The 45,056-nt window shown below is 66.4% G+C and carries 38 protein-coding genes and 1 pseudogene; 18 read left to right on the top strand and 21 right to left on the bottom strand.

Translation table 11 applies throughout. From position 1 onward, the window contains the following. Nucleotides 1-178 precede the first annotated feature (178 nt). The 3 genes from ACIQ51_RS08855 to ACIQ51_RS08845 form a co-directional block, all read right to left on the bottom strand. A complete protein-coding gene (locus ACIQ51_RS08855; protein ID WP_396204678.1) occupies nucleotides 179-1,993 on the bottom strand; it encodes an ABC transporter ATP-binding protein in 1,815 nt (604 codons plus the stop codon). A 23-nt stretch (nucleotides 1,994-2,016) separates the two neighbouring features. Next, nucleotides 2,017-2,376: a hypothetical protein gene (locus tag ACIQ51_RS08850; RefSeq protein WP_396204677.1), complete on the bottom strand. Its 360-nt coding sequence runs from the start codon at nucleotides 2,374-2,376 to the stop codon at nucleotides 2,017-2,019. A 116-nt stretch (nucleotides 2,377-2,492) separates the two neighbouring features. Then, a complete protein-coding gene (locus tag ACIQ51_RS08845) occupies nucleotides 2,493-3,485 on the bottom strand; it encodes an aldo/keto reductase (protein ID WP_396204676.1) in 993 nt (330 codons plus the stop codon). Between ACIQ51_RS08845 and ACIQ51_RS08840 the strand changes: the two genes are divergently transcribed. Together ACIQ51_RS08840 and ACIQ51_RS08835 are read left to right on the top strand one after the other, a co-directional pair. Further along, nucleotides 3,484-3,693, top strand: a complete 210-nt coding sequence (locus ACIQ51_RS08840) for a hypothetical protein (RefSeq protein WP_396204675.1) — start codon at nucleotides 3,484-3,486, stop codon at nucleotides 3,691-3,693. The two genes, ACIQ51_RS08845 and ACIQ51_RS08840, sit on opposite strands and share 2 nt — an antisense overlap. Nucleotides 3,694-3,828: 135 nt before the next feature. Then, nucleotides 3,829-4,797 carry an acyl-ACP desaturase gene (locus ACIQ51_RS08835; protein ID WP_396204674.1) on the top strand — a complete coding sequence of 323 codons (969 nt, stop codon included), beginning with the start codon at nucleotides 3,829-3,831 and terminating at the stop codon, nucleotides 4,795-4,797. A gap of 61 nt (nucleotides 4,798-4,858) precedes the next feature. Here ACIQ51_RS08835 and ACIQ51_RS08830 read toward each other — a convergent pair whose 3' ends face one another. Beyond that, nucleotides 4,859-5,938: a glycerophosphodiester phosphodiesterase gene (locus ACIQ51_RS08830; RefSeq protein WP_396204673.1), complete on the bottom strand. Its 1,080-nt coding sequence runs from the start codon at nucleotides 5,936-5,938 to the stop codon at nucleotides 4,859-4,861. Nucleotides 5,939-6,046: 108 nt separating this feature from the next. On the opposite strand from ACIQ51_RS08830, the gene ACIQ51_RS08825 reads away from it, so the two are divergent. Beyond that, entirely contained in the window at nucleotides 6,047-6,727 is a 681-nt protein-coding gene (locus ACIQ51_RS08825; RefSeq protein WP_396204672.1) for an ankyrin repeat domain-containing protein, read from the top strand. Between the two features lie 8 nt (nucleotides 6,728-6,735). Here the strand turns inward: ACIQ51_RS08825 and ACIQ51_RS08820 are convergent, their stop codons facing one another. The 10 genes from ACIQ51_RS08820 to ACIQ51_RS08775 all read right to left on the bottom strand — a co-directional run bounded on the left by ACIQ51_RS08820 (nucleotide 6,736) and on the right by ACIQ51_RS08775 (nucleotide 19,954). Further along, a complete protein-coding gene (locus tag ACIQ51_RS08820) occupies nucleotides 6,736-9,834 on the bottom strand; it encodes an efflux RND transporter permease subunit (RefSeq protein WP_396204671.1) in 3,099 nt (1,032 codons plus the stop codon). Further along, nucleotides 9,831-11,030 (bottom strand): efflux RND transporter periplasmic adaptor subunit, encoded by a 1,200-nt coding sequence (locus tag ACIQ51_RS08815; protein ID WP_396204670.1) that lies wholly within the window; start codon nucleotides 11,028-11,030, stop codon nucleotides 9,831-9,833. The genes ACIQ51_RS08820 and ACIQ51_RS08815 overlap by 4 nt, the downstream gene beginning before the upstream one ends. A 48-nt stretch (nucleotides 11,031-11,078) precedes the next feature. After that, entirely contained in the window at nucleotides 11,079-12,407 is a 1,329-nt protein-coding gene (locus ACIQ51_RS08810) for a TolC family protein (RefSeq protein ID WP_396204669.1), read from the bottom strand. 186 nt (nucleotides 12,408-12,593) lie between these two features. Continuing rightward, nucleotides 12,594-13,247: a TetR/AcrR family transcriptional regulator gene (locus tag ACIQ51_RS08805; RefSeq protein WP_396204668.1), complete on the bottom strand. Its 654-nt coding sequence runs from the start codon at nucleotides 13,245-13,247 to the stop codon at nucleotides 12,594-12,596. Nucleotides 13,248-13,372: 125 nt separating this feature from the next. Next, the gene (locus ACIQ51_RS08800) at nucleotides 13,373-14,638 is read right to left on the bottom strand and encodes an NTP/NDP exchange transporter (protein ID WP_396204667.1); all 1,266 of its coding nucleotides are present in this window, start codon (nucleotides 14,636-14,638) and stop codon (nucleotides 13,373-13,375) included. 8 nt (nucleotides 14,639-14,646) lie between these two features. Next, nucleotides 14,647-15,690 (bottom strand): NAD-dependent epimerase/dehydratase family protein, encoded by a 1,044-nt coding sequence (locus ACIQ51_RS08795; RefSeq protein WP_396204666.1) that lies wholly within the window; start codon nucleotides 15,688-15,690, stop codon nucleotides 14,647-14,649. Nucleotides 15,691-15,703: 13 nt separating this feature from the next. Beyond that, nucleotides 15,704-16,753 carry an NAD-dependent epimerase/dehydratase family protein gene (locus ACIQ51_RS08790; protein ID WP_396204665.1) on the bottom strand — a complete coding sequence of 350 codons (1,050 nt, stop codon included), beginning with the start codon at nucleotides 16,751-16,753 and terminating at the stop codon, nucleotides 15,704-15,706. Then, nucleotides 16,750-17,922, bottom strand: a complete 1,173-nt coding sequence (locus ACIQ51_RS08785; protein WP_396204664.1) for a twin-arginine translocation signal domain-containing protein — start codon at nucleotides 17,920-17,922, stop codon at nucleotides 16,750-16,752. Before ACIQ51_RS08785 ends, ACIQ51_RS08790 begins: the two co-directional genes overlap by 4 nt. 26 nt (nucleotides 17,923-17,948) lie before the next feature. Next, entirely contained in the window at nucleotides 17,949-19,307 is a 1,359-nt protein-coding gene (locus ACIQ51_RS08780) for a dipeptidase (protein WP_396204663.1), read from the bottom strand. Further along, nucleotides 19,301-19,954: an esterase family protein gene (locus tag ACIQ51_RS08775; RefSeq protein ID WP_396204662.1), complete on the bottom strand. Its 654-nt coding sequence runs from the start codon at nucleotides 19,952-19,954 to the stop codon at nucleotides 19,301-19,303. The genes ACIQ51_RS08780 and ACIQ51_RS08775 overlap by 7 nt, the downstream gene beginning before the upstream one ends. A 317-nt stretch (nucleotides 19,955-20,271) precedes the next feature. On the opposite strand from ACIQ51_RS08775, the gene ACIQ51_RS08770 reads away from it, so the two are divergent. The 3 genes from ACIQ51_RS08770 to ACIQ51_RS08760 are packed head-to-tail and all read left to right on the top strand — an operon-like array spanning nucleotide 20,272 to nucleotide 24,617. Then, nucleotides 20,272-21,168 (top strand): GNAT family N-acetyltransferase, encoded by an 897-nt coding sequence (locus tag ACIQ51_RS08770; protein WP_396204661.1) that lies wholly within the window; start codon nucleotides 20,272-20,274, stop codon nucleotides 21,166-21,168. Continuing rightward, the gene (locus ACIQ51_RS08765) at nucleotides 21,169-23,151 is read left to right on the top strand and encodes a 1-acyl-sn-glycerol-3-phosphate acyltransferase (RefSeq protein WP_396204660.1); all 1,983 of its coding nucleotides are present in this window, start codon (nucleotides 21,169-21,171) and stop codon (nucleotides 23,149-23,151) included. After that, a complete protein-coding gene (locus tag ACIQ51_RS08760; protein ID WP_396204659.1) occupies nucleotides 23,148-24,617 on the top strand; it encodes an ArnT family glycosyltransferase in 1,470 nt (489 codons plus the stop codon). Before ACIQ51_RS08765 ends, ACIQ51_RS08760 begins: the two co-directional genes overlap by 4 nt. Here the strand turns inward: ACIQ51_RS08760 and ACIQ51_RS08755 are convergent. After that, nucleotides 24,614-25,156 (bottom strand): GNAT family N-acetyltransferase, encoded by a 543-nt coding sequence (locus ACIQ51_RS08755; protein ID WP_396204658.1) that lies wholly within the window; start codon nucleotides 25,154-25,156, stop codon nucleotides 24,614-24,616. The genes ACIQ51_RS08760 and ACIQ51_RS08755 overlap by 4 nt on opposite strands. Beyond that, complete coding sequence (locus ACIQ51_RS08750; protein ID WP_396204657.1) at nucleotides 25,153-25,677, bottom strand: DUF411 domain-containing protein; 525 nt, start codon at nucleotides 25,675-25,677, stop codon at nucleotides 25,153-25,155. Before ACIQ51_RS08750 ends, ACIQ51_RS08755 begins: the two co-directional genes overlap by 4 nt. Before the next feature lie 194 nt (nucleotides 25,678-25,871). Between ACIQ51_RS08750 and ccoN the strand changes: the two genes are divergently transcribed. The 9 genes from ccoN (at nucleotide 25,872) to ACIQ51_RS08705 (ending at nucleotide 34,515) form a co-directional block, all read left to right on the top strand. Next, nucleotides 25,872-28,127 (top strand): cytochrome-c oxidase, cbb3-type subunit I, encoded by a 2,256-nt coding sequence (gene ccoN / locus ACIQ51_RS08745; protein WP_396204656.1) that lies wholly within the window; start codon nucleotides 25,872-25,874, stop codon nucleotides 28,125-28,127. Continuing rightward, the gene (locus tag ACIQ51_RS08740) at nucleotides 28,127-28,321 is read left to right on the top strand and encodes a cbb3-type cytochrome oxidase subunit 3 (RefSeq protein WP_396204655.1); all 195 of its coding nucleotides are present in this window, start codon (nucleotides 28,127-28,129) and stop codon (nucleotides 28,319-28,321) included. The genes ccoN and ACIQ51_RS08740 overlap by 1 nt, the downstream gene beginning before the upstream one ends. A 3-nt stretch (nucleotides 28,322-28,324) precedes the next feature. Then, entirely contained in the window at nucleotides 28,325-28,900 is a 576-nt protein-coding gene (locus ACIQ51_RS08735; protein ID WP_396204654.1) for a cbb3-type cytochrome c oxidase N-terminal domain-containing protein, read from the top strand. 7 nt (nucleotides 28,901-28,907) lie between these two features. Continuing rightward, nucleotides 28,908-30,344, top strand: coding sequence for a cytochrome c oxidase accessory protein CcoG (ccoG, locus tag ACIQ51_RS08730; protein ID WP_396204653.1), 1,437 nt, complete (start codon nucleotides 28,908-28,910; stop codon nucleotides 30,342-30,344). After that, nucleotides 30,341-30,847: a FixH family protein gene (locus ACIQ51_RS08725; protein WP_396204652.1), complete on the top strand. Its 507-nt coding sequence runs from the start codon at nucleotides 30,341-30,343 to the stop codon at nucleotides 30,845-30,847. The genes ccoG and ACIQ51_RS08725 overlap by 4 nt, the downstream gene beginning before the upstream one ends. Further along, nucleotides 30,844-31,572 (top strand): sulfite exporter TauE/SafE family protein, encoded by a 729-nt coding sequence (locus ACIQ51_RS08720; RefSeq protein ID WP_396204651.1) that lies wholly within the window; start codon nucleotides 30,844-30,846, stop codon nucleotides 31,570-31,572. The genes ACIQ51_RS08725 and ACIQ51_RS08720 overlap by 4 nt, the downstream gene beginning before the upstream one ends. Then, nucleotides 31,562-34,042, top strand: a complete 2,481-nt coding sequence (locus ACIQ51_RS08715) for a heavy metal translocating P-type ATPase (RefSeq protein ID WP_396204650.1) — start codon at nucleotides 31,562-31,564, stop codon at nucleotides 34,040-34,042. Before ACIQ51_RS08720 ends, ACIQ51_RS08715 begins: the two co-directional genes overlap by 11 nt. Nucleotides 34,043-34,053: 11 nt before the next feature. Continuing rightward, nucleotides 34,054-34,197, top strand: a complete 144-nt coding sequence (gene ccoS, locus ACIQ51_RS08710; RefSeq protein ID WP_396204649.1) for a cbb3-type cytochrome oxidase assembly protein CcoS — start codon at nucleotides 34,054-34,056, stop codon at nucleotides 34,195-34,197. 93 nt (nucleotides 34,198-34,290) lie between these two features. After that, on the top strand, nucleotides 34,291-34,515 hold the full coding sequence (locus ACIQ51_RS08705; protein WP_396204648.1) for a hypothetical protein: 225 nt from the start codon (nucleotides 34,291-34,293) through the stop codon (nucleotides 34,513-34,515). 47 nt (nucleotides 34,516-34,562) lie between these two features. On the opposite strand, the gene ACIQ51_RS08700 is transcribed toward ACIQ51_RS08705, so the two are convergent. The 4 genes from ACIQ51_RS08700 to ACIQ51_RS08685 all read right to left on the bottom strand — a co-directional run bounded on the left by ACIQ51_RS08700 (nucleotide 34,563) and on the right by ACIQ51_RS08685 (nucleotide 40,093). Continuing rightward, nucleotides 34,563-35,867: a universal stress protein gene (locus ACIQ51_RS08700; protein ID WP_396204647.1), complete on the bottom strand. Its 1,305-nt coding sequence runs from the start codon at nucleotides 35,865-35,867 to the stop codon at nucleotides 34,563-34,565. Between the two features lie 144 nt (nucleotides 35,868-36,011). After that, nucleotides 36,012-36,521 (bottom strand): hypothetical protein, encoded by a 510-nt coding sequence (locus tag ACIQ51_RS08695; protein ID WP_396204646.1) that lies wholly within the window; start codon nucleotides 36,519-36,521, stop codon nucleotides 36,012-36,014. A gap of 135 nt (nucleotides 36,522-36,656) precedes the next feature. Further along, on the bottom strand, nucleotides 36,657-38,549 hold the full coding sequence (locus ACIQ51_RS08690; protein WP_396204645.1) for a cytochrome c peroxidase: 1,893 nt from the start codon (nucleotides 38,547-38,549) through the stop codon (nucleotides 36,657-36,659). Between the two features lie 92 nt (nucleotides 38,550-38,641). Next, nucleotides 38,642-40,093, bottom strand: coding sequence for an alkaline phosphatase PhoX (locus ACIQ51_RS08685; protein ID WP_396204644.1), 1,452 nt, complete (start codon nucleotides 40,091-40,093; stop codon nucleotides 38,642-38,644). A gap of 223 nt (nucleotides 40,094-40,316) precedes the next feature. Here ACIQ51_RS08685 and ACIQ51_RS08680 point away from each other — a divergent pair, with 223 nt between their 5' ends. Then, entirely contained in the window at nucleotides 40,317-41,714 is a 1,398-nt protein-coding gene (locus tag ACIQ51_RS08680) for a sulfatase-like hydrolase/transferase (RefSeq protein WP_396204643.1), read from the top strand. On the opposite strand, the gene ACIQ51_RS08675 is transcribed toward ACIQ51_RS08680, so the two are convergent. Further along, nucleotides 41,703-43,064 carry an amidohydrolase gene (locus tag ACIQ51_RS08675; protein ID WP_396204642.1) on the bottom strand — a complete coding sequence of 454 codons (1,362 nt, stop codon included), beginning with the start codon at nucleotides 43,062-43,064 and terminating at the stop codon, nucleotides 41,703-41,705. The two genes, ACIQ51_RS08680 and ACIQ51_RS08675, sit on opposite strands and share 12 nt — an antisense overlap. Before the next feature lie 297 nt (nucleotides 43,065-43,361). On the opposite strand from ACIQ51_RS08675, the gene ACIQ51_RS08670 reads away from it, so the two are divergent. Beyond that, complete coding sequence (locus ACIQ51_RS08670; RefSeq protein WP_396204641.1) at nucleotides 43,362-44,627, top strand: FecR domain-containing protein; 1,266 nt, start codon at nucleotides 43,362-43,364, stop codon at nucleotides 44,625-44,627. A gap of 207 nt (nucleotides 44,628-44,834) precedes the next feature. Then, nucleotides 44,835-45,056, top strand: a pseudogene (locus tag ACIQ51_RS08665) (hypothetical protein); the annotation flags it as partial.

Raw genomic sequence — 45,056 nt, 5'->3', positions numbered from 1 at the left:
GGCCCTGAAGGAGACTCGGGTGGAGCTGGAGCGAAGCGAAAGTCAGTGCAGCAGTCACGTAATGGTCTGGGATATGTGTGTACGTGAAAGCTCGCGGAATCCCGGGCTGTGCGCCATGGGATGACGAGATTACCGACCGAGGACTACCCGGCAGCGTGGAGTGGGACCGGCCGAACGGTCAGCCCGTTGCCGCGATTTCTTCGCCCGGGTTGATGAACTGGTCCTGTTCCCGTTGAAACTGCCGGTTGTACAGGTCCCGGTACCGCCCACCCAGCGCGATCAGCGCCTGATGGGCACCCCGCTCCACGATTTCGCCATGCTCCAGCACGAGGATCTGATCGGCACTCGTGATGGTGCTGAGGCGGTGCGCGATCACGAAGGTCGTGCGCCCCGCGCGCAGTCGGCGCAAGCCTTCCTGGATGAGATGCTCGCTCTCGCTGTCGAGGCTCGACGTGGCCTCGTCGAGGATCAGTACCCGCGGGTCGGCAAGAATGGCGCGGGCGATCGCCACGCGCTGGCGCTGCCCCCCGGACAGCTTCACGCCGCGTTCGCCCACGATCGTGTCGTAGCCCTGCGGAAACTGCGAGATGAACTCGTGTGCGTTGGCAATCTTCGCGACCTGAACGATCTCGTCGTCGGTCGCACCCGGCTTGGTGAAGGCGATGTTCTCCTTCACGGTGCCGTCGAAGAGGAAGTTGTCCTGCATGACCACGCCGAGGTGTCGGCGGTAGTCGCGCAGCTTGAGCTCACTGACCGGCGTGCCGTCGACCTTGATGTGCCCCTGCTGGGGCTGCGCGAACGCCATGATGAGCGAAATCATGGTGCTCTTGCCGCTGCCGCTCGAACCCACGAGCGCGGTGGTGGTGCCGGCGGGGGCGGTGAACGACACCGCCTTCAGCACGGGTACGCCGGGCTCGTACTCGAAGTGCACCTGATCGAACTCCACCCGCCCCACAACCGACGGCACGGCGGCCTTGGTGGCGTCTTCCTGGTCTTCGGTGGCCATATCGCGCAGTTCACGAATGCGATCGAGCCCCGCAAAGGCCTCGGTGATCTGCGTACCGATGCTCGCGATCGAGATGAGCGGGGCCGTCACCATGCCGATGAAGATCACGAAGGTCAGCAGGCTGCCGAGCGTCATGGTGCCGCGCATTACGTCACCGCCACCCACGTACATCACGATCACGCCGATCACCCCCACCACCGCAAGCCCGAGCGTGCCGGTGAGTGACGTGCCGGTGATGGTCTTCGCGATGTTCTCGAAGAGCCGCTGGACGCCTTTGCCGAAGACCGCTTTCTCGCGGTCCTCCGCGGTGTAGACCTTGATGAGGCGGATGCCACCCAGCGTTTCGGTCAAGCGACCAGTGACCTCCGCCTGGATCACGCTACGCTCGCGGAAGATCGGCCGCAGCCGCTTAAAGGCGATGCTCATGCCCACACCGAAGATGGCCAGCGGCAAGACCGTGGCGAGCGTGAGCTTCCAGTTGAGGTAGATCAGCACCGCCATCGCCCCGATCGCGCTCAGGATGCCGCCGGTGAGCTGAATCAGGCCGGTCCCGATCAGGTTGCGGATCCCTTCGGGATCGCTCATCACGCGGCTCACCAGTACGCCACTCTTGGTACTGTCGAAGTAGCGGACCGGGAGGCGAATGAGATGCCCCTGCACCTCTTCGCGAAGCTGCGCAATCGCCTGCTGCGCCGCCACGCTCACCACTTGCGAGAGGGCAAAGCCGGTGAGGACCTGCACGACCGTCGTCGCGAGTCCCACAAGCGCAACCATCCCGAGCAGGCGGAGATCCTGCTTGGGCAGCACATCATCGAGTACGTACTTCGTGGAGTACGGCAGCACAAAACTCGACGAGCGGCTGATGAGCATCAGGACGAGGCCGATGCTCACCGACCGCTTGTGCTTGAGGATCAGGGCGCGCGCTTCACCCCAGGCGCGCTTGCTGTCGTATTTGCGCTTCTTCGTTGCGGCAGTTGGAGGGACCATCCCTCAAACTTAGCCCACCGGCGTCAGGGTGCGGGCGTGGGGCGCAGCAGCGACAGGACGATGACCGCCACCAGGCCAGCCACGATGATCCCGGTGAGGCGTGGCGTGACGATCGGCGCTGGAGCATGTGGGGCGGCCACCTTCCGCGGTGGCAGGCTCGTGACGCCTACGTTGCCCCCGGCCGTGCCGGTGGCTTTGCCGGAGGGGTTGCTCGCACGGCTGCCGGCGCCGGTCCGGACGGGCCGCCGCACCTTGGGGCGCGGCGTGGCGGCCGGAAGCGGGGTCGACTCGAGAACGAGATCGACCCATGGCTCCGGTTCTGTGATTGGCAGGGCGTCGTGGACTGCCGGATGTGGCGTGCTGTTCTCTACGATCTGTCTCATGAATCGTCCGCGTCGCAGAGGCATCGCCGCCCGAGTGGCACCGTGCTCCTAGCGGAGTGTCGGACGATGCGAGCCGGAGTTGAGCGGTTCATGAAATCTGGACCATCCAGCCAAGACTACATCGATCGCTGGACCAACGCTTCGATCTGCTTGAGGTGGGCCGCCGTGGGGAGGGCCCCCCGCATCCCCAATGTGTTGTCGTTCACGTACTTCACCTGCGCCGTCCCCGGAATCACGCACGTCACGGCGGGGTTGGCGACGATGTATTTCAGGAAGATCTGGGCCCAGCTCGCGGCGTCGAACTCCTTGGCCCACTCCGGCACCGGCGTCTGGAGCACGTTCTGAAACACGCGGGTGCGTCCGAACGGCAGGTTGACCAGCACCGCCACTCCCTTGTCCTTCGCGAGCGGGAGAATGCGCTCGGCGGCGTTGCGGTTATCGGCCGCGTAGTCGATCTGAATGAAGTCGAGCGCCTCGGCCTGCATGAGTTGTTCGAGCGCCGGGTACTGCTGGTCGCTACTGGTGGTCACGCCCACGTAGCGGATACGCTTGGCCGCCTTCATGTCGCGCAATACCGGCAGCAGGGTGGCCGTGCCCCCAAGGTTCCACACCTGCATCAGGTCGATGCGATCCGTCTTGAGGCGACGGAAGGACTCCTCCATCTGCGCCACGCCGGGCGCCGCATCGGTTCCGCGCACCGACACCTTGGTGGCCAGGAACAGCTGATCACGGATCCCCAGCTCTGCCACCAGTTCACCCGTCACGGGTTCCGCCTGCCCATAGCTCGGGGCCGTATCGATCACCTTGCCCCCCAGCTTCGGGAACGCGCGCAGGGTATCACGGAGCGGTCCCTTCTCCTCGGCGGTCGTCACATCGTAGCGTCGTGCCGTGCCGATGCCGATCACCGGCAGCCGCTCCCCACTGGAGGGAATGGGGCGCATGATCAGCGGCTTCTGCGCCTGCGCGATGGCGCCGGCCGATGCGTCACCGGTCAGCGACAGTGCCTGCAGCAGGGTGGGGGCCAGCACCGAACCCACGCCAAGGCTGAGGCCGGTTCGGAGCAGATCACGGCGGGACAGGTCGCGACGGGGCAGACGATCGGAAGACATGGCACTCCCAGTGGATCGCGAGGTGAATGCCCGTGGCGACCAGATCAGCAATAACTGCTGCGATCGCGGTTGCGATCGCGGTTGCGATCGCCTCGGCGAGCCGGTCAGCGGGCAGGAACGTAAGGCGTGGCCTCTCGAAGCTGACGTCGATCCATCGGCGGCGGTAGCCCTGCCGCGAACGGACCGGCACGCCCCTGCGTTCATCTGAGCAAAGGCCGCTCGGACCACCATCGGGCGCGCACACGGGCCGGCATGGCGCCTCGTGCGCGCTGTCAGGCCGATTGGTCCCCCGTGGGCGTTTCCGGTACCTTACCGGGTAGACCCGCTTCCCCATCGAATCTGCATGTTCATTCCCGATAAAGAGACGCTCGCGAAGGTCGAGGTGCTGGCCGACCTCGAACAGGACGTGGAACAGCTCACGGCGATCCATGAATCGAAGCGCATCCTGTGGTTCCCCTCCGAGCTGCTGGCCCCTGCCCCCGATACCGATCCCGACGAGCATGTGAAGCAGCTCCGGGAGCGTGCGCGCGGCATCAGCATGCCTGCCCGCGTGGCGCTGGCGCTCAACACGCTCACCGAAGAAGGACTGCCGCACTTCCACCGACTGCTGGCCACCTATCTGGGCGGCGACACCTTCTGGGCGAAGTGGAACAACCTCTGGACGGCCGAGGAAGATCGCCACGGTGCCGTGCTGCACGATTATGCGCACGACAGCCGCATCCTCGACAATCCGGTGCTCGAGCGCATGCAGTTCGAGTACCTCAAGGCCGGCTTCGAACCCGAGTGGGACAAGGATCCCTACCGCGTCTTCGTCTATACGTCGCTACAGGAGCGCGCCACGCAGGTCAGCCACGCCAACACCGGCAAGCTGGCCGGTGAGTACGAGCCACTCATCGGCGACGTGCTCGCCAACGTGGCCAAGGAAGAAGCGCGCCACTACGTGTTCTACCGCGAGATCTTCAAGCGCGTACTGGAGCGCGATCCAAGTAACGCGATGGTCTCGGCCTCGCTCATCATGCCCAGCATCGACATGCCGGGGATCAGCATGCCGCACTTCCGGGAGATGGCCGATGTGATCCGTCGCGCCGGCATTTATGGCCCGCGCGACTACATCCGGATCGTTGAGGATCTCCTCAAGTTCTGGGCGCTCGACAAGGTCGAGGGGCTGAATGAGGCGGGGAAGAAGGCGCAGGAGAAGATCATGGCGATCACCGCGCGTCTCGAGCGCGTCGCCGACATGATGGAAACGCGGAGCAAGGCGAAGACCTTCTCCTTCAACGTGGCGTTCGCACGCGAATTCTCAATGGATTGATGTGGCCCTCCCGCCGTGGCGTCGCTCTGGCGGCGCTGCGGCGGTCTCGCCGCAACGGTGCTCAGGGCGCGCGGCTGAGTCCCTTGACCACGATATCGGGGAAGTCGCCGAAGATGCCGTCCACCCCGAGTCGCTGCATCTCGCGCACCTCGGCCAGGGGATCACCGCCATAACGCTTCGCGAGGAACACCGGCTCGGAACGCAGCGTCCACACGTGCACCTGCAGGCCGGCAGCGTGGGCGTCGCGCACGAGCGGGGTGGGGGTCGCCGACGAGTCGGCGCCCACGAGCATGCGCTGATGCACACCGATCCCATTCGCGAAGGTGGCGATGTCGCGCAGCTTGTCCGGCGAGAGGGTGCCCGCGCCGATCAGGTAGATCAGGGGCACACGCGTCTGGGGGCGCAGCGCCCGCAGGTTCCCATCCTCGAAGCTCTGGATGAACACCGGCGCGTCGGGGCGATCGAAGCCGCGGGCCGTAAGCGCGCGTAGCAACGCCGGCTCGAGGGGCAGGCCGATGCTGCGGAAATAGGTCGGATGCTTCGTCTCCGGATACACCCCCACCACGCGACCCCGGGCGCGCCCCAGTGAATCGGCGAGCGCAAGGACCTCTTCGAAGGTGGGCACAGGGTACTGCCCATCATAGGCGTGGGAACGGAACGGCAGGCGCTCCTTCGCCCGCAGCGTGCGCAACTCCGTGAGGGTGAAATCCTCGGTGAACCATCCCGTGATGGTGTCCCCGTCGATCGCCTTGTGGCGGCGACGATCGGGAAAACGCTCGGCCACGTCGGTCGTACCGCCGATCTCGTTTTCGTGCCGTGCCACCAACACCCCGTCCTTCGTACTCACGAGGTCCGGCTCGATGTAATCGGCGCCCATCTGCACGGCGAGCGTATACGCGGCCAGCGTATGCTCCGGTCGGTGCCCGCTGGCGCCGCGATGCGCAATCACGATGGGCCGAGCCGACGGGACCATCGCGCGGCTGGTCGGCCCGGATGAACCACTACGGTGCTGGCAAGCGGAGACCAGCGAGGTAGCGGTCAGGAGCGCAATGGCCGTGCACCGCCGCGCACTCTTCCAGCCGGCAAGGCGCGACAGGGGCCCGACAGACGCACGCGAATGGATCGAGGGCATGGGTTCCATGCGGTGATGGTAACACCCCGCACGCGTGCTGGTGGCCGGAGCGTGTATAGCCGAGCCCACGAGGGTGTAACGGTTGACGTGGCCGTCGGCGTGTCGCAGCATACCATCATGGTACCCACAGCCCCCGAAGCGCTCATTGCCGCCATCCGAGCCAACGACCGTCTCGCGATCGAGCGCTTGTTGGCCGAGGACTCGGCGCGTATCGATATGCGGGGCCCGGGCGGTGAATCCCTGGTGCTCTACGCCTGCTACGCCGGCGCGCCCGACCTGTCGCCTGCGTTCCTGCGCGGCCGTGCGCCTGACGCCTGCGAGGCGGCGGCCCTCGGGGATGTGCAGGCCCTGCGCGCCGCCATCGAAAACGACGACGATGCCCGTGTACGTCGCAGCAGTGACGGGTGGACACCATTGCACCTCGCCTGCTTCTTCGGCCGCGACGACGCCGTGGCGCTGCTCATCGACCATGGCGCCCCGCTCGATGCGCACTCCACCAACGCCACGCGCAACGCTCCGCTACATGCCGCGCTCGCGGGCGCAGCCAAGTCGAGTGTCGTGCGCAGGCTGGTGTTCGCCGGTGCCGATGTGGAGGCCCGCGGTGCGCAGAACATCACGCCGCTGCACCTCGCCGCCTCCCGCGGTGATGGTGCCCTCTGCGACCTCCTGATCAGCCGCGGTGCCGACCCCCATGCCCTCATGGAGGACGGTACCACCCCCGCCATGCTTGCCACGGCGAGAGGCTTCCCGGAGCTCGGCGCCAAACTGGCCAACACCGAGCAACTGGAGAACTCCTAGCGATCCCGCTAGTGCGCTGCCACCAGACCGACCGGCGGCGCCACGGCAGTGGTCGCAGCCACCGCGGCCTTCGGCGCCAGCAGCTTGTACATCACGGGAGTCACGAGGCGCGCGATGAGCGTACTGCTCACCAGCCCACCGATGATGACCCAGGCCAACGGGGAGTAGAGCCCTGATCCCTGAAGGGCCAGGGGAAGCATACCGCCGATCGCGGTGATGGTCGTCAGTACGATCGGGAGAAAGCGTACCTCTCCGGCGCGTTGGATCGCGTCGTCGAGCGGCACCCCCTCGGCACGCAGCTGATCGGTGAAGTCCACCAGCAGAATGCTCGTCTTGATCTCGATACCCACGAGTGCCACGAACCCGATCATCGCGGTGAAGCTGAGCGTGTAGCCGCTCAGCAGCAGCGCTACGATACCACCCACCACGCCCAGCGGAATCACACTCGCCACCACGAGCGTGGTGCGGAAATCGCGGAACTCCAGCACGAGGATCGCGAGAATCGCGAAGACCGCCACCACCACCGCGCCGCCGATGCCGCCGAAGCTCTCCTCGCGGCTTTCGATCTCGCCGGCCGGTACGAGCGCGTATCCCGCGGGCAGCGGGATCTCCTCGAGCTTCGCGATCACCTCCCTGGTCACGGCATCGGTATTGAATCCCGATTGCACGAAGCTGGTTACGGTGACGGCACGCATACGGTCACGGTGATCGATCGTGGTGGGAGAGGAGGCGAAATGCACCGACGCGATCTGCGACAGTGGCACCATGGCGCCCTGCACACTGCTCACGAACACGCGGTCGAGTGCCTCTGGTGATGGCCGACCCGTGTGCGCCATCCGCACCACGATCGGATACTCCTCACCGTTGTCGGCCCGCATGCGGCCGGCCTCGAGTCCTGCAAGACCGAGGCGCAGGGTACGCTCCACCTCGGCGCTCGGAACCCCGAGCAGCCCGGCCTTCTGCTTGTCGACCGACACGCGCAGGTCCGATCGCTGCAGACGGATGGGATTATTCACGTACTGCGTTCCGGGAGTGGACTGCAGGACGGCCTCGTACCGTGCGGCAATCGCGGCGAGCGTGTCGAGGTCCGGCCCCTCGAGGCGCATGGCGATCGGGGCATCGATGGGCGGGCCGTTCACGAACTCCTTGAGTTCGATGCGCGCGCCGGGATAGAGTGCGAGCGCCGTACGCAGGGAATCGAGCGCACGCGGCGTACGCCGCTCGTGGTATTCGTGGAGCAGCACCAGCAGCTGTCCACGATTTGGTGCCTCGGCCCGCTGAAACACATTGTAGTACACCTCCGGGTTGTCCTTACCCACGTTGGCAAAGACCGCCCGCGTGTTGGCATCACTGCCGATCACGCGCTCGGCGTACTGCACGGCGCGATCGGTCTCGGCGAGCGACGTGCCCTCGGGAGTGGTGATGTCCACGTGGTACTGCGGCGTCCCGGCCTTGGGGAAGAGCGAAAAGCCCACCGCCGGGACCAGCATGAACGAAGCGGCAACCAGCGCGAACGAGGCGGTAAGGGTGGCGCGCGGCCACGCCATGGCACGACGCAGCAGTGGAGCGTAGCTGCGCTGAATCCCGCCATCGAGCCAGCGCAGCACGGCATTGCCTCCTTCGTGTTCCTCACGCGGCATGAGCCGGCTGGCCAGCCAGGGAATGATCGTGAGCGAAACCAAGAGCGAGGCCAGCACCGCATACACCACCGCCAGCGGCAGGGAGCGGATGTACCTCCCCGAGAGCCCCGGCAGGAAGAGCAGTGGCACGAAGGCGAAGATGAGGGTTCCCGTGGCTCCGAGCACCGCCACGCCGATCTGCCGGGTCGCCTCGATCGCGGCCTCCGTCCGTGAGCGTCCCTCGCGGAGGAAACGCGCAATGTTCTCCACCACCACGATCGAGTCGTCCACCAGCAGGCCGAGGGCGATCACGAAGCCCACGATCGACAGCTGGTTGATCGAGTAGCCGGTCAGGTAGAGCAACATCACACCAATAGCGAGTGATGTGGGAATGGAGATCATCACGATCACGCTGGCGCGTGTCCCCAGCGGCAGGAGCGTGAGCAGGACGAGACCAATCGCGATCGCGAAGTCCCATCCGAGCCGTGACAGACGCGCATCCACATTGCGCGACTGATCGAAGCCGCGCGCGAGCGAGATGCCGGCAGGCAGCGACGCCTCGAAGGTATCGAGGGCGGTCCACATGGCATCGCGCACGTCCATCACATTGCGCCCACGCTGCACAGCCACGGTCACGAACATCGCGCGCTGCCCATTGTAGCGCCCGAGGTGCACCGGATCCCCATCGGCCCAGTCCACAGTCGCCACATCCTGCAGGCGCACCACTGACCCATCAGCACCACCGATCACGGTGCGACGCACTTCGTCGGCGCTTCGGTAGCGCCCGAGCGTGGCCACGTTGTAGCGACGCGTCCCCACGTCGACGGAGCCGCCCGGGATCTGGGTGTTATCGCTGCCAAGTGCGGCGAGCACCTGCCCTGGCGTGATGCCGAGCCGGGCCAGGCGCCCAAGATCGAGCGTGACCTGCATCTCACGCGGCGGCGCAGCCCATCGCTCGGCCTGCTTCACCCCGGGCACACGCTCGAGTGCGTCCTCCAGGCGCTTGGCGACATCATCGACGAGCGCGTATGGCGCCGACGGTGCGACCAGGGCCAGCTGGACGACCGCAAGATCACTGTTTTCGTTGCGCTCGACGTCGAGACGCTGCAGCGCAGCGGGAAGGCTGGCGCGCAGGGCGTTCACCTCGCGGATCACCTGATCGTACTTCCGCTCGGCGTCTGCGTTGGGATCGAACTCCACGCGCACGATCGACACCCCATCCGAACTGGTACTCTCGAGCTTCTTCACATCCTCGAGCGTCTTGAGCTGCTTCTCGATCGGCTCGGTGACCAGCTGCTCCATATCCTCCGGGCTGGCACCAGGGTACACCGCCACGGTGGTGTAGATGGGCACCGGGAAATCCGGATCTTCGGCGCGCGCGATGTTCATCCAGCTCACCACGCCCAGTACCACGAACATCAGGAAGATCAGGACCGTGAACTGCCACCGCTTCACGGAGAATTCGGTGAGGCTGCTGAGGAACTTCACGGCGCACGCCCTCCCGACATCGCGACGACACCGCCGGGGCGGTGATCTGGCTCACCGTGGCGTGCCGCCGTCCGTCGGATCGCGCTGTCCAGCATGGCACTGCTTACCACGCGGACACGGGTCCCCGTCGACACGTAAGCGGCACCGCGGGTGATGATCTGTGCCTCGGGGTCAACGCCGGCGATGACCACACGATCTCCTTCGATGGTACCAACCGACACCCGCTGCGCCTGTGCGACGAAGGTGACGGGGCGGTCCGGGTGCGCGGTGTCGGGGTGCACCGTGTACACGGTCGCGGAGTCACGGTCGGCCTCGAGCAGGGCATCAACCGGGACGGTGATGGCGAGACGACGTCCCGCGGCCATCACACGCAGCTGTCCCACGAGCCCATTGGGAAGGGCGTCGGCGTTCGAGAGGATCACTTCGATCGGATAGGTTCCCGTTCGCGGGTCGGCCGAACGGCCCACGAGCACGACCTTGCCATTGTAGCGCCGGTCGGGGACCGCGTCGAAGGTGACCGTGGCCGTATTGCCGACCGCCACGCGCAGCGCATCGCGGTCGGGGAGACCGGCGCGCAGCACGCGACCGCGGCGTGACCCGCCAAGCGTGAGCACCGGCGTGCCCGGGCCAACGGTCGTTCCGGCCGTCACCTGACGCTGCAGCACGATCCCGGCCTCCGGGGCCGTCACGATCGCGTAATCACGGTTCATGCGCGCGCTCGCCAGGTCGGCACGTGCCGCCTCGAGGGCCGAGGTGGCATCCTGCAGCTGCGCGAGGGTGGCCACACTGTCGGCGGCGAGACGTTGCACGCGAGCCTGATCGCGCTGTGCCTTGTCCGCGGCCACCTGCGCCTTGGCCACGGCAGCGTCGATCTCGCGCAGGTCGAGCGAGGCGAGGATCTGTCCGCGCTGCACGCTGGTGCCTTCGTCCACCAAAACGCGCGTGACCACGCCGCCGATCTTGAAGGCCAGCGGGATCTCGTCACGCGAGCCGAAGGTGCCGGTGGCCGTAATCCAGGCGGTCGAGTCGTTGTCGCCCGTCGACGCCACCGCCACGGGTACCGGGGCCATGTTGGTGGCGCTGGACGCGGCCTTGCGTGTGGGCTCGTCGCTCTCCTTGGTGCAGGCGGCAAGCAGGAGGATCGGAAGCAAGGCTGCGGCTGCGGCTGCGCGGCGCGTCACGGATGCGGGATGCATTGTCATCATGGATTGAGTCCGGTGCGGGAGTTGGTCGTCCGTTGGCGGTCAGTTGGGAAGCGCGCGCAGAGCGGCGGCGCGCTCGAGCTCCACGACGCGCGAGGCGTAGGCGAAGCGGGTGATGAGGCGATTGAGTGCGGCGGCGGTGGCGCTGGAACGCGCGGACAGAAACTCGATGGGCGTGGCGAGGCCTTCTGCGTAGCGGCGCTGCACAAGAACAAAGGCGCGCTGCGCGGCGGCATCGCGATCGTCGGCGGCGGTGAGGCTGAGGCGTGCCGTTTCCACCGCGTCGGCGGCGTTGAGCACGTGCATGCGCACCGAGCGCTCGGCTTCACGTTGACGGAATTCGGCTTCGGTGCGTGTGGCGGCCGCCTGTTCGCGCCGCGCAGCGTCCTGCGTGCCGTTGAAGAGATTCCACGACAGGACTACCGACGCGAGGCCCACGTCGTTGTTGCGATCGAAGCGGTAGCGGTCGCCCTGAATGCCATAGCTGGCCGCGAGCGCGACGTTGGGGAGAAACGCGGCATCGCTCACACGCTGCTGCGCCTTGGCGATCGCAAGGCCGCTGGCCGATTGCGCAAGCTCTTCACGTTGACGAAGGGCCGCCGTCAGGAGCTCATCGCGAACCAGATTGACGCTCGCGAGCAGCGTGCTGTCGTCCACGAGGCGCACGTCGGCGTTATCGGGGGCGTTGCGCAGCAGGTTGAAGCCCCGCTTGGCGACATCCCGCTGACGCGCCGCGTCGGCACGCTGCTGCTCAAGCTCGCTGCGCTCGGCACGGGCCCGCAGCAGCACGTCGGGGGTGGCTTGCCCGTTGGCGATCAGCCGCTCGCTCACGCGCACGTTCTCGTTGAGTACCGCCATCGTGGCGTCGAGGGTCTCGACGGCGCGTACCGCGGTGGCATAGCCGAGCCACGCCTGCTGCACATCGGCGGCAAGTTGCCGCATGGCGGCGCGGCGAGTGCTGCCGGCGAGATCGCGCTGGGCGCGGGCGGCGGCGCGGGCACCGAAGAGCGCGCCGTTGTAGAGGGGGAGCGTGAGCTCGAGCTTGCTCTCCTGGCGAAAGGGGAGCGTGGCGGAGACGTCGGTGGGAAAGCGCGGCTGACCGAGGAGCTGATTGAGCGCGCTGTACGCCGGGTTGATGAAGTCGCCGATGTTGACCACGCCGCTGAACTCCGAGTAGCGGGCGTTCAGGTCGACCGCCGGGAGAAAGCGCCCGCGGGCCTCACGGAGCGCGGCATCGGCGCGTCGCACAGCGGCATGCTGCTGCGCGATGGCGAGGTTGGCCGCGAGGGCCTCCTGCACATATCCGTCAAGGAGCGCCCGGCTCGAGAGCGAATCCGTGGTGCCTTGGGCCTGGAGCCGCTGTGGGGCCATGAGGTGGGCCGTGACGACGCTCGCGACGAGTGCGTGGCCTCTGAACCATTTTCTGAACGGCGGTATAGTGGTGAACATCGCTGACTGGAATAACGGTGTTAAGTAAATAGGCCTGAAGAAGGGCGCCGAGGCGCCCTGGGTCATCCGATCGATGGGTGAGCGTACGGGGGTGGGGGGCGGCTGGTGTCAGGCGGGAGGGCGCTGGATGCCGCGGATCATCGCGTCGCACATGGCCGAGACGGTCGAGGCCGGGTCTCGGAGGGTGATGTGCGGATCGGTTGAGTGGGTGAACCAGAGGGAGATGACGCCGTGGATCCCGCCCCACACCATCTGCGCCATCTCGACCGGGTCTCGCAGCTCGGGGCGGCACAGCCCCTTGTCGATGCACTCGGTCACGGTCGCGATGAGGAACCCGTAGGCGTCGGCGTCCGGCATCGGCACCACATTCCCCTGCGCATCGAGCAGCGAGTGCTGTATTGGTGTCATGAACATGAACCGATACTGGCTCGGATTTCTCAGCGCGAAATCGGTGTAGGCCATGCCCATCTTCTTCAACCGCTCCATCGGATGTTCGATGCGGCCAATGCTGTACATGGCCTGCCCGAGGGCGGTGAAGTCGGCCATGCACAGCTCCACGATCAGGGCATCCTTGTCCTGGAAGTGGTGGTAGATCGCGGTGGGGGTGTAGCCGATCTTGGCCGCAATCGCGCGCATGGTGGTGGCCTCGACCCCTTCCGCCACGAACAGCTCACGCGCCGCGTCCAGGATGGCCTGGCGCGTCTCGGCCTTCTGCCGTTCCCGGCGGGCCAGCGAAGCGGAGCGGATGGCGGAGGTGGTCACGACTGGAGGATGCGCATTTCACCTAACGCTGTCAAGTGGTTGAACGGGCAGGACGGGCTGCCCAGCGGCGAACAGGCCGGTTCAGCGAGCCCCGTTCAACGACTCTGACCCCTTGAAAATGGGGGTCAGGCGGCGCGCTCCATTCGGGCGTTGCGACGGCCGAGCCAGTACGCGACCACGAGCCAGGCCAGACTCATCGGCGCGGCCAGCAGCGAGATCGTCCCCGCCGCCAGCCCCGCCGCCGAGAGCCCGGCGTACGACCACGCGCCGATCTGGTCGCCACCGCGATAGACGAACGTGTCGATGAAGTTCTTCGCCTTGTACTTGTCTTCTGCCGACACCACGGTGAACAACACCTCGCGCGCAGGACGGCCAAAGGCGTACTCCCCGGCGCGTCGCAGCACTTGAAAGACCACGAACACCGCCAGCGTGCCCCACGTGCCGAGCGCGGTGAACCCCACGAGACTGAGTACCGGCATGATCGCGAGCGTGGCGCCAACCCCGAGCCACTTGAGCACACGCCCCGTAATGAACAGCTGCGCGAGGATGGTCAGCGACTGCACCACGGTATCGATCGTGGCCAGGAACGCCGTGCGCGCCTCCCGGTCGGCATAGCGCGCCCCCACGATCTCCGCCTGCTGGAAGTACAGAATGGTGGACCCGATCGTGAACAGCAGCATGTACGCGCAGATCCCCAACAGATAGGGGCTGGTCAGCACATGCGTGATGCCGGCCAGCGACGACCCACCCACGGATCGCTCCTCCGCGTCGCGCTTGCGCGTGTCACTGCGAAAACTCGGCGGGAACCGGCGCGCCGACTGTACCGCACACTCCAGCAGCACCACGCTCATCACCATCAGCACCGGCGTGCCCACGACTTCGGCCAGTCGTGACGTGAGAAACGAGCCGGCGAGCGCGCCAAGGGTACCGCCCACGCTGATGAAGCCGAACAACCGCTTGCTCTGATCAGAGCGGAAGGTGTCGGCCATGAATCCCCAGAACACCGAGGGGATAAACAGCGAATAGATGCTGGTCAGGATCCAGAACGCAGGACCGAGGAATGGCTCCCAGGTAACGGGTCCGTACTTGATGATCGCCGCGAAGGTGAGCAGCAGCGCAATGAACACGCGGTACACGATCGGGATGAAGCGCCGCACCGGCAGGCGCGCGACCACGCTCGAGTACAGGGGATTCATCGCAAGCGTGGTGAGCAGCGTGCCGGTGAAGAGCCACGGCAACTTGTCGGTCCCGGCTGCCACACCGGCCGCATCACGCACGGCCCGCAAGATGAAGTAGCTTGCGAGCGCGAAAAAGAAGTACGTGGCCGCCAGAATGGTGGCCCGCTCTTCGCCCTCCTCGACCGTACCCAGCCGGCCAAGCACGGAGCGCATGATTGCACTCACCGGGGGCCCTGCTGCGCGCGCCACAAGGCCAGGATTTCCCGCTCGCGCTCCGGTGACAGGCCGGCACGCAGCTTCTCCTGTTCGGCCACGGGGCGCCCACGATACCATGTCATCGCATCACGCACCGTGGTGGCCAACGGCCGGAAGGTCAGCCCTGCCGCCAACGCCTTCTCGATCACGCTCGTACAGAACGCCACGGTGGTGTGCCCGGTGAAGCTCCACACCGGCATCTCGGCCCACGAACGGATCTTGTTCGCGGTGAGGAACGGCTGCGACACCCACGTGAACTGCGCGTCGTTCGCAAAGCAGGCTTTGATGCCGTAGAGCAGTTCACCGATACCGTACACGGTCCGTGGTCCCACGGCGTTGAATACGCCACCCGTGCCGTTCTCGCCCAGCCGCACCATCCACTCGGTGAGATCACGCACGTCGATCCACTGCGCCGGATCGTCGAGGGTGCCGGGTGCGAGGATCTCCCCGCCCTTCTCGATGCGCACCGGCCAATAGGTGAAGCGATCGGTGAGGTCTCCAGGCCCCACGATCAGCCCCGGTCGTACGATCGTCGCACCGGCGCCGAAGGCCTCCTGCACGAGCTGCTCACACCGCACCTTCTTGGGGCCGTACTGTGCGCTCGCAGCATCGGGGCCACTGATCGGCGCCGGGTCCTGCGTGGGGTGCGTTTCGTCGGGGAACGACCGTGTGAAGTCCTTGTACGCGGCCGTGCTCGAGACGTACACGTACTGCGACACGTTGCCCTTGAGGACCGCCGCCGCATTGACGATCCACTGCGGATTGGTGGTGGGGAGATCGAACACCACGTCCCACGTACGCCCCTGCAGCGCCGCGTGTCCGTCGGGGACATTACGATCGCCGATCAGCTGCTCCGCCTTGGGAAACAGCCCGGGCCTGGTCCGCCCGCGATTGAACAGGGTGACCTGATGCCCCCGCGCGAGCGCGTACGACACCAGATGCGGACCGATGTAGCCGGTGCCTCCCAGCACGAGGATGCGCTTGGGGGCGCCGTCGAGGAAACCGTTCATCGTGGCGGTGATTTCAGCGGCCAACGCGGGCGTGCCATTCGGCCAGCACGGTCTTTTCGCGATCGGGCGCCAGCCCGGCCTTGAGTGCCGCCTGCCGTTCTGGCGACTGCGCATGGTAATACGTGAGCGTGTCACGCGCCGTCTCGGCGAGCGGACGGAAGGTGAGCCCCGCCGCCACCGCCTTGCTGATGTCCATGCGTGCCCACCCCGCACTGTTGCCGCGCGGCGGCATCCACACCGGCAGATCGGCATACGGACGCAGCTTGCGCTCGAGCAGGAAGTCAGTGTCCACCCAGGTGAAGCGTGTGTCGCTCGTGGTCACCGCCTTGCAGCCGTACAGCATCTCACTCATGCTCAGCCCCGCGCGGGGGCCCACCACGTTGTACGTGCCGGTGGCATCCTGCTCGCAGAGCCGCACGATGAACTCGGTGAGATCGCGCTGATCCACGAACGCCACCGGATCATCCGGCGTCCCCGGCGCGAGCATCTCCCCACCCTGCTCCACGCGAATGGGCCAGTACGAAAAGCGATCGGTAAGGTCCCCGGGGCCAACGATGAGCCCGGGGCGCACGATCAGCGTCTTCCCTTCGCCGAACGTGGCCTTCGCGTCCATCTCACCGCGTACCTTGCGCTCGCCGTAGCTCGCGTCCTTCTCGGTCGCGTCCGGAGCCGATGGCGGGTTGAGCATCTCCACATCGGCTTCGGTCATGCCGATCTTGGCGCGCGTCTTGTACGTGGAAAGCGTACTCACGAACACGTACTTCCCCACGTTGGGCGCCAGCACGGCCCCCGCTTCCCGTACCCACCGCGGCACCTGCACCGGATTGTCGATCACCACATCCCACGTGCGGCCGGCCAGCGCCGTGTAGCCGTCGGGCGCATTGCGGTCGCCAATCAGCTTCTCGACGGTCGGGAAGAGCCCGGGATTCGTCTTGCCACGGTTGAACAGCGTCACGGTGTGCCCGCGCGACAGCGCGTACGCCACTTGATGCGGTCCGATGAAGCCGGTCCCGCCGAGGATGAGAATGCGCAGCGGCTTCACTGCGGGGCCGGTTGCCGTCACTTCCCCACCTTCGCGTGCCACGCGGCCAGCACTGCCTTCTCCTTGTCGGGCGCAATCCCGGCACGGGCCTTCTCCTGCTCGGCCGCCGGACGGGTCTTGTACCAGTCGAGCGTGCTCTTGGCCGTGTCGGCGAGCGGACGGAAGGTGAGGCCCGCCGCATACGCCTTCTGACAGTTCACCTGCATGAAGCCGAGCGTGGGGCCCATGGCCGGCTGCCACACCGGCATCTCGCTCCACGCGCGCACCTTCTGCTCCGCGAGGAAGTCCGCCGGGACCCACGTGAACGTCGCATCGCTCGTGGTGACCGACTTGATGCCGAGCAGCATCTCGGCAATGTTGGTCGGCGCCTTGGGACCGGTGGCGTTGAAGGTGCCCAGCGTGTGATTTTCGCCACAGCGCACGATCCATTCGCTCAGGTCGTGCACATCGATGTACTGCACCGGATCATTCGGTGTGCCCGGTGCGAGAATTTCGCCGCCCTTGTCGATGCGCACGGGCCAATACGAGAAGCGATCACTCAGATCACCGGGGCCCACGATCAGCCCGGGACGCACGATGGTCACCTTGTCTTCACCGAACTGCGCCTTGGCCTCGATCTCACTGCGGACCTTGTTGGGGCCGTAGTAGCGGGCGTCACGATCGAACGGCTGCGCGATGTCGGTGGGCTGGTGCAGCGGACCGCTCTCGTCCATGCCCGGCTTGGAATAGTCGCTGAATACCGAGATGGTGGAGACGAAGAGGTACTGCCCCACGCGTCCCTTCAGCGCCTCACCCGCGCCACGCACCCAATTGGGGTTGGTGGTGGGATTATCGATCACCACATCCCACGTGCCCTTCTTCAGTGCGTCGTGCCCGTTGGGCAGGTTGCGATCACCCAGCAGTCGCGGGACCGCGGGGAACAGCTCCTTGTTGGTCTGCCCGCGGTTGAAGAGCGTGACCTTGTGCTGCCGGTCAAGTGCGTACTGCACCTGCTGCGGGCCGATGAAGCCGGTGCCACCCAGAATGAGAATGCGCAGGGGCTTCGGCTGCGCGGTGCCGCCCTCGGGGCGATAGACCAGCGGCCGCACGCCATCGCTCGTGAAAGCCTGCGCCGCGCCGGGAAGACCGAGCGAGACCGCGCCGCCAATGAGCGCAGACGTCTTGATGAAGGAACGACGATCGATCGTCATGCTGGGAGTGAGCTGAGGAGTGGGCGTCAGGGCGTGATGCGGCGGTCGAGCTGTTCGATGGTCTTCGTGGACGCTGGGCGTGCCTTGCGGAGTCGCGACGCAACGGTTTCCGCGCGCGTGAGCACACGGAGCACATTTTCCCCGGCGAGGCCCCGCAGCTCCGCATCCGTCCAGCCGCGCTTCACGAGCTCGGCGAGGAGGTTCGGGTACGTCGAGACATCCTCGAGCCCCTGCACGGTTTCCGTAATGCCGTCGTAGTCACCACCCATGCCGACATGCGCGGCGCCCGCGACCTTCCGGATGTGGTCGAGGTGATCGGCGACATCGGCAATGGTGGCCACAGGAACCGGATTAGCTTCCCGCCATGCGGCTACGGCCCGAAACTGCGCATCGTTGTCGTTGGGATACCGCTTGGTGATCGAATCACGCACCGCGGTGAGTGCCGCCGAGTGGCTGGCCACCCTCTGCGACACAAAACCGGGGACGAATGTCACCATCACCACGCCGCCATTCTTCGGCAGCTTGGCGAGGATGGAGTCGGGCACGTTGCGCGGCACATCGGTGATCGCGCGGGCGCTCGAATGCGAGAAGATCACTGGCGCCTCCGTCGTGCCGAGCGCATCGCTCATCACCGCCGGTGACACGTGCGAGAGGTCCACGAGCATGCCCAGCCGGTTCATCTCGCGCACAACTTCACGGCCGAAGGTGGTGAGCCCCCGGTGCGTGGCCTTGTCGTTGGCCGCGTCGGCCCAGTCGAGGGTCACGTTATGCGTGAGCGTCATGTAGCGCACGCCCAGGTCGTAGTACGCGCGCAGCGCCCCCAGCGAGTTCTCGATGGCGTGGCCACCCTCCATGCCGAGCAGCGAGCCGATCTTGCCGGCGGCATACGCCTTGCGCACATCGGCGGCGGTGAGCGCGGGCTGGAACACGTCGGGATACTTGGCAATCACACGCTTCGCGATGTCGATCTGCTCGAGCTGCACGCGCGCGTAGCCGCTGTCGCGGATCTCGCCGGGGATGTACACCGACCAGAACTGGCCGCCCACCTGCCCCTGCCGAAGCCGGGCGATGTCGGTCATGCCGCGTGTCTGGCGCCGGAGGTTGTAGGCCTCCACGTCGCGCGGTGTTTCCTTTTCTTCCCGCAGCGCCCACGGCAGGTCGTTGTGCCCATCGACCAGCGGCGACAAACGCAGCAGCCGGCGCACGTGGGCGAGGCGCGCATCGAGGGATGCGGCCTGCAGCGACTGCGCGGGGGGAGCGGGCTTGCGGGCGGGTTGGGCGGTGGCGGAAGCGGGCGCGATGCCGAGAACTCCCGCGAACAGCAGGAGCGTGGCGCGTTGCGAGTGGCGCGTTACCGGTGATCCCTTCGTTCGCTGCGTCAGCATCCCAGTCGCTCCAGATAGTACGGCAGCATCTTGCGCCACCATGGCCAGTCGTGATTCACGTCGTGTCCCCACAGATCGAAGAGGTGACCGATCCCCTTCCGATCGAGCAGGTCGTGGAAATCGCGCGTGTAGTCGGGGCGCTCGTAGGCGCCCTGCCCCGACACCAGCGCGATGCGCGAATGGTGCCGCAGCTGGTCGAGCGTCCACCCTTCGGTGTTCGCCACGCACCACATCGGGTTGTTGAAGTAGCAGTTGTCGTCCGAATAGCCGTGGAAATAGCTGGGCGACAGGTCGTAGAAGCCGCTCATGCCGATCGTTCCACCGAACAGATCGGGGCGTCGGAAGAAGGCGTTGGCCGCGTGGAAGCAGCTGAAGCTCGCGCCGGTCGTGAGCGCACGCGCGCCCCCGTCCCCGCACACGTGCCGGATGAACGGCACCGCTTCATCCTCCACGTAGCGCGAGTAGAGCGCCTGCCGGCGGGCGCTTTCGTGCACCGGCAGCCCGCGGTCCATCCACTCCAGCCGGTTGATGCTGTCGATCGAGAAGACGCGGATGCGCCCCTGCTGCAACAGCGGTTCCACCGCCTTGATGAACCAGAAGCGCTCGTTTTCGAGGAAGTCGGCGGCGGCGGTGGGAAAGAGCAGCACGGGCTGGCCGCGCCAACCGTAAGCTCACGATGGGCATCTCGAGGCCCAGGGCCGGGCTGCGCCATCGATCGATGCGCTTGGGCAGGGCGGGGCCGACAAACTGTGGAGACATCCTCTAAAGGTGCCCCCCGACCGGGACGGCGGCCAGTACCGCCGTGGCGCGGGGGCGTCGGCCCCGGCGCGGCCCCGTTGCGCATCGGTGACGCGTCCGTCGCAGGACCGACGCCGGACCGACACGATCCGGTCACGCAGCAGGCCCACCTTGACACGGGCCAGCGATGGGAACGCCAGCCCGCCACCCGAACGACGGAGCTGCCATGATCGCGCGCGCCCACACGATCCCGACACACTTCGCCCCCCCTGAGGCGCCGTCGGCTTCGATGCCGCAGGCCCCCGATGCCACGACGGCGAACCCCCTCGACAACGAGGTGTTTCCGCATCACGCCGACGCGATTCCGCCCGGCGTGATCTCGGCGGGCTCGTACGAGTTGCGCTTCGCGTGGACGCGCAGCGATCTCCACGAGGTGCAGGCACTTCGCTATCGGGTGTTCCGTGAGGCCCTCGGTCAGGACGGCGACAGCGCCAACTCGCAGGCGCGCGACGAAGACCAGCGTGATCCGTGGTTCCACCACCTGATGATCGTGCATCGGGAAAGCGGTACCGTGGTCGGCACCTATCGATTGCAGACCGTGGTCATGGCGGCGACGCGTCACGGATTCTACAGTGCCGAATTCTTCGAGCTCGGTGGGATCCCCGGTGGTATCCTGGCCGACGCCGTGGAGATCGGGCGCGCCTGCGTTGCCCCGGCACACCGGAACGGCCGCGTGCTGCATCTCCTCTGGCGCGGGCTCGCGCGCTACCTCCAATGGAATGAGAAGCGCCACCTCTTCGGGTGCTGCTCGGTGCCCGGTATCGACCCGCAGGTCGCCCGTGAAATCTGGGGAACGCTCCATAGCCGCGCCGTAGTGCACGACCAGTTGCATGTGCGCCCCCGCCCCGCCGTACGCTCCATCGCCGACGACGGGCGGGCGGTCCCGGCGGAGTGCCCCTCGCCGGCCATTGCGCTGCCGTCACTTTTTGAGGCGTATCTCTCGCTTGGCGCACGGGTCTGTGGTGCGCCCGCCTTCGACCGCGAGTTCGGCACGACCGACTTCCTCGTCCTGCTCGACACGCGAACTATGTCACCGCGCGCCTACCAGTCGTTCTTCGGCTGAGTGATCGCGTCCGCCGTGCCTCGCGACGAAGCCCCACAGGCTCCGGCGGCACTACGCCGGAGGAGCTCTTCGTCCACAGCGTCCGTCGTGGTCAGATGGCTCTGTCGTCTGGTACTCGCGCTGCTCGGGGTGCGCCGAACGACGGCGGGGGAGCGGCCAGATGGTGCAGCCCTGCTCCTGTCCAACCACCTCTCATGGATGGACATCGTGGTACTCCTCGCCGACGCCGAGGTCACCTTCGTCGCCAAACGTGAGGTGGCTGCGTGGCCGATCATCGGCCCCCTCGCGGTGGCGCTTGGCGTGGTCTTCGTCGACCGCGCGCGCAAGCGGGATCTTCTGCGGTCTCTTCCCGAGCTCGAGCGGGTGCTCGGGGAGGGACGACAGGTCGTGCTCTTTCCCGAGGGCACCACATCCAACGGCCGGCAACTCTTCCCGTTCAAGTCGGCGCTGGTTGAGGCCGCCGTTCGCGCCGGCGTTCCGGTCATCCCTGTCGCGCTTCGCGCAACCGCGTCGGGCGACGCGACACCGCTCTGTTGGATCGACGACGAGACGTTGCTGCACAACCTGCCGCGTGTCCGCGCCTGCCGTGACGCGTGCGTACATGTGCAGTGGCTGGCCCCGATCATGGCGACCACGGGGCGGAAGCCCGTGACCGCACGGGCACGCGCCGAGATCGGCTGGCATGTGCGCACCGGAGCAGTCATCTCGCTCCCGTCGGGAGAACGGAGTCACCGATGGAGACGCGCGATGGCCGCCGGTCTGGCGAAAGTCGTGGGAGGATTGTGTGGGGTCCTCGTCCTGGGCGGCGCCATGTTCTATGCCCAGGCATCCGCCTACGATTTCGCGACCGCGGTGCCCTTCCGTGGCACCGCATGGTACAACCCATACGAATACGATCCACAACGCGATGGTGTGCGGCTCTGGTGGCGAGCCAACCTGCACACGCACTCACGGGCGTGGCGTGGCGTCACAGCCGGCAAGCAGTCGAAGTCGGCGGTAGTCGATCATTACCGTCGTCTCGGCACACAAGTCGTGGCGACCTCCAATTATCACGAGTCCCCTGAACGCCGGGAACGAGGAACGCTGCCCGTCTACGAACACGGATGGAATGTGGCCAAATCGCATCGTCTCGCGATCGGTGCGACATCGGTGCTGTGGTTCGATTTTCCCTTCTGGAGTTCCGTACATCACGAGCAGTATCTGATCGACCGCCTGCACGAGCACGCTGATCTGGTGGCGATTGCACATCCAGGGCTGCGTCATGGTCATACCACGGGATCGCTCGCGCAGTTGGCTGGTTACGACCTGCTCGAGGTGCTGAATCACTTCCAGGCGCCCGCCGAGCGCAGTTGGGACACCGCACTCTCCGCGGGCCGACCGGTGTGGCTGCTGGCGAGCGACGACTCGCACGACATCGGCGGTGCGGGGGAAACAGGCGGCAACTTCACGCGTATTCTCGCGCCGGACACGTCGCGGCGCGCCATCGTACAGGCGCTGCGCGAAGGGCGGGCCTATGGTATCCGCGCGCGCGATCATGCGGGGACGCTACATCTCGAGCATCTGACCATGCACGGGGACACCTTGCGTCTCAGGGTCAGCGGTCGCGTGGCCGCGGTCCGTATCGTTGGTCAGGGAGGACGTACCGTCGTGCGATGGGCGCGCGCCACGAACGGGCAGGGGAGCGCTGCGCATCGCTGGCGCGATACCACCGTTGTGCTTCTCGCCGTGGCACGACCCAGCGATGGCTATCTTCGCGTGGTCGCCGATGGCGAGCACGAATCACTCTTCAGCAATCCGGTCGTACGATGGGATGGTCATGCGCTGCCATCCGGGCTGGCCACCATCAATCGCCCCAGAACCGTCATTCAACAGACCGCGTGGCGGATGGCGTTCGTGTGGCTCGTCATCTGGCTTGCGGCATCAGCCCGATACCCGCGCGTGAACCGGATCAGCCAGGGCCGGCCGGCGTTGGCGGCCCGATGAGTGCGCGCCTGCCGTCGCGCACCTTGATCATCGCGGCAAGTCTGCTCGTCAGAGCAACCGTGGCCGTCGTATTGGGACTCGGCGTGGATGAGGCCTATGCGGTCAGTGTGGCGCGTCCGTGGTCCGTGAGCTACTTCGATCATCCGCCGCTGCATTTCTGGCTGGCAGGGGCCATGACGTGGCTGACCGGCAGCACAGAGGCCATCGCCGTTCGTCTCCCCTTTCTGGTACTTTTCACCGGTACGTTGTGGCTCGTAGGCCAGCTCACGGCCCGAGCCTTCGGCGATGTGGCGGCTCGCTATGCCGTCCTCGCGCTCGCCGCGAGTGGCGTGCTGGGCATCACCTCGGGGTCGTGGGTGCTCCCTGATGGGCCGCTGCTTTTCCTGTCGATGCTCGGCGTGTACCTGCTCTATCCGCTCGTGGTGGACGAGACCACCGGGCAGGAACCTGCAGAACACGGCAAGTGGCGCTGGTTCGCAGCCGGCCTCGCGTTTGGTGCCGCCGCGCTGGCGAAATACCACGCACTGCTGCTGGTAAGCGGGTTGGGCATGTACCTGCTGCTCGACGCGCATGCCCGCCGCCACTTGCGTACGCCATGGCCATGGATGGCGCTCCTCATCGTGATGGTGGCCTGCACCCCCGTCGTCTGGTGGAACGCGCAGCACGAGTGGGTGTCGTTTCGTTTTCAGGGGGGACGCGCCCACGCGGAGCAATGGTCACCGGCGCCGTTCGTCGAAATGCTGGGTGGGCAGATCGCCTGGTTGCTGCCGTGGGTCTCCGTTCCCCTTGGCATCGCATTGGTGCGCGCGCCGGCCAACGGTCAGCGCGCCCAGCGGGCGCGACGGCTCTTTCGTTGCATCGCCGCGCTCCCCATTCTGGCGTTCTCGCTCATTCCGCTGGGTGGCGCACGTGGGCTCCCCCACTGGACGGCTCCGGGGTGGCTCTACGTCTTTCCGCTGCTCGGTGCGTGGGCCGCGGCGACACCAACGGCGGGCCGCTGGCTACGGGGTGGTGCCCTTGCTACGGCGAGCCTCGTCGCCGCGCTTGTACTTCATGTGAGTACCCCCGTGGTCGATCGGTTCCTCAGCGCGTCCGTCCGAGACAAGGACCCCACACGTGACGGTGTACGATGGGATGCCGCCATCGTGCCCGCCGATCTGTACGTCGTCCGCAGCTGGATCCAGGGGGGCCAAGTAGGCGTCGCCGCTGGTCCCAATGCTCGCATCGTGTGCCTCTGCGCCGACCCGCATCACTTTCCGTTCCGGCATCCCGGCGATGCACTCGGACCGGGAGAACGAGGCGTGCTCCTCGAGCGGCGCCGCGGTGCCGGCGGCACATCACCGGTGTCCGCGACACAGTTGGGCGGGGACTCGCTGTCCATCACCGTTCGCGATACGGTCTCCGTCGGACGCGGGGTCGAGGTGATCCGCTACGACGTCGTCCGTGCGCCTCAGAAACAGCTCTAGCGCAGCTTCTTGGTAAAGCAGAACTTCCGGCCGATCGACAGCTCGGAGCGCGAAATCGTGCGGTAGCGCGCGATCTTCTCAGGGTAGATCTCGATGCTCGTCAGCATGAAGCCCATGCGCAGGAAGAGCGCTTCGGCCAGCGAGATCGCGAAGACCTCGTGGTGCCCACGCTCGCGCGCCAGATGCTCCGCGGCGGTGATCAGACATTGCCCCAGCCCGTGCCCCTGCTGGTCGGGGGCCACGGCCAGCGACACGATTTCCACCAGCGACGGCGTGTACTCGTCGAGGGCCACCTGCCCGAGGATCGAACCGTCGGGGGCGCGGACGACCTGATAATCCTGCAGGTGCGCGGTGACGAACACCTCACTCCGCATGAGGGTGAGTCCGTCGGGCGCATACATATTGTTGAGCGCCACGATCGCCGGGATATCCCGCTCCTCGGCGTGGTGCACCAGCACCTCGCCCACCCGGAAGGCAGGAAGGGGGCGGGCCGGGACCGGCTCCTCACGGTCCACCGGAAACAGCGCCGCCGTGCTCACCGCGACGCGTACACCTTGGTCTTCCCCGCCTTGTCGAACAGCAGGACGTCGTAGGCGTCCTTGCGGCCGCCCTGCTCCATGCCGGGAGAGCCCATGGGCATCCCCGGTACCGCCAAGCCACGACCAGCCGGCTGTTCCCTGAGCAGGCGCTTGATGAGATCGGCGGGCACATGCCCTTCCACCACGTACGGTCCCACCTTCGCGGTGTGGCACGAGCCGAGGGCGTCGGGGACCCCGAAGCTGGCCTTGACGCTGGCCATGTCGGCGATGTCACGGACCGTGACGGCGAACCCCGCCTGCTTCACGTGCGTGACCCATTCGGCACAGCACCCGCAGTTGGGGTCCTTGTACACCGTCATGCTGAGCACCGAGGGGACGGACGGCTGCGCCGCAGCCCGGAGCGGGCGAGCGGCCAGCAGCCCGGCCACGGTGAGCGCTGCCGTCTGCAGAAAGGCCCGGCGCGAGGACGGGCCATCCGCCAGGCCGGGGGCCGCTGAGGCGGCGTCGAAGTGCGTGGACATGGCCGAAGTATAGCCGCTTCTACTCGGCTTCGTTCCAGCCCGACACGCGACAACGGCACCGCCCGGCCCAATCCACCCTGCGGATCGGGTTTTCCCCGACGAATTCCCGTCGGCCACCTGACGGAGCGACGTCATGCAAGGACCTAGAATCTCCCTCGCACGGCCCAAAGCCCATACTCCCACGAGGGAATTCGATGCCTCCCGCAACCAGCGCGGCACCCGCCAGCGCTGCTCCCCGCCCCTCCGGCCCCATGCTCGATCGCTTCTCCTACGACGACGCGATCGTTCGCAAGTTCCTGTTCGCCACCCTGGTCTGGGGTATCGTGGGCATGGTCGTCGGCCTGCTCATTGCGCTGCAGCTCGCGCATCCGCTGTTCAACCTCGGCCTGGAGTGGACGTCGTTCGGCCGACTCCGTCCGCTGCACACCAACGCCGTGATCTTTGCGTTCGCGGGCAATGCGTTTTTCACCGGCGGCTACTACTCCACGCAGCGCCTGCTCAAGACCCGGATGTTCTCCGATGTCCTGAGCAACTTCCACTTCTGGGGGTGGCAGGCGATCATCGTCTCCGCCGCACTCACGCTCCCCTTCGGCTTCACGCAGGCCAAGGAGTACGCAGAGCTGGAGTGGCCGATCGACATTGCCATCGCCGTGGTGTGGGTGGCCTTCGCCGTCAATTTCTTCGGCACACTGATCAAGCGCCGTGAGCGCCACATTTACGTGGCGATCTGGTTCTACATCGCGTCGATCGTGACGGTGGCGATCCTGCACATCTTCAACAACCTCTCGGTGCCGGCGGACTTCCTGAAGTCCTACAGCATCTACGCGGGCGTGCAGGACGCCTTCATGCAGTGGTGGTACGGGCACAACGCCGTGGCGTTCTTCCTCACCACGCCGTTCCTCGGCTTGATGTACTACTTCATGCCCAAAGCCGCCGAAGGGCCGGTGTTCAGCTACAAGCTGTCCATCCTGCACTTCTGGTCGCTGGTATTCATGTACATCTGGGCGGGCCCACACCACCTGCACTACACCGCGCTCCCGGAATGGGCCAGCACGGTCGGCATGCTCTTCTCGGTGATGCTCTGGGCCCCGTCGTGGGGCGGCATGATCAACGGCCTTCTCACGCTCCGCGGCGCGTGGCACAAGGTGGCGCAGGATCCGATCCTCAAGTTCTTCGTCGTGGGGGTGACCGCCTACGGCATGTCCACCTTCGAAGGCCCGATGCTCTCGATCAAGAGCGTCAACGCCCTCGCACACTATACCGACTGGATCATCGCGCACGTGCACACCGGCGCGCTGGGCTGGAACGGCTTCATGACGTTCGGCATGGTGTACTGGCTGCTGCCGCGCCTCTTCCAGGCGCCGGTCTTCAGCAAGAAGGCGATGGAGGTGCACTTCTGGATTGCGTCGGTCGGCATCGTGCTGTATGTGGTGGCCATCTACAGCGCCGGGGTCACGCAGGGGCTCATGTGGCGGGCCTTCGATGAAACGGGGCGCCTGGCGTATCCCGACTTCGTCGAGACCGTGCTCAAGCTGATGCCCATGTACTGGATGCGGGTGGCCGGCGGCACGCTGTACATCGTCGGCATGTTCATCTTCGGCTGGAACATCTTCAAGACGTGGGCGAACCGTCCGGCCGCGTACGAGGTGCCCGTTATCGAAGCGGCGCCCCTGGCGAAGCAGTACGTGGAAGAGCACCCCGTCGTGCCCGCCGCAGGTCTCTGGGCCCGCTTCAACCAGGTACAGTGGCACCGTGCGTGGGAGCGGGCACCGATGCTCTTTACGGCCCTCACGGTGCTGGCGGTCGTGGTGGCCTCCCTCTTCGAAATTCTCCCCACGTTCCTCATCAAGTCGAACGTGCCCACGATCGCGTCGGTCACGCCGTACACGCCACTCGAATTGGCAGGGCGCGACATCTACATCGCGGAAGGCTGCTTCAACTGCCACTCGCAGATGGTGCGCCCCTTCCGCTACGAGACCGAGCGCTTCGGCGAGTATAGCAAGCCGGGGGAGTCGGTGTACGAGCATCCGTTCCTCTGGGGTTCACGCCGGATCGGTCCGGATCTGGCCCGCGAAGGTGGCAAGTACCCCGACCTCTGGCACGTGCGCCACTTCGAGAACCCGCGCGCCGTAACTGCCAAGTCGATCATGCCGGCGTATGCGCACTTCAGCACCAAGACCCTCGACTTCGACGGCATTCAGCGCCGTGTGGACGCGATGGCGATGGTGGGCGTGCCGTATGGCGACGCAGTCAACATGGCGCCCGACATGGCGCGTGCGCAGGCAAAGCAGATCGCTGCGGCCATCGTGGAACAGGGCGGCCCGGCCGGCCTCGAGGACAAGCAGATGGTCGCCATCGTCGCCTACATGCAGCGCCTCGGCCGCGACATCAAGGTGACAACCACCGCCGACAAGGGTGGCAACGTGACAGCCAGCGGAGGAAGCAACTGATGAAGCTCTCCGACATCATGTCGTACGCGCAGCTCTCCGTGTACACGGAAGTTGCGCTGGTCCTCTTCCTTGGGGTGTTCATCGCCATCGCGATTCACACCTTTCTGCCGTCCAGGCGCCGGGAGCTGGACGCCGCGTCCCGGATACCGCTGGAAGACGATGGGGTGCGTACGCCCCGCACCATGGAGCGCTGACCCATGGCTGGCCCCACGAACGACGACATCCAGGACAAGCTGCTCGACCACACGTACGACGGCATCCAGGAGTACGACAACCCCATGCCGCGCTGGTGGCTGCTCACCTTCGCCGGCACGATCATCTTTTCGGTGATCTACCTGTTCAACATCGGCCCGGTCGGCAACGGGAAAGGGCGCGTGGCCGACTACGACGCCGACATGGCCGCCTACGCGAAGGCCCATCCTGCGCTGACCGGTAGCGACATGTCGTCCGATCAGCTGCTGGCGCTCGCCAAGGATCACGAAGCCCTCGAGGAAGGCGAGGAGACCTACCGCGCCTACTGCGCCTCATGCCACGCACCGGACGGCGGCGGGTTGATCGGCCCCAACCTCACCGACGCCTACTGGCTGCACGGCGGCAAAATCACCGACGTCTACACGACGGTCACCAATGGCGTGCTCGAGAAGGGTATGCCGCCCTGGGGCAAGACACTCAATACCGAACAACTCTCGGCCGTCGTCGCGTATGTGAGTACGCTGCGGGGGAGCACCCCGGCCAATCCGAAAGCCCCGCAAGGCACGCTGGTTACCCCGTGAGTGGATCGTGAGCGGCACCGCAGCACCTCCTGGCGTAGGGCGGCGCGTCCTCCCCACGCTCAACGAGGATGGCAGCCGCCGGTGGATCCGCCCCAAACCATCACACGGGAAGTGGTGGCGCCGACGGCAGGTCGTGGCCTACCTCCTCATGGCGGCCTTCTTCGCCGCACCGCATCTGCGGATCTTCGGCAAGCCGGTCTTCCTCATGGACCTGCCGCGCCGCGAGTTCACGCTGATGGGCTACACGTTCCTGCCCACCGACACGCTGCTGTTCATGTTTTCGCTGGGCAGCGTGGTGATTGGCATCTTCCTCGTGACGGCGCTCTGGGGCCGTGCCTGGTGTGGCTGGGCCTGCCCGCAGACCGTCTATCTCGAATACCTCTTCCGCCCCATCGGGCGCTGGTTCGACGGCGGGTACACGCAGTCGCGTGCGCTCGACAAGCAGGGCGCCTGGTTCACGCCGCGACGGCTTGGCAAGTACCTCACGTTCTTCCTGCTCTCGCTCTTCGTGTCGCACACGATGCTCGCGTTCTTCGTGGGCATCCCGCAACTGTACGGCTGGATGCGTGGCTCACCGGCTGATCATCCGTCGGCGTTCTTCTTCGTGGTGCTCTTCACGGGGATCGTGTGGTTCAACTTCACGTACTTCCGCGAACAGACCTGCCTGATCGTGTGCCCGTACGGCCGGTGGCAATCGGCGCTGATCGATCGCCAATCGAAGATCGTGGCCTACGACTACGTCCGTGGCGAACCGCGCGCGCTGGGCGCAAAGAACCGCGATCCCCATGCGGGCGACTGCATCAACTGCAACGCCTGCGTGCAGACCTGCCCCACCGGCATCGACATCCGCAACGGCCTGCAGATGGAGTGCGTGCACTGTACCCAGTGTATCGATGCCTGCGACGAGATCATGACGAAGATCGGCAAGCCCACGGGGCTCATTCGCTATTCGTCGCAGGACGAAATTGCCGGTAAGCCCAAGCACCTGCTGCGCCTGCGCACGATCCTCTATCCGATCGTACTCACCCTGCTTGGCGGTGGTCTCGTGGGCACAATGTACGTCAAAAAGGCGGCAGACCTCACCGTGCTGCGCGGGCTCGATGGCCCCTTCACCACCGAGGCCGATGGACGCATTGCCAACCAGATCCGCATCAAGATCACCAACCGTCGCGGTGCCGACATGGCGTATCGCATCGTGCTGGACAGCCTCGCGCCAGCCAATGTGGCGCCACGCGAAGTCACGGTCGTGCTCCCCGAGAACCCGCTGACCGTACAGGCCGGCGACACACGAATCACCAGCGCCTTCGTGCTCCTGCCGCCGCGAGCCTTCACCAAGGGCGAGCGTTTCATCACCATCAACGTGTCCGACGAGCGTGATTATCGGGAATCGGTGACGTACCGACTGCTCGGTCCCACGTCGAGCGCGGCAGGGAGCTTCAAATGAAGCAGGGTCTGGGGTGGCCCATTGGCGTGGCCGCGATCCTCGGCACCACGGTGGCGGCCAACATCGTGGTCATGCGCATCGCGAACGATGACCCGTCGTTCGCGGTGGAGCCGGACTACTACCGCAAGGCCGTACACTTCGATTCCGCGATGGCTCAGCAGCGCGCGAACCTCAGCCTCGGCTGGGGAATCCAGACGCAGATCGACTCGATCGGCGACGGTACCCACACGCGCCTGACGGTGCACCTGCGTGATGCCTCGTCGTCTCCGCTGGCGGGTGCGCGGGTGGCGGTGATGGCACGCCACAACGCGCGCGCGAACGACACGCTCACGGCCGTGCTCACCGAAGCGGCACCGGGGATGTACAGCGCCGAGCTGCCGATCGCCCGCGCCGGTGAATGGGAGGTACGCGTGGATGCCTCACATGGCTCGCAGCGATTCTCCGCCAGTTCGCGGGTGCACGCGGTACACGTGGCGCAGGCCCCAGCGCGAGTGGCCCGGTGATCACGGCCACCGCCGCCGGCGTGCTCGTGGCGAGCCTGGTGGGCAGTGTGCATTGCGCCGGCATGTGTGGCGGATTCGTGTGCTTCTACGCCGGCTCAGCGCCGAGCCACGATCCCTCCGCGCTGCGGGCACATGCGATGTACAACGGCGGCCGGCTGCTGGCCTATCTCACCCTTGGCGCGATCGCTGGGGCGATCGGTTCGGGTGTCTCGAGGATCGGCGCGCTTGCAGGGGTCAGCCAGGCGGCGGCCGTCGTGGCCGGCGCCCTCATGGTTGGCTGGGCCATTACCGTCATTGCGGCCCAGCACGGTGTGTCGCTCGGAGCGGCACGGGTCCCACTTTCGTGGCAGCGGGCACTCGGCCGCATCCTGCTGCCCGTTCGCGCACAGCCGCTCGCGCTGCGTGCCGGACTCACCGGCCTTCTGACCGCCCTGCTGCCGTGCGGGTGGCTCTACGTCTTCGTCGCCACCGCTGGCGGGACCGGCAGCGTGCGGAACGCGGTCGCCACCATGCTGGTCTTCTGGCTCGGCACCGTCCCGGCCGTGGTCGCCGTCGGTGTGGGCGCCCAGACCGTGCTCGCACCGGTTCGCCGTCGCTTGCCGGCCCTCAGCGCAACGGTCGTGTTGATCATGGGGCTGCTGTCGATGTCGGGTCGCCTGCTGCCGAGCGGCAGCCACCTGAGCGCGACCACTACCACGGCGCCGGAGCATGCCCATGCTCACTGACGTCCTCCGCCTTGCCGGAACCCCTACCCACAGCGAGCCGGTTACCGCCGCGGCATGTGCGCACTGTGGCCTACCGGTGCCGGAGGGCCTGCTTGACGATCAGGTCGAGCAACAGTTCTGCTGCACGGGATGTCGGACGACGTTCAACATCCTGCATGACCACAACCTCACAACCTATTACGCCTTTGCTGAACGGCGCGCGACACCCGTGCGCGCCTCGGGGCGAAACTACGAGGAGTTCGATCACCCCACCTTTGCGCAGTTATACGTGACACGCTCGGGCGAGGCGTGCTCACGCACCGAGTTGTATCTCGAGGGTGTGCACTGCGCATCGTGCGTATGGCTCGTGGAGCGCATGCCGTTGCTGCAGTCCGGGGTGGTGCGCGCCGAGCTGGACATGCGTCGCTCACTGGCTGTGGTGGAGTGGGATGCGAACGCTACGCCGCTCTCGGCGATCGCACGGTCGCTCGACGCACTGGGGTATCCGCCGCATCCCTTCCGCGGCGTCGCACGCGCCGCCATGCGGCGCCGCGAAGACCGGGCCATGCTGGTGCGTATCGGCATCGCCGGCGCCATCGCCATCAACGTGATGCTGGCAGCGCTCGCGCTCTACGCCGGGGAGGTGAGCGGCATGGAGACGCGCTTCACGGAGTTCTTCCGCTGGGTGAGCTTTGCCATCACGGTGCCGGCGTTCGTGTGGCCAGGGCGCGTGTTTTTTGCCGGCGCGTGGGCGTCGGTACGCACGAAGGCGCTCCACATGGATCTGCCCATCGCGATCGCCCTCGGCGCAGGGTTCGTGCGTGGCGCGATCAATACGGTCACGGGCGAAGGGCCGATCTACTTCGATGGGCTGGCCATCCTCATCTTTGCGCTCCTGGTGGGGCGCTTCCTGCAGCAGCGTGGCCAGCGCATGGCCATGGATGCCGCGGAGATGCTGCACGCGATCGCGCCGAACACGGCACGTATCGTGGACGGCGCTGATGCGCGGGTGCGGGAGATCCCCGCGGAGGCGCTGCTCCCCGGCATGCGGCTCGACGTGCGGGCAGGTGAAACGTTTGCCGCCGACGGCATCATCGTCCACGGACAGTCGAGTGTGGACGCCTCGTTACTCACCGGAGAATCACGCCCCGCGAGCGTGGCCGAAGGGACCACCGTGTTCGCCGGTACGCTCAATGTGGAATCGCCGTTGTTGGTGCAGGTGGAGCAGGCGGGAGAGACGAGCCGCATTGCCACGCTCTTGCGTCAAGTCGCGGAGAGTACGCAGCGGCGCGCCCCCATAGTACAGCTCGCCAACCGGCTGGCGGGCGTATTCACCGCCGTCGTGCTCGTAGTGGCCGCGGCCACCTATCTCGTCAAGGCGGAGCGCAACGCCGCGACGGCACTCGACGATGCCATCGCCCTGCTGATCGTAACCTGCCCGTGCGCGTTGGCGCTGGCCACACCGCTGGCGATCACCGTCGCGGTAGGGCGTGCCGCCGGCCGTGGCATGCTCATCAAGGGCGGCGACGCGATCGAACTGCTGGCGAAGCCGGGCATCCTGGTGCTCGACAAGACGGGCACGGTGACCGAGGGGCGCACCACCCTCACCGCCTGGGTGGGCCCTGAGTGGGTGAAACCGCTGGTGCTAGCGCTTGAGGCGGGCTCGTCACATCCCATCGCCGATGGATTCCGTCGTGCCTGGCCCGCGCTGACCACACCGCAGGTGGAGGCGTCGCGGCATGTCGTGGGCGGCGGGATGGAAGGAGTAATCGACGGGCGCACCGTGTGCATCGGTTCTCCTCGGTTTGTGGCGGAGCGTACCTGCTCAACGGATGAAAGGCTTCGTTTTGCATCCGAAGCGATGGACAGGACCCACACGCCCGTTCACGTGGCCGTGGATGGCGTGCTGATTGCAGTAGCTGCTCTTGGCGATCGAGTGCGGGACGAGGCACTCGCTTCGCTGCAGCAGTTGCGGGCACGCGGGTGGCGGACCGTGATGCTGAGTGGAGATGCAACAGACGTGGTCGCGTCGGTGGGTCGGGCGCTCGAGTTCGAGGCGCAAGATGCCATCGGCGCAGCGTCGCCCGAAGACAAACGGGCGTTCGTGGAACGCAGCAAGCAGGATGGTACGGTGGTAATGGTAGGCGACGGCGTCAACGATGCGGCAGCGATCGCGGCGGCACACGTGGGGATCGGCATGCACGGGGGCGCGGAAGCGTGTCTCACCACCGCCGATATCTATCTGTCCCGTCCCGGACTGTCGGGACTTGTGGAGCTCACGGAGGGTGCACGACGCACCATGCGGGTGATCCGCCGGAACATTGCCTTCTCGATCGGCTACAACATCCTCGGTGCCAGCATGGCCGTAGCTGGCATACTCACCCCGCTCATCGCGGCCGTGTTGATGCCCACCAGTTCCATCTCCGTCGTACTGGGCAGCTGGTACGGCTTCACCTTCGCGCGTGACCGTCAGGACACCGCGGCACCGTAGGCGTCCATTCCATGAGCGTGATCTTCATTGTGCTGCCGCTCGCGCTGGTGATCGTAAGCGCTGCCGTCTGGGCCTTCGTGTGGAGCGCCCGCAGCGGCCAGCTGGACGATCTGGAGACGCCCGCCGTGCGTATGCTGCGTGACGAGGGGCGCTGAAACCGTACCTCCCATGGGCGGCGACGTGTCACGTCGCTCTTGCCTGCCGGACCACTGACTGGCCCTCTGCCAGCACCATCGGACCATACGCCAATGACCAAGGCCCCAGTCCGTCAGCACGACGGCATTGACCGCCGTCGGAATCCTCGGCTTCGTGACCTCGTGGACGAGATGATGGCGTCCATCCGGGCCGCCGCCAACTCCGACCTCTGGACCGCTGACGAGCGGGCCATGTACGAGGCTGACATGGCCCGTATCATGGACAGCGTGCGCGCCCGGGCACTGGGCGGCCGCGCCGCGAACGCGCGCCGCGAGTAAGCAGCCGCCGGGCGCTCCGTGGCCGCTGAGGACCGCACGACGCGACGCTACTCCAGCAGCACCAGCGTCTGACCACGCGCGTGGGTGAAGCGCAGCAACTGATCACGCTCATGACCATCCACGACCAGCTCCACCTGTCGGCAGTCGGGGACCTGATGTGACAGGTGCTGCCCTTCACCAACGGATGTGCCGAACATGAGCGTGGCCGTCCGCTCTGCGCGTTCGTACGATACGCCAGCGAGCCGCAGATGATGGCCGATTGAATGTGCCCCCGCCTCGCGATTGACCACCTCCACCGTGCACGCCCGGCCAGCATGACGGACCGAAAAGGTGAAGAGCGCCTGATCCAGCGTTTCCATGTCGAGCAGGTGCGTGTGGTCGTGCAGGGCCGTTGCCTGGGCCCGGGCCGCAGCGAGCGTGTGCGCGCTGCCCGGTACGCACAGTACTGAACAGGGCGCTGAGCGAACCAGCTCAGCGGCCACGCTGCCCAGCATCATGCGTCGGAGGAAACCGTAGCCGTGCGTCGCCGACACCACCAGCGAGGCCCCAAACTCGGCAACATCGCCCGCGAGCTGCGTGGATACGTTCCCCTCGAGCAAACGCGTCTCGAAGGTCAATCCCGGGCGCTGCAGCTGCTCAATGAGGGTGAGAAAGCTGGCAGAAACCTGCTGCCGGTATTCGCTCGAGAACTCCCGTTGCACAGGTCCCGTGTGGCTGAGGGAGGGCGCCACGTGCACGAGCGCCACCGTTGCATCAGGGGCCACGAAGTCGAGCGCGACCTGCGCGGCATACACGCTGAACACGCTGAAGTCGGTCGCGATGATCACCCGCCGGGGGAGCGACTCCAGGTGCGCATCCACCGCCAGCACCGGCGTGTCGCCAAGCTGCAACAGCCGCAGCACCGTCTCTCCGCCGAGCAGCCGCTCGAGCATGCCATGACGACCGCGTCCCACCACGATCAGCCGCGCCTCGGTGGCGTGTGCCTGCCCGACGATCTCCCGCACGGGATCGCCGACGCGCACCTGAACCGGCCATGGTGGCGCGCCCGAGGCACCGGACCCGGGCTCGAGCATCGCCACCTGCTGCCGCACCAGCTGAGCGCGCGCGTCGAGCTGGTCGGGAGTTGGCACCACGGGATGTGACACGGCCTCGAAGGCGTACGTTGGTATCGCGCTGGCGCCGAGGGCGCTGATGACCTGCACGGCAGCCCCCGTGTGAGCGGCAAGCACACGCGCCATCGGAAACGCCGCGTCGGAAGCCGGCGACGTATCGCTGGCCACCAGAATAGGACCATGCGGCGGCATGACGGGATCGAACGGTTCGAGCAGACTGGACGACGTGCGGGCGGGCATGCACACCTCTCCATCGGAAATGGGGCGTACGGTGGACCGGGCGGGGTGACCACATCACTGACCGCCGTGCCAGTATGCCCCATGTGCGTTGCCATGCCATGCGGCAAAGCCCTCACATGCTGTCGGGAGCCGCCTCAGGGCTTCTCAACGCGTATCGTACAGCGCGCGTCGCTGCTTGGGTGTAGCGGTTGGCGTTGGCATCTCACCCGTGATACGCTGTGCATCCTCTGCGTGCGTCTCCGCGCGCTCATCGGCAGGCAGGATGCCTGCATCATTGAACATCATGCCCACGGCATTCGGGATCATCGCGGGCCACAGGAGCAATCCCAGCGGCTGCACGAGCGAGCGAGGTATCCGGCCCGTGCCGGCATACTTGCGGCGCGCCCACAGCTCGTAGGCAAAGCTGAGCACCCCGCCGAACGCAGCAAAGAGCAGCCACGTAGTTGCGGCTTCACGGACGGGTAGATCCGCCAGCATCCACGCCAGCACGCCGTAGCTCAGGACCATGCTCATGCGCCGCATGCCGGGGCGCAACGCGGCATTGAGACAGTCGCCCGCCGTGGACCAGAGCAGGACACCGAACAATACGATCGCCCACATGATGTTGATGCTGTAGATCGTCATGGGCAGGCCACTGATGGCAAGGGTCGACATCCCGCGCCGCGTGGAGGTCGCATGCTGCCAGGCGGTCGCACCGTGAAGCTGGGGCGCCCTTGGATTTTCCGCCAGCAACCCCGACGGTTCGGCGCGCCCCTGCAATAGGCCCCGCCATCCGCCCTGCAATACGCCTCACTGGATGCGCTGTTGCGTGCCCGTGGTGTCGGTGAGTGCCCGCATGAAGGTCACAAGCGCGCGCGTGTCTGCGCTGCTGAGGCCCAGCGAGTCGGGAGGCAGTGTCTGATTGTCGAGACGCACACCCACCCCATGACCGCCCCCCCGGTTGTAGAAATCCACAACGCTCTCGAGGGTGGGATACGCCCCGTTATGCATGTACGGCGCAGTGAGCGCAACATTGCGGAGGGCTGGCGTACGAAAGGCATACCGTTGCGGTGTAGCGCGTGAGAGCCGGTAGCGTCCCTCGTCTGGGTCCACCGTGCCGTTTCTGATTACCGCACGCGTCGGTACGCCCAGCACCTCGACCTCGGACTTCTGGTACATCGGGGGCACGGTGCCGTTCGTAAGCGGGAGGAAGTGGCACGTGGCACACTTCCCTTTCCCCACGAACACGTTGAAGCCCCGACGCACCTCGTCGTTGATTGCGGATGGGTCGCCACGCAGGGCACGATCCACCGGCGAGTTCAGGCGCGTGAGGCTGCGCTGATAGGCGGCAAGAGCACGCCGGAGGTGCGATGCAGTGAGTGCCGGTGCGCCGGGATCCTCGTCGACAAAGGCAACCCGAGCCGCCGCCACCATGCTCGAATCGCGCGCAAGCACTCGCACGACGGCGTCGAGACTGCCGTGCATCTCATCGACATTCTCGACCACGTCGGTCACCTGATCCTCGAGATAGGTGGTGCGCAGGTCGGCGAACTGCCCGACCTGCAGACCACTGTTGATCACACTCGGGGTGTTTCGGGAAAGCCGTGCACCGGTGCGCGCACGATTCACTGGCAAGCCATCGGTGAACGCCTTCTCCGGCAGGTGGCAGGAACTACAGGCGCGGCGACCATCCGCGGAGAGACGGCCGTCGTGAAAGAGGCGGGCCCCGAGTGCGACCTGCGCCTCGAGTGCCGTGCGACTGCGAGGTGCGGCCATCGGTGCCAGTGCCCACGGATCGAAGGCGTTGGTGTCGAACAGGGTGGCTGCGGTCAGGCGAAATGCACGCCGCTCCGCCGGTACCGCCACCCGCAGATGCACACGCAGCTCCTGCAGCTCGACACCGATGGTGTTGGCTTCGTTCACGATGAAGGCGAAGTGGTCGAAGCCGTGGCGATCGGCGGTGCGCTGCAACGTGGCGCGCGCCGAGGCGAGGGCCCCCTGCAGGCGCTGCCACGAGTCGTGCTCCGTGCGATACGGGGCCATTGCGCGCTGGATCCCTTCGAGCGCCGCATCGGCTTCCGCCAGCGAAAACCCGGCCACGGGCGAGTCGAACCCGGTGATCCCCAGCGCCACGATGCGCGCGAGTTCCAGCTTGCTCGCGTCGAAGACGTGGGCATCGCTGGCCTCCTGCACCTGCATCTTGGTCCGTGCCTTGGACACCAGCTGACCCAGCGTCTCGACCTCGTGCCGCAAGGTCTCACGCTCGGCGAGCGGGTCGCCGCCGAAGAGCAACTCCTCGATCACCTGAAAGCCGGTGGGCGGAAACACCGCTTCCGGCCCCTCCTCCTCCTCGACTTCTGGCAGGGCGGGCCCGTTCATGGCCTTGGTCGTCGACGGTGCATAGTACTCTAGCCCCACCTCGACACGCTTGAACGACGCGCGGGCAGCGATGAATGCGGTGCGTGCCGCCTCCACCTCCGGGGCCGTATCGAGGGCGCGCACGCTCCGGTCGAGTCGCCTAACCTGTAGGTCGAGCGTGTCGAGTTGAGCGCGCCAGCCCTGTACAACCTGCATGGCGCGGGGAGACGAGGCGCTCGCCGAGTCAGCAGCCTTGGTGGTCGTCGATGACGGACCACAGCCGGACACGGCGGCGACAGTGGCCACGGTGACTATGAGGAGCGCGGTGAATCTGAACGACGACATGTGGAAGGCGTTGCGGGAGACACGACCGGCCCGGAACATGGTTCCGGGCCGGAATGGTGCGGAATGACGTCAGCGAGCGATCCGCGCGTGACTTAACGCGGCAGCCCCTTCACGATGACCCACATGCTGGCCTGGTTCTCGGTAGGGCGCAGCGTACCACCATCCACCCCGCGATACTTGTCGCCGCGCCACGAGTGCGGCTGCAACGCCACCATGAACGTGTTCGGCTGCCCGGTGAGCGTGGACACATCGATCATGGCACCGTACTCCCAGCCAGCCTTGCCGGCCGGGCGGGCGCCGACGGCATTGTAGAGGGGTGCGTCGGCCTGCGTGCGACGGTGATCCAGTTCGAGGACCGGCCGCAGCTCCTTGGTGCCGATGTTGTACTGGTAGATGTAGCCGTCGTGCGTTTCGTCGCCGTAGCCGTTGTCGTCTTCCTGGATGTAGACGTAGTTCTCCGTCACCACGACGTTGTCGGGGTTCTGGAAAAGCTTGGCCGGACCGTTGCGATCATCACCATCGGCGATCACCTCGAGGGTGCCCTTGGTGGGATCGGTTTCGTTCAGGCGCAGGCGATAGACGCGACCGTACTTGCTACGGCTGTAATCGGCGTTGACGCCGGTGTTGTTCTGCCCCGTCGCATTGAAGTAGATCTCGCGACTGTTCGCCGCGCTGCCCTTGCGGTAGTCCACGTCTTCCACGCGCGCAAAACTGATGGCGTTGAGCGCGGCACCCGCCTGGTTGATCTGACGCCCCGTGAGGGTACGCTGATTGGCGACCCGCCGGAACTCCACGTTGTAGGTCTGGCCCACAACCATGTCCCGCTCGCGCATGTTGTTGTCGGTGCGCGCAAGCACGTAGAGGCTCCCACCCTCCAGGTCCCCCACGGTATTCGACAGGTACATGGCCACCTGGCCACCTTCGGCGCCCGAGTCGTCGTCGCCAATCAGCACCACGGTGCGATTGGGGTATGCCGTCTTGGGGAGGGGCACGGCATTCTCGGTGTTGAACCGACCGAACGCGCCGAGGTAGCGGGGGGTGTTCGCGGCAGCAAACGGATCGACCGCGAGAATCTCCGACTCTTCATTGCTCTCACCGGCGGTGAGGAAGAGGGGGCCGAAACCATGCTCCTCGGGCGTGGCGAGCGTGGCAGAGCAGAGACGGTAGCGACCGGCCGTGGAATTCACGACGTAGTCGCCGGAGATCGGCTTGAGGTTCTTGTCGAGGCGCACGCGCGAAACGGCGAAGTTGTCCTCATGGTTGGTGAGGAGCATGAACGAGCCGTCGGGATTGCGGAGGAGTCCACCCCCATCGGCCGATCCGCCGAACACGAAATTGGGCGAAGCAGCCAACTGGTCGTCACTGCTGACGAGACTGAAGATTTCGACCCCCGACGTGAGCGACTTGAGCAGCGCGGGCGTGGTCGACTGGTTCTTCAGCGCGATCGGGGCAATGACGGGGGCGTCGAGCGTCGTGTCGTCGCCGCAGGCGGCGAGCAGCGCGACGGCGGCGGCGAGCGCCGCACGATGGGCAAGAGAACGCATGAAGGAGAGCGGGTTGTCGGACGTCGAATTGCACCGGCGCGGTGCGCGGACACCGGACATACGCCGGGCCGTGAAACGGACGCGGCACCGAGGGGTCACGCCCATGTCACGGCCTGGCCACGGCTCTCTGGTGTGCCGGGGAATCCGGACGCAGCTTTGGCCGTGACGCGGCGTGACCACTCGCTGCCGTTTGTGCCGCCCCTCTTCATCCGAAGCACCCATCATGATGCTCGTCCCCAACCCCGTGACGCGTGTGGTCGATCGACTCGGGCGATCGACCGAGCGGCTGATGACCGTCGGCCTTGCTGTCCTCTTTACCTCGTCACCAGTCCGTGCGGCCCAACCGGCCGACCGTCCCAACATCGTCCTCATCATCACCGACGACATGGGATACGGCGACCTTGGCAGCTACGGTGCGACGGACATCCGTACGCCCAATCTCGATCGCCTCGCGCGGGAAGGGGTGCGCTTCACCGACTTCTACGCCAACGGCACTACCTGCACGCCCACGCGCGCCGGACTCATGTCCGGCCGCTACCAGCAGCGCTACTTGGTGGAGTCGCCGCTCCCCGCCGGATCGGGCGCGGCGGGGGAGATGGCTGAGCGTGGCCTCGACGCCTTGCCCTACTCGCTGCCACGCCTCCTCAAGAACGGCGGGTATGCCACCGCTCTCGTGGGGAAATGGCATCTGGGCTATCGGCCGAACCAGAGCCCCAAGGCGCACGGCTTCGACTGGTTCTTCGGGCTCAAGAGCGGCTATCACGACTACTGGCGCCACCACGACAGCCGTGGCCAGCCGGATCTCTGGGAAAACGACGCGCGCGTGACGGTCGAGGGATACACCACCGACCTCATTACCACCAAGGCAATCGCGTTCATCGAGCAGAACGCCACGCGTCCCTTTTTCATCGATGTAGCGTACAACGCACCACACTGGCCCTTTCAGCGTCCCGACACGCCAACGGTGGCCGTCGGCAACGCGCGATTCCTCAAGCCGGCCGACTCGGTCACCAGTTCGCGTGCCGACTACGTGGCGATGGTCGAGCACATGGACCGTGGCGTGGGAGCGATACTCGCCACGCTCGAACGGCAGGGCCTCGCCCGCAACACGATCGTGATCTTCACCAACGACAACGGCGGGGAGTGGCTCTCGAACAACGCCCCGCTGTTCAATCGGAAGTGGACCACGTGGGAAGGTGGCATCCGCGTGCCGGCGATCATGCGCTGGCCCGGCCGCATTCCGGCCGGGACGGTCACCCCGCAGGTGGGGGTCACGATGGATCTCACGGCCTCGGTCCTCGCCGCTGCCAAGGTGAGTGTACCGACCGAGGCGCGGCCCGACGGCATCAACCTGTTCCCGATCCTCGAGCGCACGGCCCCCGTCGCCTCGCGCACACTCTTCTGGCGCTCCACGCAGGAGCACCGTGTGATGCACGCGGTGCGCGAGGGCGACATGAAGATCGTCGTCGACGGCAGCCACCTCTACCTGTACGACGTGCGCAAGGACCCGGGGGAACGGAACGACGTGGCGCGCCTGCATACCGACGTGGCGCGCCGCCTGCGCCTCAAGCTCAATGCGTGGGAGAAAGAAGTGAACGCCGAGGCCGCGTCACTTCGCTGACGTCTTTCTCGCGCTCATGCTGAGGTAGTCCACCGCGAGGCCGGTCATGGAACGCACACCGGTGATGAGCGCTCCTTCGTCAGCGAAGAAGAGCGGCGAGTGATTCACCGGCACCGTGTTGGGATCCTTGTCCTTGGGCGTCACGCCGAGGAAGAAGAAGATGCCCGGGATCTTCTGCGTGAAGACCGGGAAGTCTTCGGATCCCATCACCGGATTGACGATCGCCACGGCGCCCGCGGCGGCACGGCGCAACGTGGGGAGCATGCGATCGGTCAGCGACGTGTCGTTCTTCGTCACCAGCCCGCCCTTGTCGATCTCCACGATCGCCGTCGCGCCGCCCGAGCGCGCAATATCTTCCGCCGTACGCTTGATTCGCATGGCGATGTCGGCGCGCATGTTGTCGTCGAAGGTGCGCAAAGTGCCCACCATCACCACGCTGTCGGGGATGATGTTGCTGCGGTTGCCGCCCGTGATCTGTCCCACCGTGAGCACGCTCGGCAGATACGCCACGTTCACCTGACGGCTGGCGATCGTCTGCAGCCCCAAGACGATCTGCGACGACACCACGATCGGATCCACCCCCGACCAGGGCTGCGAGCCATGCGTCTGCTTGCCCTTCACGATGATCTTGAAGTTGCCCGCGGCCGCCATGATGGGACCCTGCCGCACGGCGATCTGCCCGACCGTGTTGGGCCACACGTGCAAGCCGAACACGGCCTCCGGCACCGGATTGAGCAGCGCACCGTCGTTCACCATGGCCTGCGCGCCACCCAGCCCTTCCTCGGCTGGCTGGAAGAGGAACTTGATGGTGCCGGGGATCTGCGCCTTCATCCCCGCGAGCACTTCGGCAGCGCCCATGAGAATGGCGACATGGTTGTCGTGACCGCAGGCGTGCATGACTCCCACCTCCTGTCCCTGCCACTGCGTGCGCACGGTGCTCTTGAACGGCACGTCCACAAGCTCGGTCACGGGCAGACCGTCCATGTCGGCCCGGAGCGCGACCACGGGGCCAGGCTTGCCGCCGCGTAGGATGCCCACCACGCCGGTACGACCAACCGGGGCCTGCACTTCGAGCCCCAACTTGCGGAGATGCTCCGCCACCATCGCCGACGTGCGCTTCTCCTCGAAGCTCAATTCGGGGTGCTGGTGAATGTCGCGACGCCACGTCACGACCTTCGGCATCACCTCGGGCAACCGGCTCTCGATCATCTTGCTCAGCGCCGTCTCGGGCGCCGTTTGCGCGCCGAGCGACGTGGCGACGAGTGATGCAGCGGTAACGGCGGCGGCAGTAGCCGATAGAATCGATCGCATGAGCACCTGACGTGGCTGAGGAATGGATGGGACCGTCACGCCCCTCCTTGCGAAGCTACCGTTTGCCCGTGGTCACCGCCACAAGGCCCCCATGGAATGACGGCGATGGTGCCCTGGCGACCGGCGGGGGGCCGCCTCGACGATGGAGAATCCCTCGATCCCCGTCAGGTTTTTCCGTTTGCGGGGAGGGCAAACCCGGGCGCAGTGTGCGGTAGGTGGAGCGCCAATCGCGGACGCCGATCGCGGACGCCGATCGCGGACGCCGATCGCGGCCGCGGTTCGCCGACTCCGCCACCCACTGCCTGCGCGTTTCCGCCCGGACGAGGAGAGAGTTCGATGACGACCGTGCTGCCCACCCCCGACGCATCGATCGTGACCCGATTCGTCAACGGCGACGAGAACGCCCTGACTCTCATCTATCGGCAACAGTACGACGGTCTGCTCGCCGCGGCCGCCGAGCGGCTGGGCCACGGACTCGCGCACTTCCGCGGACGCGTCGCGCACAAGGCCATGCTCGACGCGTGGCAGGCGCGCGAGCGCTTCCAGAATCCCGTGGCGCTGTCGGCTTTTCTCGAGGAAGCCACGCGCCAAGAGGCCGACATTCAGCGCCACAAACACGCGGCGCTACATCGCCGCGAGGACCAGGCCACGCCCCACGTGACCGTCGACTCGATTGACGAGGCGGTGACACACCTGCTCGACGCACTCCATGCCCCTCCGGTGGACCACGTCAGGGCGGCCGAGGAGGCACGGACCACCAAACGTGCGCATGCCAAGGCGCATGTCGAGCGCGTGGCCGGCCGACCGAAATGGCTGCTGTACGGCGGCGGTACGGTGGCGGCGATGGTGGCGATCATCATCGGGCAGCGCGTCCTCGACAAAGCGGGAAGCGAAGTAGCGGTGGACCGCGCGCTCAAGGGTGACGAGGTACAGACCCTCACCTCGGGTAGGGGGCAGCGGGGGACGCTCACGCTGCGCGACGGCACCAAAGCCGCGATGGGGAGCGAAACACGCCTTGTGATCCCGGAGGCGTTCGGCCGGACCCAGCGCACCATCCAACTGGATGGCACGGCGACCTTCACCACGACGGCATCGGCCAGCGCGCAGTCGCTTCCCTTCTCGGTCCGTGCCGGTGCCGTCACCGTGTCGGCTACGGGCACGGTTTTCACGGTACGCCACTACCCCGAGGACCAGGCGGTGGTGGTACAGGTTACCGACGGGAGCGTGATGATCACCGACCGCAGCAGTGGAGCTGCGCAGCGCGTGCAGGCCGGATCGGCCGTGCGATGGGCACAGGGCGCCATCACCGTGCTCGATGGCGTGGCGCGTGATGTGGCATTGGCCTGGACCCGCGACAGCATCGTCTTCGACCGTGCGCCACTCAAGTCGGTCGTACCGGAGCTGGTCCGCTGGTTCGGCATCAATGCCGCCCTGATCGATGAACGCATCGGCGATCGGCCGGTCTCCATGCGCATTGCGCTCGCGTCGTCGGGTGATGCCACCAAGGCCCTGACCGCAGCGGCCAACCTTACCATCTCCTTCGGCAAGGATGACCGCCTCGAGTTCAGTGCGGGGCCCGAGGCGCCGACGACGAAGAAATAGCCCACACCCGCCGACAGCACAGGGGATGAGTTGCGAGAGTGACGTCATGTGAGGCGTCCTCGGGGGACTGAACACTTCGGACCGATCGTGCGTTGATCTCCGGTATGTTTCGGCTGCCGTACATGGACATCTGGTCCTTCCGACGGCCTGCCGCCGCCCGACCGCGACCCGAGGGTCGAGACGGCGGTCCCCAATACAAGACATGTCATGCCCTTCGTGAACCTGACGCCCGCGGCGCTGCTGCGGGCGGTGCTGCTTTCGCTGGTCCTTCCCGTTTCCGTGCTGTCGGCGCAGGGGGAGGAGCCCCCGGCCACGCCCCCGGCCACGCCGCCCGCCGGACGGGGACGACCCGCCGCCACGACCGTCCTCCCCGACAGCGTGATGCAGTCATCGCTGCGCGTGTTTCTCGATTGTCAGGGTGGGGTGCGC

The organism is Gemmatimonas sp. (assembly GCF_044344655.1).
Classification (GTDB): Bacteria; Gemmatimonadota; Gemmatimonadetes; order Gemmatimonadales; family Gemmatimonadaceae; genus Gemmatimonas.
This window is presented reverse-complemented; position numbering and strand designations above follow the sequence as displayed.

Coding starts and splice junctions, on each gene's coding strand:
- ACIQ51_RS08855 (WP_396204678.1), bottom strand. CDS start 1,993: ATGGTCCCTCCAACTGCCGCAACGAAGAAGCGCAAATACGACAGCAAG.
- ACIQ51_RS08850 (WP_396204677.1), bottom strand. CDS start 2,376: ATGAGACAGATCGTAGAGAACAGCACGCCACATCCGGCAGTCCACGAC.
- ACIQ51_RS08840 (WP_396204675.1), top strand. CDS start 3,484: ATGGCACTCCCAGTGGATCGCGAGGTGAATGCCCGTGGCGACCAGATC.
- ACIQ51_RS08845 (WP_396204676.1), bottom strand. CDS start 3,485: ATGTCTTCCGATCGTCTGCCCCGTCGCGACCTGTCCCGCCGTGATCTG.
- ACIQ51_RS08835 (WP_396204674.1), top strand. CDS start 3,829: ATGTTCATTCCCGATAAAGAGACGCTCGCGAAGGTCGAGGTGCTGGCC.
- ACIQ51_RS08830 (WP_396204673.1), bottom strand. CDS start 5,938: ATGGAACCCATGCCCTCGATCCATTCGCGTGCGTCTGTCGGGCCCCTG.
- ACIQ51_RS08825 (WP_396204672.1), top strand. CDS start 6,047: ATGGTACCCACAGCCCCCGAAGCGCTCATTGCCGCCATCCGAGCCAAC.
- ACIQ51_RS08815 (WP_396204670.1), bottom strand. CDS start 11,030: ATGCATCCCGCATCCGTGACGCGCCGCGCAGCCGCAGCCGCAGCCTTG.
- ACIQ51_RS08810 (WP_396204669.1), bottom strand. CDS start 12,407: ATGGCCCCACAGCGGCTCCAGGCCCAAGGCACCACGGATTCGCTCTCG.
- ACIQ51_RS08800 (WP_396204667.1), bottom strand. CDS start 14,638: ATGCGCTCCGTGCTTGGCCGGCTGGGTACGGTCGAGGAGGGCGAAGAG.
- ACIQ51_RS08795 (WP_396204666.1), bottom strand. CDS start 15,690: ATGAACGGTTTCCTCGACGGCGCCCCCAAGCGCATCCTCGTGCTGGGA.
- ACIQ51_RS08785 (WP_396204664.1), bottom strand. CDS start 17,922: ATGACGATCGATCGTCGTTCCTTCATCAAGACGTCTGCGCTCATTGGC.
- ACIQ51_RS08780 (WP_396204663.1), bottom strand. CDS start 19,307: ATGCTGACGCAGCGAACGAAGGGATCACCGGTAACGCGCCACTCGCAA.
- ACIQ51_RS08770 (WP_396204661.1), top strand. CDS start 20,272: ATGATCGCGCGCGCCCACACGATCCCGACACACTTCGCCCCCCCTGAG.
- ACIQ51_RS08760 (WP_396204659.1), top strand. CDS start 23,148: ATGAGTGCGCGCCTGCCGTCGCGCACCTTGATCATCGCGGCAAGTCTG.
- ACIQ51_RS08750 (WP_396204657.1), bottom strand. CDS start 25,677: ATGTCCACGCACTTCGACGCCGCCTCAGCGGCCCCCGGCCTGGCGGAT.
- ccoN (WP_396204656.1), top strand. CDS start 25,872: ATGCCTCCCGCAACCAGCGCGGCACCCGCCAGCGCTGCTCCCCGCCCC.
- ACIQ51_RS08740 (WP_396204655.1), top strand. CDS start 28,127: ATGAAGCTCTCCGACATCATGTCGTACGCGCAGCTCTCCGTGTACACG.
- ACIQ51_RS08735 (WP_396204654.1), top strand. CDS start 28,325: ATGGCTGGCCCCACGAACGACGACATCCAGGACAAGCTGCTCGACCAC.
- ACIQ51_RS08725 (WP_396204652.1), top strand. CDS start 30,341: ATGAAGCAGGGTCTGGGGTGGCCCATTGGCGTGGCCGCGATCCTCGGC.
- ACIQ51_RS08715 (WP_396204650.1), top strand. CDS start 31,562: ATGCTCACTGACGTCCTCCGCCTTGCCGGAACCCCTACCCACAGCGAG.
- ccoS (WP_396204649.1), top strand. CDS start 34,054: ATGAGCGTGATCTTCATTGTGCTGCCGCTCGCGCTGGTGATCGTAAGC.
- ACIQ51_RS08705 (WP_396204648.1), top strand. CDS start 34,291: ATGACCAAGGCCCCAGTCCGTCAGCACGACGGCATTGACCGCCGTCGG.
- ACIQ51_RS08700 (WP_396204647.1), bottom strand. CDS start 35,867: ATGCCCGCCCGCACGTCGTCCAGTCTGCTCGAACCGTTCGATCCCGTC.
- ACIQ51_RS08695 (WP_396204646.1), bottom strand. CDS start 36,521: ATGTCGACCCTTGCCATCAGTGGCCTGCCCATGACGATCTACAGCATC.
- ACIQ51_RS08690 (WP_396204645.1), bottom strand. CDS start 38,549: ATGTCGTCGTTCAGATTCACCGCGCTCCTCATAGTCACCGTGGCCACT.
- ACIQ51_RS08685 (WP_396204644.1), bottom strand. CDS start 40,093: ATGCGTTCTCTTGCCCATCGTGCGGCGCTCGCCGCCGCCGTCGCGCTG.
- ACIQ51_RS08680 (WP_396204643.1), top strand. CDS start 40,317: ATGATGCTCGTCCCCAACCCCGTGACGCGTGTGGTCGATCGACTCGGG.
- ACIQ51_RS08670 (WP_396204641.1), top strand. CDS start 43,362: ATGACGACCGTGCTGCCCACCCCCGACGCATCGATCGTGACCCGATTC.